Genomic DNA, 57,146 nt, shown 5'->3' with positions numbered 1-57,146 from the left:
CCGGTGTGGCGTCTGGAAACGTGACAGTTTGGCCAGGCTTTTCGGCAGATAACCGGCTCGTGCCAGGGCAAAGAACTGCCGCGAGTAGCCGAGGATGATCCCGTGGAAACTCGCCACCAGCCCGAACAGGCCGATCCACACCAGCATGTGCATCCACGTCGAATTGTTGCCCACCACCGCTTTCATCGCCTGGGGCAGCGGGTCGTTGATGTTCGCCAGTTGTCGCCAGTCACCGACGCCGCCGGCCATCACCATCACGCCGATGGCCAGGAACACCAGGGTCAGGATGCCGCTGACATAAGCCTTGGGAATCGTGCGTTTCGGGTCCTTGGCTTCCTCGGCCGCCATGGCCGCGCCCTCGATGGCGAGGAAAAACCAGATCGCGAAAGGAATGGCGGCGAATATTCCGGGAATCGAGCCGAGGCTGAACTCACTGGAGCCCGACCAGCCATTGAGCACGAAGTTGCTGAAGCTGAAGCCCGGTGCAACCACGCCCATGAACACCAACAGTTCGGCAACCGCCAGCACGGTGACCACCAGTTCGAAGGTCGCAGCGATGCTGACGCCGAGGATGTTCAGGGTCATGAACACGAAATACGCGCCGACCGCCGCGACTTTCGGATCAAGCTCCGGATATTGCACGTTGAGATAAGCGCCGATGGCCATGGCGATGGCCGGCGGGGCGAAGACGAATTCGATCAGCGTGGCGATCCCGGCGATCAATCCACCTTTCTCGCCGAATGCCCGACGGCTGTAGGCAAACGGCCCGCCCGCATGGGGAATCGCGGTGGTCAGTTCGGTGAAACTGAAGATGAAGCAGGTGTACATGGTCGCGACCATCAGGGCCGTGACCAGAAAACCCAAGGTGCCTGCGGTGCCCCAGCCGTAACTCCAGCCGAAGTATTCGCCGGAAATCACCAGGCCGACGGCAATGCCCCACAGATGCAGGGTGCCGAGTGTGGGTTTGAGCTGTGTGGTGGAAGTCATAAGTCCTCTCTGTCTTTTTTATTGTTCGATCTGTTGGACTTTCGGGTGCAGCGGTTGAGTGAATGGATGCTGTTCACGCAGCGGCGGTGTTCAGACAAATCCTGAATGACGGGTACGCAAGGCCCGTGCCAGAGCGGCCAGGCTTTGTGTTGTGTCATCGAGGACGCCATCGCTGGCAAGCCAGCTCCCACAGTTTTCTGTGGTGTTCGGACTTGCGCAGATCCCTGTGGGAGCTGGCTTGCCAGCGATAGCAATTTGGAGGGCGACACCGATATTTCGGCGCCGCCCGGTTTTTTAGAAGAAGCCCAGCGGGTTGATGTCGTAGCTCACCAGCAGGTTTTTGGTCTGCTGGTAGTGGTCGAGCATCATCTTGTGGGTTTCACGGCCGACGCCGGACTTCTTGTACCCGCCGAACGCGGCGTGCGCCGGGTACAGGTGGTAGCAGTTGGTCCACACACGACCGGCCTTGATGGCGCGGCCCATGCGATAGGCGCGGTTGATGTCGCGGGTCCAGAGGCCGGCGCCGAGACCGAACTCGGTGTCGTTGGCAATCGCCAGGGCTTCGGCTTCGTCCTTGAAGGTGGTGATGCTCACCACCGGGCCGAAGATTTCTTCCTGGAACACGCGCATCTTGTTGGTGCCCTTGAGCAGGGTTGGCTGGATGTAATAACCGGAGGCCAGGTTGCCTTCGAGTTTTTCCACCTTGCCGCCGGTCAGCAGTTCGGCACCTTCGCCCTTGGCGATTTCCAAGTACGACAGGATCTTGTCGAATTGCTGCTCGGACGCCTGGGCGCCGACCATGGTGTCGGTGTCGAGTGGATCGCCACGTTTGATCTGGCTGACTTTCTTCATCACTGCCTGCATGAATTCGTCGTAGATCGACTCCTGAACCAGTGCGCGGGACGGGCAGGTGCAAACTTCGCCCTGGTTGAAGAACGCCAGCACCAGGCCTTCAGCGGCTTTCTCGATGAAGCTTGGCTCGGCCTGCATGATGTCTTCGAAGAAGATGTTCGGCGACTTGCCGCCCAGCTCAACGGTGGACGGGATGATGTTCTCGGCGGCGCATTTCATGATGTGCGAGCCGACCGGGGTCGAGCCGGTGAACGCGATCTTGGCGATGCGCTTGCTGGTGGCCAGGGCTTCGCCGGCTTCTTTGCCGAACCCTTGCACCACGTTGAGTACGCCTGGCGGCAGCAGGTCGCCGATCAGCTCCAGCAGTACGCTGATGCCCAGCGGGGTTTGCTCGGCAGGTTTGAGCACCACGCAGTTGCCGGCGGCCAGGGCCGGGGCGAGTTTCCACGCGGCCATCAGGATCGGGAAGTTCCACGGGATGATCTGACCGACCACGCCCAGCGGTTCATGGATGTGATAGGCCACGGTGTTGCCGTCGATCTCGGCGGCGCTGCCTTCCTGGGCGCGCAGGCACCCGGCGAAATAGCGGAAGTGGTCGGCGGCCAGCGGGATGTCGGCGTTGAGGGTTTCGCGGATGGCTTTGCCGTTGTCCCAGGTTTCGGTGATCGCCAGGGTTTCGAGGTTCTGTTCGATGCGGTCGGCGATTTTCAGCAGGATCAGCGAGCGGGCCTGGGCGGAGGTCGAGCCCCAGGCGTCGGCGGCGGCGTGGGCGGCGTCCAGCGCCTTTTCGATGTCTTCGGCAGTGGAACGCGGGAATTCGGCAATCGGCTGGCCATTCACTGGCGAGGTGTTGGTGAAGTACTGACCTTTGACAGGCGCGACGAACTCGCCGCCGATGTAGTTACCGTACTTGCTCTTGAACGAGACTTTGGCGCCTTCAGTACCGGGGTGAGCGTAACGCATGATGATGTTCTCCTTGGCTTTGTACTTATTAGAGAAACGCGCATGTGCGCTTGCTATAAGCGTAGAGCAAAGGTCGGGCCACTGCCGTGCAGGTCAGGCAAATCAAGGCCTTGCGTGTTTTTTTGTCGGACAAGTGGCAAGCGTCTGTGACGGTATCGGTACAGCTCGGGTGACAGTTTGTACCGCTTCTGGCACAACCCGTGACCAGGCGGTCTTGCCAGCATTGCAAAGACCGGTTGGCTGGAGGATGCTGGGCACCACTTCACGCATGGGCCGATGAGCCTCGGGGAGAATAATAAGAAATGCACGACAACCATTTGAGTCGCCATGCCCGACAGGTTCTCACCGTCACCCAGGGCAAGCCGCATCTGCACGGCCCCGGTGCAGACCCGTCGATCGCCCGCTCGTGGCTGCGTTGTCTTGAGGACTATCACCTCGACCCGGCCCTGACCATGGCGCCGACCGTGCTCGAACACGGTCGTGTCCTCGAAAGCCGCGAACGCCTGCAGCAGGTGTTGCAGATCGCCGGCAATGAAATGAGCAGCCTGCACCAACAACTTTCCGGCGCCGGCCACGCGGTGCTGCTGACCGACGCCCGCGGGGTGATCCTCAATTGCGTCACGGCTCCTTCCGAACGCAAGATTTTCGAACGCGCCGGCCTGTGGCTGGGCTCCGACTGGAGCGAAGCCTGCGAAGGCACCAACGGCATCGGCACCTGCCTGGTGGAGCGCCAGGCCCTGACCATCCATCAGGACGAACACTTTCGTGGTCGCCACACCGGCCTGACCTGCTCGGCGAGCCCGGTGTTCGACCCCCACGGCGAGCTTCTGGCTGTACTCGACGTCTCTTCGGCGCGGCCGGACGTTTCGCGGCAGAGTCAGTTCCACACCATGGCGCTGGTCAATCTGTCGGCGAAGATGATCGAGAGCTGCTATTTCCTGCGCTGTTTCGATAATCAATGGCTGCTGCGTTTCCATCTCCAGGCCGAATCCGTCGGGCTGTTCAGCGAAGGGCTGCTGGCGTTTGACGGGGAAGGGCGGATCAGTGCGGTCAATCAGAGCGCATTGAACCTGCTGGGGCACATTCGTGGCGGCCTGCTCGGCAAACCGGTGGAGGCATTTTTCGATTGTTCGCTTGATGAGTTGCTCGGGCGCGCCAGTGCCCATGCCAGCGCGAGCTGGCCGCTTCGCACCCGTGACGGGCGGCATCTGTTTGCGGTGTTGCGCGGAGAGGCACGCAAGCCGTCTCCCGTCTTGCCCAAACCGCCGGTTTCCGAGGCACCGCGTCTTGCCGGCATTTGTCTGGGCGATGCCGGGCTGCAAGCGGATTTCCGCAAGGCCTTGCGGGTGTTCGAGCGCGACGTGCCGCTGCTGATCAACGGCGAAACCGGCTCCGGCAAGGAAGCGTTCGCCAAGGCTGTGCACAACGCCAGTCAGCGCGCGAGCAAGGCTTTCGTCGCCCTCAACTGCGCGGCGATCCCCGAAAGCCTGATCGAGAGCGAACTGTTCGGCTATCGCGGCGGCAGCTTCACCGGTGCGCGCAAGGACGGCATGCGCGGCAAGTTGCAGCAGGCCGACGGCGGCACGTTGTTCCTCGATGAAATCGGCGACATGCCACTGGCCTTGCAGACCCGGTTGCTGCGAGTACTGGAAGACCGGCAAGTGGTACCGATCGGTGGCGAGCCGGAAGCGGTCAATGTGCGGATCATCAGTGCCACGCACCGCAATCTGCTGGAGCGAGTGGCGGACGGCAGTTTCCGTGAGGATCTGTACTACCGGCTCAACGGGCTGGAAGTGGCGTTGCCGCCGTTGCGCGAGCGCGGTGACAAATCCCAATTGCTGGATTTCCTGCTGGCCGAAGAGGCGGGTGGAGAAACGATCCTGATCGAAGAGCCGGCGCGCCGGGCGTTGCTCGGGTTCAACTGGCCGGGCAATGTGCGGCAGATGCGCAATGTGCTGCGCACGCTGGCGGCGTTGTGCGATGAAGGGCGGATCGGGCTGGATGACTTGCCGGCGATGTTCCGGCAGGTGCAGCCGCTGTTGGTCAAAGCCGATGAAGCGTCGTCCGGGCAGCCGCTGGAGGATGCCGAGCGGCTGACATTGCTCAATGCGCTGGAACATACGCGCTGGCAGATGACCCACACGGCGCAGCAGTTGGGCGTCAGCCGAAATACGCTCTATAGAAAATTGCGCAAGCACGGGATCGAGCGGCGTATCAGTTAAAAGCCCCTCACCCTAACCCTCTCCCTTGGGAGAGGGCTAGGGTGAGGGGCGCGATCTCAAGTCGGACACACATTCATACCTCCACCCCTCAATCAGCTAAAGAGTGCGATTTCCCCCTCCCTGCGCTAACCTGCGGCCATGTTTTACGAGGTCGACTATGCACATTCATATTCTGGGTATCTGCGGGACTTTCATGGGCTCGATGGCGGTTCTGGCCAAAGAGCTGGGCCATCACGTGACCGGCTCCGATGCCAACGTCTATCCGCCGATGAGCACCCAGCTCGAAGCCCAGGGCATTCAACTGACCCAGGGTTACGACCCGGCGCAGCTTGATCCGGCACCGGATCTGGTGGTGATCGGCAATGCCATGTCCCGTGGCAATCCGGCAGTCGAGTATGTGCTGAACAAAGGCCTGCCGTATGTCTCCGGCCCGCAGTGGCTGGCGGATCACGTGCTGCAAGGTCGCTGGGTGCTGGCGGTTGCCGGTACGCACGGCAAGACCACCACCAGCAGCATGCTCGCCTGGGTGCTGGAACATGCCGGCATGAGCCCGGGCTTCCTGATCGGTGGCGTACCGCAGAACTTCTCGGTGTCGGCGCGTCTGGGCGGCACGCCGTTCTTCGTGATCGAGGCCGACGAGTACGACAGCGCGTTCTTCGATAAACGTTCGAAGTTCGTCCACTACCGTCCGCGCACCGCGATCCTCAACAACCTTGAGTTCGATCATGCGGATATCTTCCCTGATCTGCCGGCCATCGAACGCCAGTTCCACCACCTGGTGCGGACCATTCCGAGCGAAGGTCTGGTGATCCACCCAACCACCGAACCGGCCTTGCAGCGCGTGATCGAAATGGGCTGCTGGACCCCGGTGCAAACCACGGGTGCCGGCGGTCAGTGGCAGGTCAAGCTGTTGAAGGATGACGGCTCGGCGTTCGAAGTGATGTTCGAAGGCGTCTCCCAGGGCGTAGTCGAGTGGGAATTGACCGGCCAGCACAACGTCGCCAACGCCTTGGCCACTCTGGCCGCAGCACGTCACGTCGGTGTCGTGCCGTCCATGGGCATTGCCGGGCTGAGCGCGTTCAAGAGCGTCAAACGCCGGATGGAAAAAGTCGCGGAAGTACGCGGCATCACCATCTATGACGACTTCGCCCACCACCCGACCGCGATTGCCACCACCCTCGAAGGCCTGCGTAAACGCATCGGCGATGCGCCGCTGATCGCGATCATCGAGCCGCGCTCCAACTCGATGAGGCTCGGTGCTCACCGTGACGGCCTGCCGGACAGCGTGGTCGATGCCGATCAGGTGATCTGGTACGCCCCGGCCAACCTCGGTTGGGACCTGGCGGGCACTGCCGCGCTGTGCACCGTGCCGTCGATCGTCAGTGATTCGCTGGAAGGTATCATCGAACGCGTGAAAAGCCAGGCCCGGCCCGGCACCCACGTGGTGATCATGAGCAATGGCGGCTTCGGCGGCCTGCACGGCAAACTCGCCGAGGCGCTGAAATGAACACTCGCTTTCAGGACGGCGGCCCGGAACGCATCACACTGGCGATGACCGGCGCGTCCGGCGCCCAGTACGGCTTGCGCCTGCTGGATTGCCTGGTGCGCGAGGATCGCGAGGTGCATTTCCTGATCTCCAAGGCCGCGCAACTGGTGATGGCCACCGAGACGGACGTGTCGCTGCCGGCCAAGCCACAGTTGATGCAGGCGTTCCTCACCGAATACACCGGTGCGGCGGCCGGGCAGATCCGCGTGTATGGCAAGGAAGACTGGATGTCGCCGGTGGCCTCGGGCTCCGGCGCTCCGGCGGCGATGGTGGTGGTGCCGTGTTCGACCGGCACCTTGTCGGCCATCGCCACTGGCGCCTGCAACAACCTGATCGAACGGGCGGCGGACGTGACGTTGAAGGAGCGTCGCCAGTTGATTCTGGTGCCGCGCGAAGCGCCGTATTCGAGCATTCACCTGGAGCACATGCTCAAGTTGTCGAACATGGGCGTAACCATCCTGCCTGCTTCGCCGGGCTTCTATCACCAGCCGCAGACCATCGATGACCTGATCGATTTCGTGGTTGCGCGGATTCTCAATCTGCTGGGCATTCCCCAGGACATGCTGCCGCGCTGGGGCGAGCACCATCTGAGCAGCGATGAATAAGCTGCTGGCGATCCTGCTGATAGTGCAACTGACCGGCTGCGCAACCGCGCGCACGCTGGATGCCGCCAAACCCGGCGCACCGGTGGTTTATTCCGGCACGCGACTGGATTTGTACGCCATGAACGGTGGCTGTTGTGCGATGGATCGGTTTGGCGCCGAAGCGCCGAGCTATCCCGGCGTGGATCTGCCGGCCAGCGCATTGCTCGATACCCTGCTGTTGCCGTTGTCGTTGCTGACGGTGATTGGTGTGGGGTTCCAGGCGACGGGGGGATTGTGACAACGCCCGGCTCCGCCAGACAGGGGGAGCCAGGGCCGTCATTTACAGAGTGATGGTTTACGCAGGGAAAACGATGTCGTTGGAAAAAATGTCTTTTCCCGCCGGCAACGCGATAACGCGTTTGCCGGCCTTCGCTACTTCATCGATCAATGCGTCATATTCGTGCCGGTTCAATTCCCCTGCACGCGTGCGTGCTTCGATGGCGGTCACAGGATCCTGACTCGAGCCGGCCGCCTGTTCACCAGCCTGCAAATGGACATCGTCCACCAGGGCCGCACGCGTCATGGCTGAGTTGACCATCCAGACCCTCCTTGACGTGAAACCGTTGCGGGACATCGAAACATGGCCCTCCATTTTCATGCTCGGGAACATTGTTTTGTTGTCCGAGGGGCTTCTGTTGAGCGGTGCCGAGTTGTAGGCGCGATTATCCTGTCCTGAAACCACCTCGTGATCACGTGTATCGAGCAGGTAGCAAAACCTGATGCGTTGAGACGGTGGCGTCGAGGGGCGGCTATCTTTCTGGTGCGGTTCGTTCCCTGTCTGCGGGGCTGTTGGGCGGGGGGCGACAACTTTGATGGTTTCATTGGCAAAATCCATGGCGGTCCTGAGTCTGAACATCGCGCTGAAGGGCACTTCACTCGTCGTGCCTGCAACCGAGAATGTCTGCGGAAGCAGGGCGCCCGGTCGGGCTATTTCGAAGGGTGTTCGGTTACTCATTGCGAACATGGCGGGAATGTCGGTTCTGTAGAGATAATCCTGTCGATTACGTTTAAAACCACCGCGCAGCAGCAACTCCTGGAAGAAGGGTCGTGTCAGGCTGGCCTTCATCAGACTGTTGCCTTCCCCCATGTTCCTCAGCCTGATGATTTCGTCATGCAACTCCGGCAGGAACGGATCGAAAAGTTTCTTGTCGGTCGCCACCAGCGTACGAGCCTGTTGGTTCTCGACCCATTTGGGGACTTCATCATTTATCCGTTTGTTGAACTGCCCTGTCGGCGATAACTCCGTACCAAGTCGCACGAGCTGCCGGATGGACAGATTGTAGGGGCGGAATCGATCAATGATCTGCTCTCGGGATTTGAGCGGAGAGTCAGGGTTGGTCCAAAGCCGCAGGTATTCGAGCATCTCTTCACGTCGGGAAGGAAGTTCGCGTTGTTTCACCCATTCAGGCTGTTTCAAGTGCAGCGCGACGTCCTGACGAAAGCGCAGGATATCTTCCCCTTCGATCCGGTACAGATTCCAGATATCGATGTCTCGCCAGTAAGGTCGAAATGCCCGCTGGCTGACCGAGTACTTTATCGGCCTGACGATGGTCAGGTCTGAACCATCGGGGAACGCCATCTGGGTAAGCGGGCCGTAGCTGTCGTCCAGCTCGGGCTTGCGCTTCATCTCGACGTAACCGTGATTGTTCGGTTTGTCGAGATCCCAGGTGTAGTAACGCTGATCGCCGTACGCTGGCGTGCTATCCGTTGTTTCGGGCGAATCGGGTGTCAGGTGGCGTGACGGTGGAGTGTCGGGCGCAGGCAGGCGCGACAACGGGGGCTGCGGAGCTGGAGCGTTGCGGTGCAAAGTAACCGACTCAAGATTTTTCACCCACTCGGCGGGTGTGCGTTTCTGATGCGCCAAGAGGCTTATGAACATGTCGCGATCCATATCCTGACCTGACCAGCGGTACAGCTCCTCAAACAGGTAGGCGTTTTCCATCCTTTGTGTCCGGACTGTGGCCCACTGGGGTTTCTTGTGGGTGCGCTCGGCTTCGGTGCGGAAGCGCGCGATGTCTTCGCCCTGAAGGCCGTAGAGATCCCAGATGTCGCGGTCTGTCCAGGCAGGTAGCAGTTCGGCGGGTTGATTGATGGGGTACGAGGGTGGATCAACACGGACAAACGCTCCGCTATCGTCCCTGAAGGCATGGTGTGACGGAGGCCCGACCGAGTCGTCCTTCCGCATTTTTCGGTGCATGACCACATAGCCATGGTGATGAGTGGTGCTGCTGTCCCAAACGTAATTCCGGATGTCGATGTAAACCAGTGCTGTGTTCGATGATGCCTGGGGAGCGGGTCCCTGCGCAGGGATGTCTTGCGAATTGTCGGCCTGCCGATGTATCACTGACTCGATCAGAGGTCTGGTGTCTGGCGGGTCGCCGACTCGCCAGGTATTGCTTTGAGTGTCGAAGTGCAGTGGCGGGCCAGAGGGGCGCGACTCCTGTTGACGCTTGGCCCGGTAGGTTCCAGCGCCCTCGTCCCATTCCACCATGACAGTCATGGTCGTGGTGAATTGCACCTCGGCATAAATGCGCCCCCTGTGGACACGTAGTCCTTCGGCATTGGCGCCAGGCAGTTGCGCCAGCACCTGTGGCGCAAGCCCGTAGTGACGGATTGATTCGGTCGGGTGCGGTTCTCTTGTTGAGAGGCTCTCACTTTCCCTGATTGTGGGGAGCCGGTCCTGAATCTGTATTGTGGACAGCGTGTTGCTTGAACCCGGTAGCGTCACCAGCGGTTGGTCGGGCGCTCGGGTCTCCGGACCGGCGGGTCGAATCGCCCCGGGAAACTCAAGACGCGGAATTGCCGGGGGAGCCGATATATCGATCGGGTGACGGGGGGCGCCAGGGTTTTTCGGGATGGGGTTTTTGGGTGCCATCAAGGAATCCTTTCATTGATTGTCTGAGGTTTGAGGCAATGTCATCCCATATGCGAGACGACAACAGACGCAGGTGCAGGCAGGCACCCTATCGATGGAAGGGAAGAGAGGTGTGGTAAATAAGTAGAGCGAGGGTACCGAGTTGATTCAGCTTGTTTCGTCTGCGGGCCGTTCGGCACGAGTCTTCCGACCGTTACTCCAGCAGCCCGGAAAGCCCGTGTCGAACCGCATGGCAGGCGTGATTACTTGCCGAGCTTTCTCAATTCATCCGACTCGACGATCCGCACCCCGTCCTGTTCCTCCAGTGCCAGGCGCCACATGGCCCGGGCCAGTTGGCAGGCTTCGATGCCACGGTACTTGCCGGGAATCAGTTTAGAGAAGGGCGCGGCAAGCTGTTCGCCCAGACGTGGTTCGCTGCGGTCACCCAACAGCAGCGAAGGCCGGCAAATGGTGAGCTGCGGCCAGTCCTGCGCGCGCAATGCGTGTTCCATCTCGCCTTTGACCCGGTTGTAGAAAATCGAGGAGCGGCGGTCGGCCCCCAGGGCACTGATCACGATCAGGTGCCGTGCACCCATTTCCCGGGCGCGCTTGGCGAACGCCACCACCATGTCCAGATCCACGGCGCGAAACGCCTCTTCGGAGCCGGCCTGTTTGATGGTGGTGCCGAGGCAGCAGTAGGCGATATCGACACGACCGGCCAGTTGCGGCAAGAAGGTCTGTGGGTCGCCGACCGGGTTTTCCAGGTGTGGATGTTCGGCCAGTGGCCGGCGTGAAGGGGCCAGGACACGGGTGATCGTCGGCTCGTTGAGCAAACGGTCGAGCAGGTGCTCACCCGTCAGCCCGGTGGCTCCGGCAAGCAATACATGCTGAGGCGTCAAGTACATAGTGTCTCTCCCTTGATACTGTTCAGCTTAGTTGCTGTTTGTCGCTCCGTCGTTCAACGCAGCACTTTGCAACGCTTTTCTCGCTTGTTGTTTGCGCAGCAGTTGCCAATGTGCGAGCACGGTTTTCGGTGCCCAGATCTGCGGTTCCGAGGCTTCGAAGTTGTCCGCCAGCTCACGTTCTGCAACGGTGGCTTTGGCCAGTTTGAAGGCTTGCTCCAGATCGTCGGTCTGGTTCAGCGCCTGGGCAAACAGGGCATCGCCGAAATAGGTGAAGTTGGCCTCTTCGGAGCAGCCGAACGATACGCGGTCGGCGCGCGAGGCGGTCATGATCAGCGTGCGTTCGTCTTTAAGTGCCGGAATGAAACCACCGGAATAGCACGAGGAGATGACAATGATCTTGTCGCGGTTCTTCAGCGGTGCGAGCACGGCGGCGAGTTCGTCGGCGGGCAGGTCGGCCAGTTCCATGCGCGGCTGGTCGAGCACCAGTTCGTGTTCGGCGGTGCCGTGGCTGGTCAGATAGATGAACACCAGGTCTTCCGGGCCAGTGCGTTCGGCCAGGGTCAGTGCTGCGCGACGCAGGTTTTCGCGGGTAGCCATCGGCCGGTCGCCGAGGTGGTCACGATGATTGACCAGACGAATCTGGCCAAAGGCACCGAAACGGCTGGCGAGCATGTTGGCCACGTAGTCGGATTCGCGCAGGAATACGCTTTGCTTGCCGTCGCCGCCGAGGGTCAGGGTGTATAACTCTACCGCCGGAGTCGAGGCTGGCACATTGGCCAGCGCTTCGTCGAGCAGGCGGCCCTGAGCCAGCAGGCCGAGTTCGAGTGTGTCCGGCAGCAATTTTCCGTCGGCATCACGCACGCGCTGGCCATTGATCCAGGTGCCGCTGAGCACGGTGCCGTCGGTCAGCACCAGGGTGCCGCGTCCCGCGTAGCTGTCGCTGTCGAATCCGCCGATATAGAAACTGCCATCGGACAGATTCAGACGGCCCTGGCCACTGAAACGCCAGTCGTTGAAATAGCCGATGTAATGGCTGCCGTCGGCGCCGATCAGTTCGCCCTTGCCGGTCAGTGCGCCTTCCTTGAACTGGCCGAGCCAGACGTCGCCGTCGGCATTTTCGTAGCGGCCCTTGCCGTGCAGTTGATTGTTCTTGAAGCCGCCGACATAGATGTCACCGTCGGCGCTGTTGAAGGTGCCGTTGCCTTCGAGCTGGCCATTGATGAAATGGCCGCTGAACTGATTGCCGCTGGCGTCGCCGCGCTGGCCTTCACCGTTGGGTTTGCCGTGGGCGAACTGGCCCTGATAGGAACTGCCGTCGTCCAGTTCCAGACGACCGAGCCCGGAATACTGGTCGTCCTTGAATTCGCCGCGATAGGTCATCGCGTTTTCCTTGAGGGTGCCTTCGCCTTCGCGCCGGCCAAGCTTGAAACCGCCGGTGTAGCTGCCGCCGTGAGTGGTCAGCGTGCCCTGGCCATCGAACAGGCCTTGCTGGAAATTGCCGCGATAGACCTCGCCGTTGCTGCCGTGCCATTCGCCCTGGCCATGCCACTGGCCTTTGTCGAACGTGCCCGCGTACCAGCTGCCGTTGGGGTAGTCGACCCGGCCCTGGCCTTGCAGCAGGCCGTTGACCAGTTCGCCGCGATAGCGTCCGCCGTCGGGCAGGCGTGCGTCCGGGGGCAGCAGCGATTCGCCGTCGCCGCAAGCGGTGAGCATCAGGGTCAGGGCAAACGGTGCAAGAGCAGCAAGTTGGCGCATAGCGGGATCCGGGCAATTAGGCGACCGAGTATGCCGTAGCTATGTGACCTTATACAGCCGGCAGAGAGGAGTGGATGCGAAACCGCGTGAGCCGTTTCGCATCCCGGCACTCAGACGAAGCAGAGTGACAGCGGTTCGGCGATGTAGGCCGGTTTGTCCGAGCCTTCGATCTCCAGGGTGGCGGTGGCCTTGAGCAGCCACTGGCCGGGTTTTTTCTCGGTCACTTCACCGAGGTCGACCTTGAGCCGGACCCTGGAGTTGACCTTGACCGGCTGGATGAAACGCACGCTGTCCAGGCCGTAGTTGACCACCATCTTCACGCCTTGCGGCAGGATCAGGATGTCTTCCATCAGTTTGGGGATCAGCGACAACGACAGGAAACCGTGTGCAATGGTGCTGCCAAATGGCGTTTGCGCGGCTTTGACCGGGTCGACATGGATGAACTGATAATCCCCGGTGGCTTCGGCGAACAGGTTGATGCGCTCCTGATCGATGGTGAGCCATTCGGAACGTCCGAGTTCCTTGCCGACATAATCTTTGAGCTCTGCAACTGGAACATAGGGCATTGAGACTCTCCTTGGGTTCATCGGTTTTATAGTTTTTCAGGTGGGGGATTTGACCGCCCTGCGAACCACTGTAGATCATCATGGCGATTTGCTCAGGTCAACCGACCATGCTTTTGGCGAATGCCGATCCATAGCGCAGGCGTGCTTATAATGCCGACGACTTGCGGGTTGGAAAGTAAGACGGAGATGACGGATGTTGCTACGCGGCCTGACGTGGCTGGTGCTGTTTCAATTGCTCGGCACGGCCCTCAATCATTTGCTGTTGCCGGTGCTGCCGGGGCCGATCATCGGCCTATTGCTGTTGCTGGTGTTCCTGATCGTGCGCGGTGAAGTCAGCGAGCCGCTGAACCTGGCTGCCGGCAGTCTGTTGCGTTATCTGCCGTTGCTGCTGGTGCCGCCGGCGGTGGGCGTGATGGTCTATGCCACGGCGATTGCCGCGGATTTCTGGGCCATCGTCGGGGCGCTGGTGTTGTCGCTGATTCTGTCCATGGCCTTTGCCGGGGTGCTGATGCAACGACTGGTAAAACGCCATGCGCCGCATTCGGAGGAATCCTGATGCTGTTCGATTGGCAAGGTGCCTGGGCGTCGGTGATTCATCATCCATTGTTCGGCATCGGTATCACCCTGGGTGCCTATCAACTGGTACTGGCGGCGTTCGAGAAAACCCGCTGGATTTTCCTGCAACCGGTGCTGGTTTCCATGCTGCTGGTGATCGGCGTGCTGGTCGGTTGCGGCCTGACTTACGTCGAGTACCGCAAGAGCACCGAGATCCTCAGCATTCTGCTGGGCCCGGCGACCGTCGCGCTGGCGGTGCCGCTGTATCTGAACCTGCGGCGCATCCGCCAATTGTTCTGGCCGATTTTTACTACGCTGGTGATAGGCGGGGTGGTCGCCACGGGCATGGGCGTGGCGCTGGGCTGGTGGTTCGGTGCCGATCACATGATCCTGATGACCATGGCACCGAAGTCGGTGACCTCACCGATCGCCATGCTGGTGGCCGAGCAGATCGGTGGCGTCGCGGCGCTGGCGGCCGTGTTCGTGCTGATCACCGGGGTGATCGGCGCGATCTTCGGCCCCGCGTTGTTGACCCGCCTCGGTGTGCACAGTCCCGAGGCTCGCGGCATGGCGCTGGGCATGACGGCGCATGCGGTCGGTACGTCGGTGGCGTTGCAGGAAAGTGACGAGTGCGGCGCCTTCGCGGCACTGGCGATGAGTCTGATGGGCGTGGCCACGGCGGTGTTCCTGCCGTTGGCGGTGTCGATGGTGGTGTAAGGAAATGTCTATGAGTCTGCCGCTTTTTCCGCTGAACACGGTGCTGTTTCCCGGCTGCAATCTGGATTTGCAGATCTTCGAGGCACGCTACCTGGACATGATCGGTCGCTGCATGAAACAGGGCGGCGGCTTTGGCGTGGTGTGCATTCTCGACGGCCATGAAGTCGGCGCCGCCCCCGAAGGTTTCGCCATGGTCGGATGCGAAGCGCGGATCACTGATTTCCAGCAGCAGGACAACGGGCTGCTGGGCATTCGGGTGCAGGGCGGGCGCCGCTTTCTGGTGCAGCGCACCGAAGTGCAGCGTGATCAACTGATCGTCGCCGAGGTCGAGTGGCTGGACGAAGAACCCGAGCAACCCTTGCAGGATGAAGATGCCGATCTGGTGGCCTTGCTCAAGGCCCTCGCCGAGCACCCGATGGTCGAGGCGCTGAACATGGGCATCGAGGCGGCAGGGCAGCAGTCGCTGGCCAATCAGTTGGCCTACCTGTTGCCGTTCGCCGAAGAGGACAAGATCGACCTGCTGCAACTCGACGACCCGCAGCAGCGACTGGATGCGATCCAGGCGCTGCTCGATGAGTTGCAGGGCGAGTTGTTCGCCTAGAGCGACTTACTCGGGCCAGACGATATCGTTGGCGAACCACTCTTTGCCCTTGTCCAGTGTCAGGATCGGCTTGCCTGCCAACGCAACCTTGTCGATCAGGGCGTCATACTCATGCCGGTTGAATGCACCACTGTGGGTGCGCTCTTCAATGGAATCGCCGTATTGTGCCTGCTCGCCAATGTCATCGACCTTCGCTGCGCGAGTGAACGTTGAGTCGAGCAGCCACAGGCGCTGCGACTCGATGCCCCGCTTCGAGGTCGATATCAGTGCCTCGAGTTCATCGTCGGGAAACCACGCACCCTTGCGGGTGGCTGCGTCATTGAGGAAGTGGTTCTCCTCCCTGAGGACCACTTCCAGCTTTCGCGTGTCGATGACGTAGGCGAATATGAACTGCTGATTGTGACGGATCGTTTCATAGTTGCGCTCGGAGTCCAGTTCCACGTCGGATACATCAGACCAGTCGTTGTCCGATTCGCCCGACTCGACATCCGGCTCGCCGGGCTTTCTGCCGGGGAATTTGTTTTTCTGGTTGTTGTAGCGCAGGTATTCCGGATCGGGGGACTCGGTGCCGCGGCCGGCGTATCCCCTGACCAGCTCAAGGCTGACCGTGGCGCTGATCGGTTTCTCCGTTGTCGCGCCACGGGGATGCTTCAGGCGCGGCAGCATCCGGCTGTCGTTATAGAGCTCGAAAGGCGTGCGCTCATCGCCCCTGAACAGAGCGGGAATGTCGGTGCGGTACAGACAGTCGCTGCTGTTGCGCAAATAACCCAGCTTCGCAAGAAAGGCCTCGAGAAACTCTCTGCTGACACTTTCATCGAAGTCGCCCAGACCGTGGCGCAGCAGCTTGCCGTTGCGCAATGGCAGGAGCAGCGGTTCGATTTCCTGGTGGAGCGCATCGAAGCGGGTCGGATCGTTTACGTCCATTGAGCGAAGCTTGTGGCTGTCCGCCCAGCGGGGAAGCATCGACGGATTGGTGATCAAGTCGTCGCGCAATCGCACGTGCTGGCGAGGGGAAAGATTGTAGGAACGCAACAGTACGACGCGTTCACCGTGGGTCAATTGTGGATACAGCCGCTTGAAGTGTTCGTTCAACAACTCGGTAGTGGCGGCCTTCAACTGCACCGTCAACGGTTCGGGCGAAGGTTGCTTGCTTGATACAACCGCTGCGCTGTCCGTGTCCGTCGGGTGCGGTCGTTTCAGCGGCCTGGACAGGCTCCAGGTTGTCTCACCGGTATTTCGGTAGAGGGCCGGGCCGGGCGCGAGTTTCTTGTAGAGATCCATTGCCCGGAAAGTGTCCAGGTTGGTATCGAACTCCACGTATACCGTGCCGACCCCTTTTACATCGACGAACTGGCGCCCGACGATGTAACGCAGGCCTTCTTCGTTGGCCGGTTGCATGTTGCGCAACAGTCCGGGGGGCAGCAGGTAGCCGTTCAAGACCGTGGCTGTTTGCCGGGAGCCTGCTGGCAGGTCCGATATCTGTACTCGTGGCGGTTCGGATGTGCCGACTGCGGGGGGTGTATACCCCGGGTTTTGACCGCGTGGCGTGAATGGGTCGGGCGATGGAAAGTGCGGCGACTGTGGAAGCAGTGGTCGTAACCGGGGTGGTTGAACGGGCGGCTCGACAGGCGTGTTTATCCTGTGAGGGCTGGGCGGCGCGGGAGGTTTGGGTCGCATGGTGTCATTCCTTGACGATGAACAGGTGTTCGATTGGTATCGAGCGGGACGGAGCGCTTTCCGAACTCCAGATACGGGTATCGGTGTTGTAGAAGATTCTGCCGGGAGCCCCGTCGCGCAGACGAATATTGCGTACCTGCACATGGTAGGTCTCGAGTTCGTCGCGTTGCTGGTGGTCTTCTATGTCCTGGATGATTGCCTCAACTGAAGAATAGGCGCGGGCGTCCACGACGTAGAGACCGATCACCTCGAACAAGGCGTTGATCCGGTAACGGTTTCCCGATGAGACCACGACTTCGACGGTTTCCAGTGGCAGCGCAGGGTCGTTGCTGTCCGGCAGGTGAATCAGGATGCTGCCGATCCTCAGCAGGTTGTCCTTGATGACAAGGTTGCGCGAAGTGATCTGTTCCTGCAGATGCTGTGTGTGGAGGTGCCAGCTGGATGACCCCGAAATGCCGGCGTCGGCTTCGGCGGTGGACAGCCGAATGGAAGCATGGGGGGCGGGAAACAGTTCGTAAGTCGAGGATCGTCCTTCCAGCCAGTAGGTCGCCTGATGTTCGGTGTCCTGAAAGTCGACTCGTTGCGGCGTTGTCTTCAAGGTGTGCTTTTGGACCGAAGGCCGGACGAAAATGTATTTGCCTGCCCGTTCACGCAATGAAGCGTGGCTCTGGATATAGGTGTAGCCATCGAGTTTCGCATCCTCGCGATACGAGTTGCGAGGGACGTCGAGGTGATAGGAAATACCGTCACGCATGATCAGCGTCACGGGGTGAATCATTTGCCAGCCGGAGGCCATGATCCCGGCGCCTGCATCGCTTTTCCTGCCTGGATGCTCTCTCACTGCACCGAGAAGTGTAAGCATGCCGCCTCCGTGCCTGAATGTGATGGTGAACTGAACATTCGAGTAGTGGAGGAACGTGAACGCACCGGGTTCCGATTTTGTAACGGTGTATATGGCCCGGACTTCATCGATTTCCGTGCTGTCATGATCGACATAAAGGGTGCTGCGGGTGGGTTTGTCGTTCTGTCTGGCCACCAGGGTCGTGTGATAAAGATGCCTGGAAACGAAATAGTACGAGTGCGTGATGCCCGACAGTTTGTAACGGCGATTATCAAGCGGTAACGGCGAGGTTTTCGCGATGCCGGCAGTCAGAATGCTGACATTTATCGACAGGTCGTTCAGATCCATGATTTCGGCAGGCCATTGCGGTAGCAGGTGGTAACCGTCCTGGGTGATGAACGTCCATTTATCATTGCGCAACGAGCGCTTGCCATTGACAGTCCGGTACACCGCTTCGAGAACGAGTTCCTGTCTTGGCGAGCGCACGTCGTCGTCGCGCAGTGATTCGATGACCACAGCGTCATTGCGGACGTACCAGCGCTGGATGGCTTCGAGCGGTACACCCAAATAGACCTTGCTGGGCTCCTGGTCATCTTCGGTGACGGAAACCTGAATACTCATCGAGTCGATCTGATAGGTATCGTTTCCAGGGCCACCATCGACCGTGACATGCAGGCCGCGCACGGCAATCTGGTCGTCTCCGCCGCCGGCATCGACGTGGTCGTTGCCATTGGCGGCGATGATGTCAGCCTGATCGGAGCCGGTCACACGATTGACCGCGCCGGCGAGCGTCTCGACCTTTTCGATGGACCTGAGCGTGGAGTGCAGCACTGGCTCGAGTTTCGGGTCCACAGGTCGCAACGACAGCGTGCCGTTTTTCAAATCGATGTCATAGCCGAGATGACGCGGCGGGTCGGGGATATGATCCAGATGACTGTGCGTGCCTTGCAGCCACAACAGATCGATACCGTCCCCTCCCGACAGCTCGCTTGCCCTGATCGGATCGTATGAAAGTGCTTCGGAAGCCGACTGAAAGATAAAGGAGTCACTTTTTTCGCCGCCATGCAGCACTTTTCTGCCGGTGCCATAGCTGAAGAAGTTGGCTTTATCCCGCACGCCTTGTACGGCGTCATGGCCGCCGCCGAGACTCCAGAACACGCCCTTGGTCGAATCGGCCCGGGCTTTGGAAACAATGGAGTCCGATGTCGGCAGGCCATCCCTCGCGTCGTAGACGTCATCGGTGTCAACGATGACCGGCAGGTTTTCGGTCTTGTATGGCGACTCGCCCTTTTTCCAGTCGTAGTTATAGATGCGAGTGGGCTGCAGCTTGACCTCGAACCGGCCATTGACGATCACGTCGACACTTTCCTTGAACTCATTGTCGAGCCAGGCGAGGCTGCGGGTCTTCAGGGCTTTGGCATAGTCGGCGGTGGTCTTGGCAATCAGGTAGCGATCCATCAGCGCCTTGTCCTGATTCTGACCGGTGAATGCGAACCAGCCAGCGCGCCAGCGTTCGTTCACGGTCAGTTCGATGTAGTCGTCAATGTCGTCGACCGCCCGGACGGCGCCATAGATTTTCGCTCCGACAATCATGATTGCGGCAGCGGCGATACCCACCGGGCCTGCTGCCTTGAATCCCGCCAGTGCTGCGCAGCCAAGGGCCAGGGACAGTACGCCACTGAATACACTCAGTCCGCCGGTGACGTACAGATCCTGAGCTTCCTTGCCCTGAGCCTTGGCCGCATCGTTGAAGGATTTGATGGCGGTATAGATATCAAAGGGCAGCGTCAGAGCACTGGCGATCAATCCGGCTCCGCGACACAACCATTTGCCCATGGTGGTCTTGCCGAATTGTTCGAAGGCCATGGATCCCTGGCGGATCATGTGCTCTCCGGTCTTGACTAATGCGTACTCCAAACCCAATGAGACGATTTCCGCGAGCCCTCCGCCTACGTTGATCATCGCTTCTCCCAAATCGCCTTTTTTCAGGGCGTCGATGGCGCCGACGTAAGCGCAGTAGAGCCCGTATGCCTGCAACCCGACGCCCATGGTGGTCATTGAGCTGCTTTTGGCCTTGTCGACCCAGCCCGGTAAATGCTCGGGCATCGGATTTCGACGAATGTCCAGGCGTTGGGTGGCGTTCAGCAGGTGGTTGATCTTGTTCATGGCGTCAGCGAATTCACCGGTGGGCATCTCACGCATGAGTGGTGGGGCTTCGGGGGAGCGCTGAGTGACGATTTCGTACAGCAGGGGCGGGATTTGAGCGTTTTCCGGTGAAGGAACGGATCTCATGCGCTGTTCGATCTGAGCCGTATCGAATTCCAGTGCATCGATGAATGTTTGGTCAGGTTCGGAAAAGTAGGTGTTGGTCGCCGAGAGGGTTTCCCCATCGATTCGGCCGCCCAGGGCCTGGAGCGTCTGGCGGCTGACACTGAATTCTCCGATGCGCAGAGGGCCAAAAAGGGCGTCGAGATCCGCAAGCCCGGGTTTTTTACCCGAGGGTTTGAGCGGCGGCTCCGGGTGGATGTTCAGGTCGGATATTTTGATCGGAGCTGACGATCGGTCAGTCCGTGAAGCAGGGTTCAATTGATTGGTCAAAGTCATGGTTCTTTTCACAAGTCCGTTTGTGGTGCTGCCGGAATGTGGCATGGGGCACGGACTTGTTCATGAGCATTTGCTTTGCCAAATGTTTGATGACGCTCATCGGCGCCGGGTGCGCCGATGAGCGTTGAGCGTGGGCTCAGTAGGCATATCGCAACAAGGTATGTGGCAGATGCCGCAGTACAAAGAAACCGAACAGGGCGACCAGTGCCGGCAGCACCAGCCACCAGACTTTCTGCGGCATCGCTTCAAGGGGGGATTGGCGCTGAGTCAGCCACAGGCTCGCTGCGCAGACACAGGCGGCGAGCATCGCACCGGCCAACACATCGGTTGGCCAGTGTGCCCCCAGATAGACCCGCGACAGCGCAATCGCCAGCGCCGGAATGCAGCCGATCAGCAGCCACGTCAGGCGCAGTCTTGGCGGTTGCCCGCGTCCGGCCAGCACGGCGAGGGTCAGGAACAGCGCGAACGATCCGGACGCATGACCGCTGGGCATGCTGTAACTGGTGATCGGATCGGTCAGCACCTCCGGGCGCACCCGGGCGAAAAACAGTTTGGTCCCGGTGTTGGCCAGCGCAGTGACGAGCAGGGTACTGCCGGCGAAGATCGCCTGACGCCACTGGCGGCACAGCAGCAACAGGCCTGTCAGCAAAATGCTGAACAGCAGCATGTTGCGGAATTCACCGATCAGGGTGAAGACCACCGCAACCTCGTCGAGCACCGCGCTGCGGTGTTCCTGCACGAGGGTCATGACGCCCTGATCGAGCGCGGTCAGGTAGGGGTAACCGATGAACAGCGCGATCAGGATCAACAGGCTCATGCTGCTGATCCAGATTGTCGCCCGGCGGTGACGGCGCAGACTGCTGTTGGCACTCAGGCCGACCATCACCGCAATGCTGGCGGCGACAATCCCGGCCTGCAGCCAGAAGCCTTCCGGCAATGGCAGACGAATCGCCGCCCCGGTGGCCCAGCCGGGCAGCAGGTAGGCGATGCTCCAGCCCGCCGCCGCCAGCAGGCTGACGGCAACGAAGCGCGGGAAGGGCATGTCGCACATCCCGGCGACCATCGGCAGCATCGGCCTCAGCGGACCGATGAAACGTCCGACCAGCAGACTGGCGATGCCGTAGCGCTGGAAGTAGGTTTCCGCGCCGGCCATCCACTCCGGGTGATGACGCAGGCCCGGCAGGCGCCGGATGTTCTGATGGAAGTGGCGGCCGAGGAAATACGAAACCAGGTCGCCGAGAATCCCGCCGAGAAAGCCCAGCAACAGGGTCTCGCTCAGTGACAGCGCACCGCTGCCGGCAAGTGCCGCCACGGCGAACAGCAACACCGTGCCGGGAACGATGATCCCGGCAATCGCCAGGCATTCGACAAAGGCCACGACGAACACCGCAGCAGCCAGCCACTGCGGATTGGCGGCCAGCCATCCGGTCACGCTATCGAGCCATGGGCCCATACAACACACTCCATTTCATTGATGTCCCTGGTCGGCGTAGTGCAGAGGGGGAAGTTCACAGCAGAAAGTAATCGCGTCCTTCGACCTGGCCCCGGCGCAGCGGGTTCCGGGTGCACCACTGGGCATAGGCCGCATCGACGAAGCGGTACATCAAATGCTCGTCGCGCCCATGGGGGATACCCAGGCGGGTGGTCTGGATGATGTGGCCTGGCGCGGGGCCGGTGTCTTCCACCAGCAGGGTTTCGTGGTCGAAACGCTTGGCATCCCACACTGGCACTTTCAGTCCCAGGGCCTTGCACAGCAGGGTTTGCCCGGCGCAAAGCTTTTGCGACGGCCGCGGTCGGCCCTGAGCATCGGGATTGTTCAGCAGCATCTGCGCCAGACTGGCCGGGCCGCTGATCTCGTCGACCCACGGATAGGCCGATTTGATCAGCACCGCATTGCCAGGACCCTGCGCGCTGAAGTTCAGCGAATCGCCGCCACGGGCGTAGTACATATAGATGTGGCCGCCATCCAGAAACAAAGCCTTACGCTTTTCCGTGTAGCCGAGGGAGGCGTGACTGCCTTTTTCTTCGCAGTAATAGGCTTCGGTTTCGATGATCCGGGCGCTCAGCCACAGGTCGCCGACCCGGTGACGGATGACTTTGCCCAGCAGATCGCGGGCAAGCGTCTGAGCGTCACGGTCGAAAAAAACGTCCGGAAGGCCCAGCGGCAGGCGCTCGGCACGGGCGCGAACGGTCAGGTTGGACATGGCAAACGGTGTTTATCCAGGCGAAAGAGGTCGTGATGATAACAATCCGAGCCTTAATTACGGCTGAACATCGGCAAATCGCCGTCCATTTCGACCATCCGCCCGTCACCGCTGTTAGTCCCGGGACGCGACAGCTATAATCTGCCGCTTTCCTCTTTGCCAAGACCCCAGCAGACCATGACTGAGTCCGTTCTTGACTACATGACCCGATTGGGTCGCGCCGCCCGCGAAGCTTCCCGGGTCATCGGCCGTGCCAGCACCGCGCAGAAAAACCGCGCCCTGCTGGCTGCCGCCAATGCGCTGGACGCCGCCCGCGCCGAGCTTGCGGCAGCCAATGAACAGGATCTGGCCGCAGGCCGCGCCAATGGTCTGGAGCCTGCACTGCTGGAGCGCCTGGAACTGACCCCGGCCCGCATCGACGGGATGATCGTCGGTCTGCGTCAGGTCGCTGCCTTACCGGATCCGGTCGGCGCGATCCGCGATATGAGCTTCCGTCCGTCGGGCATTCAGGTCGGCAAGATGCGCGTGCCGCTGGGCGTGATCGGGATCATCTACGAATCCCGTCCGAACGTGACCATCGATGCCGCGAGCCTGTGCCTGAAGTCCGGCAATGCGACCATCCTGCGGGGCGGTTCCGAGGCGATTCATTCCAACCGCGCGATTGCCGCCTGCATCCAGCGTGGCCTGGCCGAAGCCGAATTGCCGGCCGCCGTGGTGCAAGTGGTGGAAACCACCGACCGCGCCGCCGTTGGCGCCCTGATCACCATGCCCGAGTACGTCGATGTGATCGTACCGCGCGGTGGCCGTGGCCTGATCGAGCGCATCAGCCGCGACGCCCGGGTGCCGGTGATCAAGCATCTGGACGGCATCTGCCACGTCTATGTCAGCGAACACGCCGACCTGCCGAAAGCCCAGCGCATCGCCTTCAATGCCAAGACCTATCGTTATGGCATCTGCGGCGCGATGGAGACGCTGCTGGTCGATCAAAGTGTTGCGAAGGATTTCCTGCCGTCGATGGCCAGACAGTTCCGCGAAAAAGGCGTCGAGCTGCGTGGTTGCGAGCGCACCCGGGCGATCATCGAGGCGGTCGCGGCGACTGAAGAAGACTGGAGCACCGAGTATCTGGCGCCGATTCTGTCGATCCGCGTGGTCGACGGCCTGGACCAGGCCATCGAGCACATCAACCATTTCGGCTCTCACCACACCGATTCGATCGTCAGCGAAAACCTCGCCGACACCCGGCAGTTCGTGGCCGAAGTCGACTCGGCATCGGTGATGATCAACACCCCGACCTGCTTCGCCGATGGATTCGAATACGGATTGGGTGCCGAGATCGGCATTTCTACTGATAAGCTGCACGCCCGTGGCCCGGTGGGCCTCGAAGGACTGACCTGCGAGAAATACGTCGTGGTCGGTGATGGCCAGTTACGCGGCCAGGCGACGGTCTGACTTGTCCGACCTCGAGCCGAAAGCGCCGAAATCCGGCAGGAAGTCTCGCCCCAGACGCATTGGCGTCCTGGGCGGAACCTTCGATCCGGTGCATGTCGGCCATTTGCGCGGCGCGCTGGAAGTCGCCGATGCGCTGGCGCTCGATGAGCTGCGCATGATGCCCAGCGCCCGGCCGCCCCATCGCGATACCCCGCAGGTGTCGGCGCAGGATCGGCTGGCAATGGTCGAGTGTGCGGTGGCCGGAGTGCCGCCGCTGGTGGTGGACGCCCGCGAGTTGCAGCGGGACAAACCGTCCTGGACCATCGATACCCTGGAGTCGCTGCGCGCTGAACTGGCCGCCGAGACCCAGGTTTTTCTGCTTTTGGGCTGGGACGCATTTTGCGGCCTGCCCACTTGGCACCGCTGGGAAGAGTTGCTCCAGCATTGCCACATCCTGGTGCTACAGCGCCCGGACGCCGACAGCGAACCGCCGGATGCCTTGCGCAACCTGCTGGCAGCGCGTTCGGTGAGCGACCCGCTGGCCCTGAAAGGGCCGAGCGGACAGATTGCATTCGTCTGGCAGACACCGCTCGCGGTCTCCGCCACCCAGATCCGTCAACTGCTGGCCAGCGGTAAGTCGGTACGTTTCCTGGTGCCCGACGCGGTCCTGGCCTACATCGATGCGCACGGTCTGTACCGTGCGTCGAACTGAACAAGGCGTGCTCGAGTAACACGATCATCGTGGAACGAGCCGCCGAATACATGAGCAAAACGAGTTTTATATGACTGACAAAGACCAAACCAAAGTAAAGCGCAAAGGCACGTTCAAGAGCGCTCCGCTGCCGGAAGTCGCCAACACCAACGAACCGCTGAAAGGCGACGAGCTGGTCAAGGTGGCCGTGGCCGCCCTGGAAGACGTCAAGGCCCAGGACATCCAGATCATCGATGTGCGCGACAAGCAGAGCATCACTGACTACATGATCATCGCCACCGGTACGTCCAACCGTCAGATCAACGCGATGCTGGACAAGGTTCGCGAAGAAGTGAAAAAACAGGGCGCCAAGCCGCTGGGCGAAGAAGGCAAGGGCGACAGCGACTGGGTGCTGCTGGACCTGGACCTGGTGATCGTGCACATGATGACCGCCTCGGCCCGTCAGTTCTACGACCTGGAGCGCCTGTGGGCCGGTGCCGAGCAAAGCCGTGCGGCAGATGCCAAGCACCACAGCCCGGAAAACACCCACGAGCACTTCACCAAGCTCAACAAAGACCAGCTGTAAGGGACGCGCTGTGCGACTGCGACTGATCGCCGTCGGTTCACGCATGCCCAAGTGGGTGGAAGAAGGCTGGCATGAATATGCCAAGCGTCTTCCGTCCGAGCTGGCGCTGGAACTGGTGGAAATTCCGCTCAACACCCGTGGCAAGAATGCCGACGTAGCCTGCTTCATCCGTCAGGAAGGCGAAGCCATGCTGGCCAAGGTCGGGCACAACGAGCGGATCGTCACCCTCGAAGTGCACGGCAAGCCCTGGAGCACCGAGCAGCTGGCGGTCGAACTCGACCGCTGGCGGCTGGACTCGCGCACGGTCAATTTCATGGTCGGCGGCCCGGAAGGGCTGGCGCCGGAAGTCTGTGCCCGCGCCGACCAGCGCTGGTCGTTGTCGCCGTTGACGCTGCCGCACCCGTTGGTGCGCATCCTCATCGGCGAGCAGTTGTATCGTGCCTGGACCGTGTTGTCCGGCCACCCTTACCACAAGTAATCCTGCCCTCATGTCCCAGCCGATCCGCATCAAGGACCACGAAAAAGACGCCCGCCTGGTGCGTAGCCGCGTCGTGTTCGGGGCCATTGCGGTGGTGCTGCTGATCTGTGTGCTGATTGCCCGGCTGTATTTCCTGCAGGTGATCCAGTACGAGTACCACTCGACCCTCTCGGAAAACAACCGCGTCCATGTCCAGCCGATTCCGCCGACCCGTGGCCTGATTTACGACCGCAACGGCGTGGTGGTGGCGGACAACCGTCCGAGCTTCAGCCTGAGCATGACCCGCGAGCGCTCCGGCGACTGGCAGCAGGTGCTCGACGTGATCGTCGAAGTTCTGGAGCTGACGCCGGAAGACCGGGTGATCTTCGAAAAGCGCATGCGACAGGGGCGCCGGCCGTTCGAGCCGGTGCCGATCCTGTTCGAGCTGACCGAAGAGCAGATCGCCCGGATCGCGGTGAACCAGTTCCGCCTGCCGGGCGTGGAAGTGGTCGCGCAGCTGGTACGTCACTACCCGCAGGGCGCGCATTTTGCGCACTCGGTGGGGTACATGGGGCGGATCAACGAGAAAGAGCTGAAGACCCTCGATCCGGTCAATTACAGCGGCACCCACCACATCGGCAAGACCGGCATCGAGCGCTTCTATGAAGCCGAGCTGCACGGGCAGGTAGGTTACGAAGAGGTCGAGACCAACGCCCGGGGCCGTGTGCTGCGGGTGCTCAAACGTACCGATCCGGTGCCGGGCAAGGACATCGTCCTGAGCCTCGACATCAAATTGCAGGAAGCCGCCGAAGCCGCACTGGGCGGACGACGCGGTGCAGTAGTGGCGCTGGACCCGAACACCGGTGAAGTGCTGGCAATGGTCAGCCAGCCTAGCTTCGACCCGAACCTGTTCGTCACCGGCATCAGCTTCAAGGCTTACGCCGAGCTGCGCGATTCCATCGACCGGCCGCTGTTCAACCGCGTGTTGCGCGGCCTGTACCCGCCGGGTTCGACGATCAAACCGGCGGTGGCGATTGCCGGTCTCGATGCGGGCGTGGTGACAGCGTCGAGCCGGGTGTTCGACCCCGGTTATTACATGCTGCCCAACTACGATCACAAGTACCGCAACTGGAACCGCACCGGGGACGGCTTCGTCGACCTCGACACGGCGATCATGCGGTCCAACGACACCTACTTCTATGACCTGGCGCACAAGCTCGGAATCGACCGGTTGTCGGCCTACATGAACAAGTTCGGCATCGGCCAGAAGGTCTCGCTGGACATGTTCGAAGAATCCCCGGGCCTGATGCCGTCCCGCGAATGGAAACGTGCGACCCGCAAGCAGGCCTGGTTCCCGGGCGAGACCCTGATTCTCGGGATCGGCCAGGGCTATATGCAATCGACCCCGCTGCAACTGGCCCAGGCCACCGCGCTGGTGGCCAACAAGGGCGTGTGGAACCGTCCGCACCTGGCCAAGACCATCGAGGGCGAGAAGCCCAAGGATGAGAACCCGATGCCGGACATCGTCCTGCGCGATCCGTCGGACTGGACCAAGGTCAACCACGGCATGCAGCAGGTGATGCACGGTGCCCGGGGTACGGCGCGCAAGGCGTCGATCGGCGCGCAATACCGGATCGCCGGCAAGTCGGGTACGGCCCAGGTGGTCGCGATCAAGCAAGGCGAGAAGTACGACCGCTCCAAGGTGCAGGAACGCCACCGCGACCACGCTCTGTTCGTCGGTTTTGCACCGGCCGACAACCCGAAAATCGTGGTGTCGGTGATGGTCGAGAACGGTGAGTCCGGTTCCGGTGTCGCTGCGCCCGTGGTGCGTCAGGTGATGGACGCCTGGCTGCTGGATCAGGACGGACGCTTGAAGGCCGAATACGCCAGCCCAATCAGTGCGGAGGCTACGGCCCGTGAAGAATAATTTCGATCGCATGCTCTCCAGCGAGGATGTGATGCGTCGCCGCGCGACGCTGCTGCAACGCCTGCATATCGACGGACCTTTGCTGGTCCTGCTGCTGATCCTCGCCGCCGGCAGCCTGTTCGTGCTGTATTCGGCCAGCGGCAAGAGCTGGGACCTGCTGGCCAAACAGGCCACGTCGTTCGGCATCGGCCTGGTGTCGATGATCGTCATCGCCCAGTTCGAGCCGAGGTTCATGGCCCGTTGGGTGCCGCTCGGTTATGTGGTCGGGGTGGTGTTGCTGATGGTGGTGGACATCATGGGCCACAACGCCATGGGCGCGACCCGCTGGATCAACATTCCCGGGGTGATCCGCTTCCAGCCGTCGGAATTCATGAAGATCCTGATGCCGGCGACCATTGCCTGGTATCTGTCCAAGCGAACGTTGCCGCCGCAGCTCAAGCATGTCGGGATCAGCCTGATGTTGATCGGTGTGCCGTTCATTCTGATCGTGCGTCAGCCGGATCTGGGCACGTCGCTGCTGATTCTGGCCGGCGGTGCGTTCGTGCTGTTCATGGGCGGATTGCGCTGGCGCTGGATCCTCAGCGTGCTGGCCGCCGCCGTGCCCGTGGCGATCGCCATGTGGTTCTTCATCATGCACGACTACCAGAAGCAACGGATCCTGACCTTCCTCGACCCGGAAAGCGATCCGCTGGGCACCGGCTGGAACATCATTCAGTCGAAGGCCGCCATTGGTTCCGGCGGCGTGTTCGGCAAGGGCTGGCTGCTGGGCACCCAGTCGCACCTGGACTTCCTGCCGGAAAGCCACACCGACTTCATTATTGCGGTGCTGGGCGAAGAGTTCGGGCTAGTGGGCATTTGCGCGCTGTTGCTGATCTATCTGCTGCTGATCGGTCGTGGCCTGGTGATTACCGCCCAGGCGCAGACGCTGTTCGGCAAATTGCTCGCCGGCGCCTTGACCATGACGTTTTTTGTTTATGTTTTCGTCAACATCGGTATGGTCAGTGGCCTGTTGCCGGTGGTGGGAGTGCCGTTGCCGTTCATTAGCTACGGCGGAACTTCGCTGGTGACGCTGCTGTCAGCGTTTGGGGTTTTGATGTCGATCCATACACATCGCAAGTGGATCGCACAGGTTTGAATAAGGTGAAGAGTTCAATGCAAGTAATGCGTGACTGGGCGACACGATACGCACCGTGGCTCGGCCTGGTAGGCATCCTTGGCAGCGCGCAGGAAGCGCTGGCCGGCGATTACGAAGGCTCGCCCCAGGTGGCCGAATTCGTCGGTGAAATGACCCGCGACTACGGTTTCGCCGGCGAGCAACTGATGGCGGTGTTCCGCGAGGCCCAGCGCAAGCAGGCGATTCTCGACGCGATTTCCAAACCCGCCGAACGGGTCAAGCAGTGGAAAGAATACCGGCCGATGTTCATCACCGACGCGCGCATCGCCCGGGGTGTGGACTTCTGGCGCCAGCACGAGGCGGTACTGGCCCGCGCCGAGCAGGAATACGGCGTTCCGGCCCAGGTGATCGTGTCGATCATCGGCGTCGAGACCTTTTTCGGACGTAATACCGGCAATTACCGGGTGATCGATGCCTTGTCCACGCTGGGTTTCGACTATCCTCCCCGTGCCGAATTTTTCCGCAAGGAACTGCGTGAGTTCCTGCTGCTGGCGCGCGAAGAACAGGTCGACCCGCTGACCCTCAAGGGCTCCTACGCCGGGGCGATGGGCCTGCCGCAGTTCATGCCGAGCAGCTTTCGCGCCTATGCGGTGGATTTCGACGGCGATGGCCACATCAATATCTGGAACAACCCGGATGATGCGATCGGCAGTGTCGCCAGCTACTTCAAGCGTCACGGCTGGGTGGCCGGCGAGCCGGTGGTCAGTCGTGCCGATGTGCGCGGCGAGCAGGTGGATGAAGGCCTGACCACCGGCATCGAACCGACGAAAACCGTCGGGGAGTTGCGAGCGCTGGGCTGGTCAAGTCATGATGCGCTGCGCGATGATATGCCGGTTACTGCATTTCGCCTGGAAGGCGACAATGGCCCGGAATACTGGATGGGCCTGAAGAATTTCTACGCGATCACGCGTTATAACCGCAGCGTGATGTACGCCATGGCCGTACATCAACTGTCTGAAGAGCTGGTAAAAGCACGGGGCGTCAAGTAATGCAGGCATTGCCTATCAACAAACCCCTGAAGCTGGTGGCATTCGCCGCGTTGGCGGTGCTGGTCGCCAGTTGCTCGACCAGCCGGGCGCCGACCCAGAAATACGCCTCGAACACCGTTCGTGCCCAACCGGGTCTGGACATCAACCGGGCCCACAAGGACGGTGCGCCATGGTGGGACGTCGATGTATCGCGTATTCCGGATGCCACGCCGACCCTGCACACCGGCCCGTACAAGGCCAACCCTTACACCGTGCTGGGCAAGACCTACTTCCCGTTGCAGGAGTCCAAGACCTACGTGGCCTCGGGCACCGCATCCTGGTACGGCACCAAGTTCCATGGTCAGAACACCGCCAATGGCGAGGTCTATGACCTGTACGGCATGAGTGCCGCCCACAAGACCTTACCGCTGCCAAGTTACGTTCGGGTGACCAACCTGGACAACAACAAGAGCGTGATTCTGCGGGTCAACGACCGTGGGCCGTTCTATTCGGACCGGATCATCGACCTGTCCTACGCGGCGGCCAAAAAGCTCGGCTATGCCGAAATCGGCACCGCGCGAGTCAAGGTCGAGGGTATCGACCCGCAACAGTGGTGGGCTGCGAAGGGCCGTCCGGCGCCTTTGATGCTTAACGAGCCGCAAGTCGCGCAGAATACTGCGCCGGTGATCACGGCTTCGGCCGGTACGATCGAGCAGTGGACTCCACCGCCGCAACAACACGCCTCCGACACTGCACCTGTACAGATCGGCGCAAAAAAAAACGCTTCTGCACCAGCGTCTGGCCAGTATCTGCAGGTGGGCGCGTTCGCCAACCCGGACGCTGCAGAACTCCTGAGGTCGAAGCTCAGCGGGATGGTGAGCGCTCCGGTGTTCATCAGCTCGATCGTGCGCAATCAGCAGACCCTGCACCGGGTACGCCTGGGACCGATCGGTTCGCCGGGTGAAATTGCCCAGGTGCAGAACAGTGTGCGCCTGGCCAACCTTGGTTCGCCAAGTGTGGTCACCGAGTAAGTAATACGTAGCACTTGATTGACGGTTCGCCAGCGATTGGGGGGTGAATCAGGTTGTTGGCTCGTCGAAGAACAAAAGCCCGGCAAAGGGTGACTGGAGTGAGCAACTGAACACGCGATGACTCGTTAGAAAGTCATCTGATTAATTTTGCCCGCAAGGGCAGTTTCCATTAGCGATTTCGAGAGACGGATGAACATCACCACCTTTGCCAAACGCCTGTGTCTGCTAGTCCCGCTGCTCCTCTCGCCAGCCGCCTTCGCGGCCGAGATGATGCCGTCGCCACCTCAACTGGCCGCAAAAGCCTACGTGCTCATGGATGCCAGCAGCGGCAACGTGCTGGTGGAGAACAACGGTGACCAGCGTCTGCCACCGGCCAGCCTGACCAAACTGATGACCGCGTACATCGCTACGCTGGAAATCCGTCGTGGCCAGATCGGTGAAAACGATCCGGTGACCGTCAGCGAAAACGCCTGGCGCACCGGCGGTTCGCGGATGTTCATCAAGGTTGGCTCGCAGGTGACTGTCAGCGACCTGCTGCACGGCATCATCATTCAGTCCGGCAACGACGCCAGCGTCGCGGTGGCCGAGCACATCGCCGGCAGCGAAGACGCCTTCGCCGACCTGATGAACAAGACTGTCGCCGATCTGGGCATGACCAATACCCACTTCATGAACCCGACCGGTCTGCCGAACCCTGAGCACTACTCGTCGGCTCACGATATGGCGATCCTGGCGCGCGCGATCATCCACGAAGACCCGGCTCACTACGCGATCTACTCGCAGAAAGAGTTCTTCTGGAACGGCATCAAGCAGCCTAACCGCAACCTGCTGCTGTGGCGCGACAAGACCGTCGACGGTCTGAAAACCGGTCACACCGACGAAGCCGGCTACTGCATGGTGTCCTCGGCCGTACGTGACGGCATGCGCCTGATCGCCGTGGTGTTCGGCACCAACAGCGAAGTGGCTCGCGCCGCCGAGACCCAGAAACTGCTGACCTACGGTTTCCGTTTCTTCGAAACCCAGACCTTCTACCAGAAGGGCACCGAACTGGCTCAGGCCCCGGTGTGGAAAGGCACCACCAGTCAAGTCAAGGCCGGCCTGGCTGAAGACCTGACCATGACCCTGCCGAAAGGCCAGCTGAAGAAGCTCGCTGCCAGCATGACCATGAACCCGCAACTGACCGCGCCAATCGCCAAGGGCGACGTGATCGGTAAAGTCGAAGTGAAACTGGACGACAAGGTGGTGCACAGCGCCGACCTGATCGCCCTGGACGCTGTCGAGGAGGGTGGTATCTTCCGCCGCATGTGGGATAGCATCCGTCTATTCTTCTACGGCTTGTTCAACTGATTCGAGTTGACCTGCATGGCCCCGTTCCCTTCCGGAGCGGGGCCTTGTTCGTTACCGGGCTTACGCTTACGAGGCCGTTACGCCATGACCGATACCGAAGTAAAGGCGCCAAAGATCGAATTTCCGCAGGTTGATTATCCGGTTAAGGTGATCAGCGATACGGGCGTCGGCAACAAAGACAAGATCATCGACATCGTCAAGAAACACGCAAAGATCAACGATGAGCGTGTCGACGAGCGTCAAAGCAGCAACGGCAAGTACACCACCATCCAGTTGCACATCGTCGCGACCGACCAGGATCAGCTGTACAACATCAACAGCGAACTGCGGGCGACCGGCTTCGTACACATGGTGTTGTGATGCCGGGCACGCTGGGCTTTCGCGAACTTGGCCAGATGGCTTACGAGCCGGTCTGGCATGCCATGCAACGCTTTACCAACGAACGCGGCAGTGATGCCGCCGACGAAATCTGGCTCGTCGAACACCCGCCGGTGTTCACTCAGGGGCAGGCCGGCAAGGCCGAACACCTGTTGCTGCCGGGAGACATTCCGGTGGTTCAGGTCGACCGCGGCGGGCAGGTGACTTACCATGGCCCCGGCCAACTGGTGGCGTACCTGTTGCTGGATGTACGCAAACTGGGTTTTGGCGTACGCGACCTGGTCACGCGCATGGAGCGCTGCCTGATCGAACTGCTGGCCAGCTATGGTGTGACCGCCGTGGCCAAGCCAGATGCTCCCGGCGTCTATGTCGACGGAGCGAAAATCGCTTCTCTGGGTTTGCGGATTCGCCACGGTTGTTCCTTTCATGGCCTGGCCCTGAACGTGGATATGAACCTGGAGCCGTTTCGACGGATTAATCCCTGCGGCTATGCCGGGCTGGCGATGACCCAGCTGAGCGATCACGCAGGATCGATTGAATTTGCCGAGGTAAGTGCCCGGCTGCGCGCGCAGCTCGTCAAACACCTCGACTATGCTGAGCAGACGACCCTGACGGGCGGAATCGACTGATATGACTACTGATGCAGTGCAAACCATGATCCCGACGCTCGACGTGACCGAGCGCCCGGCCCCGCGTCCCAAGGTTGAAGCCGGCGTCAAGCTGCGCGGCGCCGAGAAGGTTGCACGCATCCCGGTAAAGATCATTCCGACCACCGAACTGCCGAAGAAACCCGACTGGATCCGCGTGCGCATCCCGGTTTCGCCGGAAGTCGAGCGCATCAAGAGCCTGCTGCGCAAGCACAAGCTGCACAGCGTCTGTGAAGAGGCGTCCTGCCCTAACCTGGGCGAGTGCTTCTCCGGCGGCACCGCGACTTTCATGATCATGGGCGACATCTGCACCCGTCGCTGCCCGTTCTGCGACGTGGGTCACGGTCGTCCGAAACCACTGGACGTCAACGAGCCGGAAAGCCTGGCCATCGCCATCGCCGACCTGAAACTCAAGTATGTGGTGATCACTTCGGTTGACCGCGACGACCTGCGTGACGGCGGTGCCCAGCACTTTGCCGACTGCATCCGCGAAATCCGCAAACTGTCGCCGAACGTACAGCTCGAGACCCTGGTCCCGGACTACCGTGGCCGAATGGACATCGCCCTGGAAATCACCGCGGCCGAGCCGCCGGATGTGTTCAACCACAACCTGGAAACCGTGCCGCGCCTGTACAAGGCTGCGCGTCCGGGTTCGGATTACCAGTGGTCGCTGACCCTGCTGCAACGCTTCAAGCAGATGATGCCGCACATTCCGACCAAATCCGGCCTGATGCTGGGTCTGGGCGAGACCGACGACGAAGTTATCGAGGTCATGAAGCGCATGCGCGAACACGACATCGATATGCTGACCCTGGGCCAGTACCTGCAACCGTCCCGCAGCCACTTGCCGGTGCAGCGTTTCGTGCACCCGGACACCTTCGCCTGGTTCGCCGAGGAAGGCTACAAGATGGGCTTCAAGAACGTCGCGTCCGGCCCGTTGGTGCGTTCGTCGTACCACGCCGACGAGCAGGCGAAACTGGTCAAGGCCGAGCTGCTCGGTTCCTGATTCAGCGCTGAATGAGAAAATGCCCGCCGGGGTTTACCGCCCGGCGGGCATTTTTTTGCCCGGACTACACTCGTTGTTCATTTTTCCTGCAATCTGCGGCGCGACCGGGCCTCTTCTGTTTGTCGCCGTTCCTGACTACTGTGTGTGCATGACTTCACACAGGGAGATCCATGGATGACCGTTCGACCGACTCACACCCTTTTCCCGCACAAACCTGTGCCGGCGCTGCCGTCGGAAGGGTTGATAGGCGTCATTGCGCCAGCCGGCCCCGGCACGCTGGATACTGAAAAGGCTGTTCAATGGATGCGCGCCCGGGGTTACGGTTTGCGGGTGTTTCCTGGTGTCTACGAGAAGGATGGCTATCTGGCCGGCAGCGACGAGGTGCGGCTCAACGATCTGCACGCGGCGTTCGCTGACGAGGAGGTGGATGCAATCATTTGTCTGCGCGGTGGTTACGGCACGCCAAGGTTGCTGGATCGGATCGACTACGATCTGCTGAGCCGCCATGCCAAGCCGTTCGTCGGCTACAGCGACATCACCGCGCTGCACCTGGCCATCAGTCGCTACGCCGGGTTCGTGACCTTTCACGGGCCACTGTTGAACGCCGACCTGCTGGGGGACAAGGAGCCGCTGACGGTGACGTCGTTCTTCTCCATGCTGCGCGGTCAATTGAAGGCCGGCAGTGTGCTGAGTCATCCAGTGGCTTATCCACTGACCACGGTTGAGCCCGGCATCGCTCACGGGCGCTTGCTGGGCGGCAATCTGGCGATGATCGCCTCGACCCTGGGCACGCCTTACGAAATCGATGTCGAAGGGGTGATCCTGCTCATCGAGGACATCAATGAGCCGCTGTATCGGATCGACCGCTTGCTGACCCAGATGCGTCTGGCCGGCAAGCTGGCCCGATTGCGTGGCGTGTTGGTCGGGGATATTGCGGGGGTGGATGTCGATGCGCTGAATCGCCTGCTCAAGCAGACCTTCGAGCCGCTGCGGATTCCGGTGTTGTCAGGATGGCGCAGCGGGCACTGTGATCCGAACCTGACGCTGCCGTTGGGCGCGCTGGTTCGACTGGATGCGGGGAAGAAGGAATTGATGCTGGAGCAGGATGTGGTGATTCGTTAAACGAGCCACAAAAAAACCGCCGCCTGAAGAGGCGGCGGTTTTGTTTTTACTGGCTACGCAAGCTTTCCAGCAGCTTGTGTGTCGGGTAGCCGTCTGCGGGCCAGCCAAAGGACTGCTGCGCACTGCGGATCGCCTTGCGCGTATTGGCGCCGATGATGCCGTCAGCGGTGCCCGCGTCGTAGTTGCGCGCGGTCAGCAGGTTTTGCAGCTCGATGCGCTCGGTGCGGCTCAATGGCAGGTCATCCTTTGGCCAGGTTCCGTTGATCAGGCCTGCGCCGTTGAAGCGCTCGGACAACAGGCTGACGGCCAGGGCATAGGACGATGAGTTGTTGTACTTGAGGATCGCCCGGAAGTTGTCGAGGATCAGGAACGCCGGGCCACGATAGCCGGCCGGCAACAGCAGGGCAGCCGACAATTGTTCGGAGCCGGCAGGAGCCTGGCCGCCGTTGGGCAGGATCACACCGAGTTGCCGCCATTCGGCGACACTCTTGCGAATCGCGCCATCGGCCAGGGTGTAATTGAAACCGCTCGGCAGCTGCACTTCGAAGCCCCATGGCTGGCCACGCTGCCAGCCGGAGCTTTGCAGGTAGTGAGCGGTGGAGGCCAGAGCGTCGGCGGGGCTGCCCCAGATGTCGCGGCGGCCGTCACCGTCGAAATCCACCGCATGGGTGTTGTAGGTCGTCGGGATGAACTGGGTCTGGCCCATGGCGCCGGCCCAGGAACCGAGCATTTTCTCTGGCGTGATATCGCCCTGTTGCAGGATCTGCAGCGCCGCGATCAGTTGCGCGTGAGCAAAGGCCGGGCGGCGACCTTCATAGGCTAGCGTTGCCAGAGAGTTGATCACCGATTTGGTGCCCTGGAACTGGCCGAAGTTGCTTTCCATCCCCCACACCGATACCAGCGCCTGGCGATCGACGCCATAACGTTGCTCGATGCGTTGCAGGATATCGGCGTACTGGTTGATCAGCGCCTGGCCTTTACGTACCCGCAGCGGCGACAGGGCGCCGTCCAGGTATTCCCACACCGGCCGGGCGAACTCCGGCTGGCTGCGGTCGGCGCGGATCACGCTGGCATCGAAGCTCACGTTGGCAAAGGCGCGATCAAACACATCGGGGCGGATACCGGCGGCCAGGGCGTCCTTGCGGAAACCTGCCTGCCACTCGGCGAAAGTCTGGGTCGGTTGCAGATCGAGGTCGTCACCGGACGGCACTACCGGCGGGATGACCGCAGGGGCCGTGGTAACGGGAGCAGTCTGAAGCGGTTGCGCGTCGGCGGCGGTGGGTTTCTCCGCGCAGGCGACAAGCAGTATGAAACTTGTGGCAGCGATCAGTTGGCGAACGGGCCAACGACGGGAAAGACTGAGGGGCATGCACAGGTCCAGGGGATACGAATCAGGTGCAGACCTTAACATGAGGAAGGGGTGCTGCGCTTCAAGCGGCCAGAAAGTAAGAAGCCTCCCAGCTGTCAGACTGGAAGGCTTCGCGGCGGTAGCTGCCTTTACCCTTGGATGGTCGTTCCTGGCGGCTGCGGAACAGGGGTTGGGCGACGATGGATTTGGCCTTGTTGTGGCCATGTTTCGATGGCTTTTTGCTCATGAGGGTTCTCGCAAGTGAGTAGGTTTTGCGCGGCAAATGATCTGCCGATGTCGGGCGTCTGTCTATAGGACTGAAGGCGGGATGTTCTGTAGGAAATGGTCTGTGCAAAAAAAGGGATCGCAGTATGCGATCCCGGGTTTCACTCGGCAGGAAGCGTCAGACGCTGACCGGCCATCAACAGCGCCAGACGGCTGAGGCTCATCCACGGCGAGCCGGCCGCCTGGCCCTTGATCTGCGCATCGATGCGCTGGGCTTCGAGCAACAACTGCGCCCAGCGTTGCGCCGAGTAGCGTTGCAGCGCTTTGCTCATCAGCGGTTTGCGCTTGTCCCAGACCGGCGGTTTCGCCTGACTGAAGCACTTGTCCAGCGGCGTCCCCTGGCTGTACTGCAGGGAGATGTTGGCCAGCAGACGCAGCTCCCGAGCCAGGGCCCAGAGGATCACTGGCGGTTCGACGCCTTCACCGCGCAGGCCTTCGAGCATGCGCAGTGCGTGAGCCGGTTCGCCGTTGAGCACCGCGTCGGTCAGGCCGAACACGTCAAAACGCGCACTGTCGGCCACGGCCGCCTGTACGGTTTCGACAGTGATCTGTCCGCCTTCGGCCATCAGCTTGAGCTTTTCGATCTCCTGCGCGGCTGCCAGCAGGTTGCCTTCGACCCGAGCGGCGATCAGTTCGACCGCGTCCTGGCTGGCCGACAATCCGGCTTGAGACAGTCGCTGACGAATCCAGCTGGGCAACTGGTTGGCATCCACCGGCCAGATCTGGATGAACTGGGTCTGCGGACCTTCGACCAGCGCCTTGCCCCACTTGGTTTTCTGCGCGCTACCGTCCAGCTTGGGCAAGCTGATCAACAGCACCGTATCTTCAGCGGGGCGCGAGCAGTATTCGATCAGCGCGGCGGCACCCTTGTCACCGGGCTTGCCGGACGGCAGGCGCAGTTCCAGAAGGCGCTTTTCAGCGAACAGCGACATGCTGGCCCCGGCCAGCAGCAGCGTACCCCAATCGAAATTGGCGTCGGCAGCGAACACCTGGCGTTCGTCGAAACCTTGCTGGCGGGCAGCGGAACGAATGGCGTCGGCAGCTTCCTGGCACAGCAGCGGGTCATCGCCGCTGATGATGTAGACCGGCGCAAGGGCGCCTTGCAGGTGTTTGCCGAGTTGGGCGGGAGCGAGCTTCATAAGAGAAGGCGAACGGGGCGCCTGAGCGCCCCGGACGTCTTACTGCTGCGGCAGTTCGAGCGGCGACTGACGCGGGGTTTCCGCTTCAGCCTTCTGCGCCGCTTCCAGTGCGTCGGCTTCTGCCTTGGCCCGGGCGTTGGCGGTCTGCTGCAGGGCATCCAGCTGGGCCGGCGTCAGTTGCTGCAGGCGCAGCATCATGCGCTGTACCAGTTCACGGCGTGTTTCGGTACGGGCATCGTTGGCTTCCTGGTCGGAACCCACCAGGTTGTTGCCGTCGTGGATGAACACTTTCTGCACTTCAAGCTTGTCGCTTTTGAGCAGCAGGTCTTTTTCGCCACGGATGTCGTAGTTGAGCACGGTGGTCACCTGGTACTCGCCAGTACGGCCGGCACCGGCGTAGCTGAGGATGCGCTGGCTTTCCTGCTCATCGGCCAGGTACAGCTTGTACGGTGCGCCGGAGACGATCTTGACGCCGCTGGCCTCCAGCACCTGACGCAGTTGCGTCACGGTTTCGCCGTAGGCGTTGCGGGCGCTCAGATCGAGCTCCTTGATCGTCAGTTCGGTGGTGCCGGTGCCGCGCAGCTGGAAACCGCAGGCGCTCAACAGGACAGCGAGGCCCATCACCAGCAGATTGCGTTTGATCATTGTGTTGCTCCCCTTGAAACCATGTGGGCCGACCCTGCGGCCCGAAAGGTTTTACTGGACGCCAGGCAGACCCGGCGTCCGATCCAATTAGCTGGCGACGATATTGACCAGTTTCCCGGGCACTACGATCACTTTGCGAATAGTCAGGCCGTCGACGAAGCGCAGCACGTTTTCGTTGGCACGGGCGGCGGCTTCGACTTCTTCGCGGGTGGCGGCGGCCGGCATTTCGATCTGGCCGCGCAGTTTGCCGTTGACCTGGATGACCAGGGTCAGGCTGTCCTGCACCAGCGCGCTTTCGTCCAGCACTGGCCAGCCGGCGTCGATCACCGGGTCGGCGTGGCCCAGGCGGTTCCACAGTTCATGGCTGATGTGCGGTGTGATCGGTGCCAGCAGCAGGGTCACGGCTTCCAGGCCTTCGTGGATCAGTGCGCGATCCTGTTCGGTGGCTTGGGCGGCTTTCTCCAGCACGTTCATCAGCGTCATCACCTGGGCGATGGCGGTGTTGAATTTGTGGTTCTGGCCGACGTCGTGGCTGGCCTGCTTGATCGCCTGGTGGATCGCACGGCGAATGACTTTCTGCTCGTCATTCAGGCCGGCGATGTCCAGTTTGCCCGGCAGGCCCTGGGTGACGTGGGCCTGAGCCAGACGCCAGACGCGCTTGAGGAAGCGGTGCGAGCCTTCCACGCCGGAGTCGGACCACTCCGCGCTCATGTCAGGCGGCGAAGCGAACATCATGAACAGGCGGCAGGTGTCGGCGCCGAACTGATCGATCATCGACTGTGGGTCGACGCCGTTGTTCTTCGACTTGGCCATCTTCTCGGTGCCGCCGATTTCCACCGGCAGGCCGTCGGATTTCAGTTTGGCACTGATGACCTTGGCCTTGCTGTCGCGCTCCAGTTCCACGTCCGCCGGGTTGAACCAGGTGTAGGCACCGTTGGCTTCACGACGATAGTAGGTCTCGGCGACCACCATGCCCTGGGTCAGCAGGTTCTTGAACGGCTCATTGGAGCTCACCAGACCTTCGTCGCGCATCAGCTTGTGGAAGAAGCGTGCGTAGAGCAGGTGAAGAATGGCGTGTTCGATACCGCCGATGTACTGATCCACCGGCAGCCAGTGGTCGGCTGCGGATTTTTCCACCAGACCGCCTTCGAAGTGTGGCGAGGCGTAACGGGCGTAGTACCAGGACGACTCGACGAAGGTGTCCATGGTGTCGGTTTCACGCTTGGCAGGCTGGCCGCATTTCGGGCAGGTGCACTCGTAGAACTCGGGCATGCGCGCCAGCGGCGAACCGGCGCCGTCCGGCACCACGTCTTCCGGCAGTACGACAGGCAACTGGTCTTCCGGCACCGGCACGTCACCGCAGGTATCGCAGTGGATGATCGGGATCGGGCAGCCCCAGTAGCGCTGACGACTGATGCCCCAGTCGCGCAGGCGGAACTGGGTGCGCGAGGCGCCGAGGTTTTTCTTGATCAGGGCGACTTCCATGGCGTCGAACGCGCCGGCGAAGTCCAGGCCGTCGAACTCGCCGGAATTGATCAGCGTGCCGTGCTCGCCGTAGGCGTCCTGCCACGGAGCCGGGTTGGTTTCACCGGAACTGGTGCGAACCACGGATTTGACCGGCAGGTTGTACTTGTGGGCGAATTCGAAATCGCGCTCGTCGTGCGCCGGCACAGCCATCACTGCGCCGTCGCCGTAGTGCATCAACACGTAGTTGGCGACCCACACCGGCAGTTTTTCACCGGTCAGCGGGTGCTCGACGAACAGGCCGGTCGGCAGGCCTTTCTTCTCTTGAGTAGCGACGTCGGCTTCGGCAACGCTGCCACCCTTGCATTCGGCGATGAACGCTTGCAGCTCAGGGTTGTTCTTCGCGGCGAGAGCGGCCAGGTGGTGCTCGGCAGCCACGGCAACATAGGTTGCGCCCATCAGGGTGTCCGGACGGGTGGTGAAGACTTTCAGGGTGCCGCTTTCGCCGATCGAATCGACGTTGTACGGGAACTGCACTTCCATCCCGCGCGACTTGCCGATCCAGTTGCGCTGCATGGTCTTGACTTGCTCAGGCCAGCCGGTCAGCTCGTCGAGGCTCTCCAGCAGCTCATCCGCGTAGGCGGTGATCTTGAAGTAGTACATCGGGATTTCGCGCTTCTCGATCAGCGCGCCGGAGCGCCAGCCGCGACCGTCGATCACCTGTTCGTTGGCCAGAACGGTCTGGTCGATCGGGTCCCAGTTCACGGTACCGTTCTTGCGATAGATCACGCCTTTTTCGAACAGACGGGTGAACAGCCACTGTTCCCAGCGGTAGTAATCCGGCTTGCAGGTGGTGACTTCGCGGGACCAGTCCACCGCGAGGCCCAGGCTGCGCAGCTGGGATTTCATGTAGGCGATGTTTTCGTAGGTCCACTTGGCCGGGGCCACGTTGTTCTTCATCGCGGCGTTTTCCGCCGGCATGCCGAAGGCGTCCCAACCCATCGGTTGCAGGACGTTTTTGCCGAGCATGCGCTGGTAGCGGGAGATCACGTCGCCGATGGTGTAGTTGCGCACGTGCCCCATGTGTAGCTTGCCGCTGGGGTAAGGGAACATCGACAGGCAGTAGTAAGTCTCCTTGCCTGGCTGTTCACTGACTTCAAAGGACTTTTGCTCGTCCCAGAACGACTGGGCGGCGGCTTCGATTTCACGGGGCTGATATTGTTCGTGCATGGCTACTTTTGTACTGGATAGGGGTGGCCTAATCCTCTTCAATGCGACATCCGGAGCGGGCCGGACGGGCTGGAAGTGGAGTTACAGGAAGCGCCGTAGCATACATGACCGCGCTTGGCCTAGGGAAACCCTGATTGCAGCCGTTTGACCCGTTGAAATCGCGGCGAGGGCCGTTGGTCGCGGCGTGCAGCCGGTTTGTGCAGCGAAGCTAAGCTCTAACTGGGGAGTGAGTCTTATCTTCAATGAGGTGAGGGATGGTGGAGTCACAGCAAAGAAACATAACCAAACCCGAGTTGTACGAGCGGTTGATCGATCGTCTGGGAATGGCCCTGGACGCGGCAAAAACCGCTGGACGGCTGCGCGACGAGCGCCCCCTGGAGCTGGAATTGCGTGGCTTGAGCCCCGCCGAGTTCAATCTGGTCAAGGCTTACCTGGATCGCAGTGAGCGTGAAACCCACGGATACCTGTCACAGGCAGTGAAGCAACTCGATGCAGCCCATTCGGCCAAGGTCATCTGGCTCAAGGACAAGGCACCGGGCAGAGAGACCGTAAAAGTGCGAACCCTGCAGGCCAAGTAAGCGCATGGCAGGTCAAAAAGCGGATCTTTTTCAACGGGATCCGACCCTACTGGTTGTCGCGTTGTATCTACCCACTTAGGCTTCGGGCATCTCTGGAGATGCTCGATGCCTTTTCGTTATTTCATTAAACAACTTCTGTTGCCGCCCGGCCTTCTTTTGCTGCTGTTGCTCGTCGCATGGTGGTTGCGACGTTCGCGGCCGCGACTGGCCGGGCTGTGCTTCGTTCTGGGTTTTGGCGGCTTTCTGCTGATGAGCCTGCCGGTGGTCGTGCAATGGGGCGCCAAGGCCCTGGAACGCGAGCCGCCGCTGGCCCGGGATTCATGGACAAGCCTTGCGCAACGCGCTGATGCGATTGTGGTGCTGGGCTCCGGGCGCGAGCGTGGCGATCTGGCCTGGGGCGACGATCAGCCAACCGGTGTCGGACTTGAGCGACAGCGTTACGCGGCGCGTCTGGCCAAGGCCTCAGGGTTGCCGATTCTGACCAGCGGTGGCCTGCATTACGGTACGCCGCCGACTGAAGCCAAGTTGATGGCCGATTCGTTGCGCGATGATTTCGGTGTGACGGTGCGCTGGCAGGAAGGGGAGAGCCGCACCACTTGGGAAAACGCTGCCTTCAGCGCCAAAATGCTGCTGCCGGAAGGCATCAAACGTATCGTGCTGGTGACCCAGGCCTGGCACATGCCGAGGGCGGTGTGGAGTTATCAACAGGCCGGATTCGAAGTGGTGCCGGCGCCGGTCGGTTTCCTTGGCACCGACAATGCCCGGCCGTTCGGCGGCTGGCTGCCGGAGTTCAAGTCGATCTGGCAGAGCGGGCAATTGATGAACGAGGCGGTGGGACAGATCGGCTATTCGTTGTTCTACCGGGCAGGCGACAGCGGAGACTGAGGGCTTTCGCAAGGCGCGGAAGCCCTTCAGTTGTCAGAGGGTCTTGGACATCCGGTTGGTCATCAGCGCCCAGCCAAACAGCACCACGCACAGGATGATCAGCGGCCACGAGCGCCACTGCAGATACGGCGTCAGGTTGTGCATCGGCACCACTTCGCCGTACAGCACGCCTTGTTCGAACTGTGGAATGCGTTCAGTGATCTGCCCGAACGGGTTGATCAGGCCGGTCACGCCGTTATTGGTCGCACGAATCATCCAGCGCCCGGCTTCAAGAGCGCGCATCTGCGCCATCTGCAGGTGTTGCAGCGGGCCGATGGAGGTGCCGAACCAGGTGTCGTTGCTGATGGTCAGCAGCAGATCGCTGTGTGCGGCCAGACTTGCAGCGAACTCCGGGTACACCACTTCGTAGCAGATGAACGGCGCAATCTGATAACCCTTGGCCTGCAACAGCGGCTGATCGGCAGGACCACGGGCGAAGTCGGACATCGGCAGATCGAAGAACGCGATCAGCCCGCGCAGCACGTCCTGCAACGGCACGTACTCGCCGAACGGCACCAGCTTCTGCTTCAGATACGTGCCGTCGCCTTCGCCGACCACGGTAATGCCGTTGAAGAAGCGTTTTTCGTGACGCACCGTCTGGCGGATCGGCACACCCGTGATCAGCGCCGATTTACGCTCGGCGGCAAAGGTGCCCATCATGTTCAGGTAGCCCTCGGCGGACTCCTTGAGCACCGGGACGGCGGTTTCCGGCCAGATCAGCAGATCCACCGGTTTCGAACGGAAACTCAGGTCACGGTACAGCGCCAGTTGCGCGTTGAGCTGCGCCGGGTCCCATTTCATGCTTTGCGCGACGTTGCCTTGAATGGCGGCAACGGTCAGCGGTGCGCCGGACGGACTGGTCCAGGCATGTCCCTTCAAGGCAATGCCTGCCGCCCATGGGCCGACCAGCAACACCAGCCCGGCGGCGATAAAGCCTTTGCGACCGCTCTGCAGCAGGCGTGGTGCGTTGTAGATCAGCGCGGCGGTCAGCGCCAGGACGAACGACACCAGCCACATGCCGCCCACCGGCGCGAGCCCGGCCAGCGGGCCATCGAGCTGGCTGTAACCGGAATACAGCCACGGGAAACCGGTGAGGAACCAGCCACGGAACGCTTCCTGTCCAACCCACAACGCCGCAAAGGCCAGGGCATCGGCCAGTGGCGCTTCGTTGCGGCGCAGCCAGCGCGCCCACAGCCAGGCGGGGAGGGCGAAGAACCAGGCAATGGCCGCCGTGAAAATCAGCATCAGGAACCCGGCCAGCAGCACCGAAGCGCCGCCGAAGTGGTGGATGCTGTAGTAGATCCAGCTGGTGCCGGCGCCGAACAGGCCGAAACCGAAGCACCAGCCACGACCCAGCGCCTGGCGCGGGCTCAGCTCGCGAAGGCCCGCGTAGAACAGGCCGACCGCCAGCAGAGCCAGCGGCCAGAGATCGAACGGCGCGAGAGCGAAGGTGGTGATTGCACCGGCCGCCACGGCCAGCAGGTTACCGGGCCAGCCGGGGCGGGTTGTCCAGCGCATTTCAGTCCTTAAATTTACCGGGCGATTGGCGTGAGTCGCAGCAGATGAATCCGACGGCTGTCGGCGTTCAGGATGCGGAAACGATAGGCGCCGATTTCAGTGATTTCGTTGCGTTTTGGCAAGTGCCCGAACGCGCTCATCACCAGCCCGCCGACGGTGTCGAACTCGTCGTCTGAGAATTCGCTGTCGAAGAACTCGTTGAAGTTCTCGATCGGCGTCAGGGCCTTGATCAGGAAATCACCGCTGGGCAGCGGCTTGATGTAGCTGTCTTCTTCGACGTCGTGCTCGTCTTCGATGTCGCCGACGATTTGCTCAAGCACGTCTTCGATGGTCACCAGACCGGCCACGCCGCCGTATTCGTCGATGACGATGGCCATGTGGTTGTGGTTGGCGCGGAATTCACGCAGCAACACGTTCAGACGCTTGGACTCCGGCACGAAGGTGGCCGGGCGCAGCAGGTCCTTGATGTTGAAGCTGTCGCCGTTCTCCTTGAGGATCAGCGGCAGCAGATCCTTGGCCAGCAGCACGCCCATCACGTCGTCATGGCTTTCGCCGATGACCGGGTAGCGCGAGTGGGCCGAGTCGACCACGGCAGGGAGGAATTCGCGGGGTGTCTGGGTCGCCTTGATGCTGATCATCTGCGAGCGCGGCACCATGATGTCGCGTACTTGCAGGTCAGCCACCTGGATGGCGCCTTCGACGATGGCCAGCGCTTCGCTGTCCAGCAGTTTGTTCTGATGTGCATCGCGCAGCAGCTCCAGCAGCTCCTGGCGGTTCTTCGGCTCGTGGGCAAAAGCCTGGGTCAGTTTACCCAGCCAGGACTTCTGCCCGTTGCTCGATCGATCTTCGCTCATAGCGATTACTCTGAATCCTTTGTTGTAACGATAGGGGATGTTTCGGTTTCGTCGTCCGCGTACGGATCGGGATAACCCAATTCGGCAAGCAACTCGCGTTCCAGTGCTTCCATTTCCTCGGCTTCCTCGTCATCTATATGGTCGTAACCAAGCAGATGCAAGCAGCCGTGAATGACCAGATGTGCCCAGTGGGCGTTAAGTTCCTTGCCCTGTTCGGCGGCTTCGCGCTCGACCACTGCCACGCAGATCACCAGATCGCCCAGCAGCGGGATGTCGAGAAACTCGTCGGGCACTTCGGCGGGAAAGGACAGGACGTTGGTCGCGTAATCCTTGTGGCGCCAGGTGTGATTCAGTTCGCGGCCTTCTTCTTCGTCGACCAGACGAATGGTCATTTCCGAGTCGGCGGTGCGCTGGCGCAGGGCCAGTTCGCACCACTGGCGGAATTCGACTTCGGTCGGCGCAGACGCTTCGGTCGCGATTTGCAGGTCAAGCTCAAGCATCGTGGCGAGTGTCCTTTGGCGCTTCATCGGCCAGGCGCGTTTCGAAGCGCTCGTAGGCTTCGACGATGCGTTGCACCAGCGGGTGGCGCACCACGTCTTTGGGCTGGAAGTGGGTAAAGCTGATACCCGGCACATCCTTCAGGACTTCGATGACATGATGAAGTCCGGACTTGGTGCCACGCGGCAGGTCGACCTGAGTGATGTCGCCGGTGATTACGGCCGTGGAGCCGAAACCGATCCGGGTCAGGAACATCTTCATCTGCTCGACGGTGGTGTTCTGGCTTTCGTCGAGAATGATGAAGCTGTTGTTCAGCGTACGACCGCGCATATAGGCCAGCGGTGCGACTTCGATCACCTGACGTTCGATCAGCTTGGCCACGTATTCGAAGCCGAGCATTTCATAGAGGGCGTCGTAGAGCGGGCGCAGGTACGGGTCGATCTTCTGCGACAGGTCGCCGGGCAGGAAGCCGAGTTTCTCGCCCGCTTCGACCGCCGGACGCACCAGCAGGATGCGGCGGATCTGCTCGCGTTCCAGGGCATCCACGGCGCAGGCCACGGCCAGATAGGTCTTGCCGGTACCGGCCGGGCCGATGCCGAAGTTGATGTCGTTGCCGAGGATTTCTTTCACATAGCGCAACTGATTCAAGCCGCGTGGGCGAATCATGCCTTTCTTGGTGCGCAGGGCGACGGAGGCTTCGGCGGGGGCGTGGTTGTCCAGTTGCTCGACGGCCGATTCCTGGAGGAACAGGTGAACCGTATCCGGCGACAGCTCTGAACCCTTGGTTTCCCGGTACAGGCGGCGAATCAGGTTTTCCGCGGAAGTGGTGTGCTTGGGTTCGCCGATCAGCTCGAACTGATTGCCGCGGTTGCGGATCTCGATGGCCAGGCGCTGTTCGATCAGGCGCAGGTGTTCGTCGAACTGCCCGCACAGATTGGCGAAGCGGCGAGCCTCAAAAGGCTCGAGGATGAAACGATGAGGTTCTATGGGTGCGTTCAAGGTCGTATTTAGCCGCCCTGGGGCAATTGGGATGAAATCAAGGATAACGCCAGTGGCGTGGGTGCGAAAGCTCTTAAAAAGCCTGGCACCGATTCAGCCCTCTGGCGCGGTCTCCTTGCGGTGTTACTGGATCAGCGAGCCGCGCAGCGAGTGCGGTTGTGCCGCGTCGATGTGCACGTCGGCGAACTGGCCGATCAGGGTTGGATTGTCGCAGCGGAAGTTGACGATACGATTATTCTCGGTGCGCCCCTGCAGCTCGCCCGGGTCTTTCTTCGAATAATCGGTCACCAGAATCCGCTGGACCGAACCAACCATTTGTCGGCTGATCTCGAAGCCTTGCTGATTCAAACGGTGCTGCAGGGCGTTCAGGCGTTCCTTCTTCAGTTCTTCCGGGGTGTCGTCAGCCAGATCGGCCGCCGGGGTGCCCGGGCGCTGGCTGTAGACGAACGAGTAGGAAAAGTCGAAACCGACGTCGGCAATCAGCTTCATGGTCTGTTCGAAGTCTTTCTCGGTTTCGCCCGGGAAGCCGACGATGAAGTCCGAACTGATGCAGATACCCGGCACGGCCGCGCGCAGTTTGCGCAGCTTGGATTTGTACTCCAGCGCCGTGTGGTTGCGTTTCATGGCGGCCAGGATCCGGTCCGAACCGGACTGCACCGGCAAGTGCAGGTGCTTCACCAGTTCCGGCACTTCGGCGTGGGCCTGGATCAGGCTGTCGGAGAATTCCAGCGGATGCGACGTGGTGTAGCGGATGCGGTCGATGCCATCGACGGCCGCGACGACGCGGATCAGTTCCGCCAGGTCCGCCAGCCGACCGTCATGGGTCAGGCCGCGATAGCCGTTGACGTTCTGCCCCAGCAGGGTCACTTCACGCACGCCGTTTTCGGCCAGGTGAATGATCTCGGCGATCACGTCGTCGAACGGTCGGCTGACCTCTTCGCCACGGGTATAAGGCACCACGCAGAACGTGCAGTACTTGCTGCAGCCTTCCATCACCGACACGTAGGCGCTAGGGCCGTCGATACGCGGCTCGGGCAGGTGGTCGAACTTTTCGATTTCCGGGAACGAGACGTCCACTTGCGGAAGCTTGCTGATGCGCGCGGCGTCGATCATTTCCGGCAGGCGGTGCAGGGTCTGCGGACCGAACACCACGTCAACGTACGGGGCGCGATCACGGATCGCCGCGCCTTCCTGGCTGGCCACGCAACCGCCGACGGCAATAACCATCTCCGGGTTGGCCAGTTTCAGTTCGCGCCAGCGGCCGAGCTGGGAATACACCCGGTCCTGGGCGCGTTCGCGGATCGAACAGGTGTTGAGCAGAATCACGTCGGCGTCTTCTGCCCGCGCCGTGACTTCCAGGGCCTGGTGTTCGCCCAGCAGATCGACCATGCGCGAGCTGTCGTACTCGTTCATCTGGCAACCGTGGGTTTCGATGTAAAGCTTCTTGGCCATGGAATAGGGTCGTCACGTGGTTCAAAGAACCGCGCATTATAGGGAACATGTCCCCAGGTTCCTACCGTTGCGCGTCCAGTGGCTATGCTATAGTTCGCGCCCTCATTTTTACCCCGATGTGTTGTCCGCCCGCCATGACCAAACGCGAAGCTCCAATCTACAAGGTGATTTTCCTCAACCAGGGCCAGGTGTTCGAAATGTACGCCAAGCAGATCTATCAAAGTGATCTGTGGGGCTTCCTGGAAGTGGAAGAGTTCGTCTTTGGCGAGCGCACTCAGGTGGTCGTCGACCCGAGCGAAGAGAAGCTCAAGGCACAGTTCGAAGGTGTGGTGCGCAGCTTTGTGCCGATGCATTCGATCGTGCGCATCGACGAAGTGGAACGCCTTGGCACGCCGAAAATCAGCGAAGCCCGTGGCGGTGTTGGCAATGTGATGCCGTTCCCGGTACCGATGCCCGAGAAGTAAGCGGGGCGGGAAAAGGAGCTACGACAGGCGCTACGGCAGGGGCGAGAACGGCGTACGCCCGTCGGCGCTCTGCAGTTCCATCAGGTATTTACGGAAAATTTGCCCGAGCACCTGGGTTGCGGTTTCCAGGTCTTCGCGGGACATCTTTTCGGAGACTTCGTCGGCGGTGTCGAGCGCGTCTTCGGCGCCGTTGACCGCGGCCATCTTCAGCACGATGTAGGCCTGAATGTTGTTGGCCTGCACGCCTTCGCCGTGGAAGAACATGGTGCCGAGCTTGAATTGCGCCTGGGCGTGGCCTTGCAGCGAGGCCTTTTCGAAATAGCTCAGGGCTTGATTGAGGTCGCGCGGCGCATTCTTGCCGTCGTAGTAGAACTCACCCAACTCGTATTGCGCTTGCGCATCCCCTTCATCCGCTGCCTTTTGGCAGGCGGCGAGGGCCTGCGTGACATCTTGCGGCTGAGTATTGAGGGTGCAGCGACCCATCGCCGGGATCAACAACGAGTTGCCGCCTGCTTGTGCATGTGCGAGCAGCGGCTGAAGGAGCAACAGGCAGCCCAAGGCAAGGGTGCGGCCGGTGCGGTTCATGGGAATCGACTTACCTCTGAAGGGCGCGCGGACCCGTCGAGGGATCCAATAAGCGCGCATTATGAAATAAGCAGGGGCCACCTTACAAAGTCTTTACTCGATTTTCTGCTGTGTGGGGAATATATCACCCGGTTTGCGGGAGATTTTTGGCAGAAGCGTCGGAGAAAACGCTGGAATGTAGGTGAAAGCTGACGCTGGCAATGGCCAACGTCAGCGATCAAGCCATTACTTCAGTTTGGCGAACGCGCGCTCGGCGGCGTCGAGGGTCAGTTTCAGTTCCGCTTCGCCGTGGGCGATCGAGGTGAAACCGGCTTCGAATGCGCTCGGTGCCAGGTACACGCCACCTTCGAGCATCAGGTGGAAGAAGCGACCGAACAGCGCTGCATCGCTGGCCATCACGTCTTCAAAGGTAACGATGTCGTCAGCGCCGCTGAAGTACAGACCGAACATGCCGCCAGCCTGGGTGGTCACGAACGGAATGCCCGCCGCGTCAGCACGCTGTTGCAAGCCGTCGAGCAAGCGAGTGGTGTAGTCGGTCAGCTCGGCGTGGAAGCCCGGACGGCTGATCAGGCGCAGGGTGGTCAGGCCGGCGGCCATCGCCAGCGGGTTGCCCGACAGGGTGCCCGCCTGATAGACCGGGCCCAGCGGTGCGATGCGCTCCATGATCGAACGCTTGCCGCCGAAGCAGCCGACCGGCATGCCGCCGCCGATGATCTTGCCGAAAGTAGTCAGATCCGGGGTCACGCCGTAGTAAGCCTGGGCGCCGCCGAGGGCCACGCGGAAACCGGTCATCACTTCGTCGAAAATCAGCACCACGCCGTGCTTGTCGCACAGGCTGCGCAGGCCTTCGAGGAAACCCGGCGCCGGCGGCACGCAGTTCATGTTGCCGGCAACCGGCTCGACGATGATGCACGCGACGTCCTGGCCGACTTCGGCGAGCATTTTTTCAACGGCGTCGATGTCGTTGAACGGCAGGGTCAGAGTGTGTTTGGCGAACGCGGCCGGTACGCCGGCCGAACTTGGCACGCCCTGGGTCAGTGCGCCGGAGCCGGCCTTGACCAGCAGGCTGTCGGAGTGACCGTGGTAGCAGCCTTCGAACTTGATGATGCTGTCACGACCGGTGAAACCACGGGCCAGGCGGATTGCGCTCATGGTCGCTTCGGTGCCGGAGCTGACCATGCGCACCATTTCCATCGACGGCACCAGCGAGCAGACCAAGTCGGCCATCTCGGTTTCCATCGCGGTCGGCGCGCCGTAGGACAGGCCGTGTTGCAACTGGTTACGCACAGCGTCGAGTACGTCCGGGTGGCTGTGGCCGAGGATCATCGGGCCCCAGGAACCGACGTAATCCACATAACGCTTGTTGTCTTCGTCGGTGACGTAGGCGCCTTCGGCGTGCTTGAAGAACAGCGGCGTGCCGCCGACGCTCTTGAACGCGCGAACCGGCGAGTTCACGCCACCGGGAATGTGTTTCTGGGCGTTGGCAAACAGGGTTTCGGAACGAGACATGATCGGGCTCTCAGACTTTTAGTAATTCGTTGAATGCGCGGGCGCGGCGGGTCACTTCGGCGGTGCTGTCGGCACCGAACAGGCCATGGACCACGGCCAGCAGATCGACACCGTGGGCCACCAGCGGCGCGGCGTTGTCGAGGGTGATGCCGCCGATCGCGCAGATCGGCAGGTGCAAAGTGCGCTTGGCCTCGTCGAGCAGGTCGAGGCTGCAGGTCGGCGCGCCGGGTTTGGTGTTGGAATTGAAGAAGCGACCGAAGGCGACATAGCTCGCGCCTTCTTTGGCGGCCTGTTCGGCCAGTTCAAGCTGCGCGTGGCAGGTCGAACCGATGATCGCTTTCGAGCCGAGCAGGGCGCGGGTCGGCGACAGCGGGCCGTCGGTCTGGCCCAGGTGCACGCCGACGTTCAGGCGTGCGGCCAGTTCGGCGTCATCGTTGATGATCAACTGGGTCTTGTAGCGTTCGCACAGATCACGCAAGGCCTCGGCCTCACGCAGGCGCCGGGCTTCGTCGCTGCTCTTGTCGCGGTATTGCAGGAGGGTGACGCCGCCTTCGAGCGCCGCCTCCACGTACGGCAGAAACTTGCCGGCCAGCAACGGACCGTCGGTAATGGCGTACAGGCCACGTAGTTTCATCAGGCAGACCTCACGACGTTACGAGCAGAAATCCAGCGGCAGGCGACGCGGCACGAACTGGCCTTTGCCCAGTTGTTCGGCATCGCGCAGGGTGCGCCAGGTGTAATCCAGCGCGGTACGCACGGCGCTGGCCAGGTTTTCGCCCTGTGCCAGTCGACCGGCAAGGGTGCTGGCCAGGGTGCAGCCGGAGCCGTGATAGCTGCCTGGCAGGCGCTGGCACTTGAAGGTTTCGCGCAGGCCGTCACGGCTGTACAGGCGATTGTGGATTTCGGTTTCGTCGCCGTGACCGCCGGTGATCAGCAGGTTCTTGATGAACGGCAACAGTTTTTCAGCACACTCGTCCGCGGTGCCTTCTGGCAGTTCGGCGAGGATCCGGGCTTCGGGAAGGTTGGGGGTGGCGATGATCGACAGCGGCAGCAGACGTTCGCGCATGGCGTATCCGACCTCGTCCTTGCCCAGGCGTCCGCCGCCGCCGGCGCGCAGCACCGGGTCGCAGACCACTGGCAAGTGCGGGTGCGCCTGGAGCAGTTCGACAACGGTGTCGACCATTTCCAGGGAACCGAGCATGCCCAGTTTCACTGCCGCGACTTCGGAATCGTTGAGCACGGCATTGGCCTGGGCCAGTACCCACTCACGGTCGAGGACGCGAAAGTCAGTGACGTTGACGGTGTCTTGCACGGTCAGGGCGGTGACGGCCGGAGCCGCATGGCAACCCTGAGCGAGCAGGGCTTCGATATCTGCCTGCAAGCCGGCGCCACCACTGGGGTCGTGGCCGGAGAGACAGAGGACAACGGGGCGTGAGCTGTAGATATTCATGGTGCGCGAGCTTACCACCAAACCTGTTTTTCGGGTGTTGTGGCGCAGCGCTTGGCCGATAACCTCGATAACCGGAACCACACGGGTTCTCGCAATCTGACCGACTCAACAGCTCTAGCTCGGCGTTTTGCTCTGAAACGCCCGTTCTAGAGCCTTTGTCGGAAAAATTTCCATGGTGCTCAATGGCCATCAACGGCTATGCTAGAGTGGATCCAAACCAATAACAGGTAATACCGGTTTTACGTCATCTCAAAGGGAATGGGGGGCTTCCTGACACAACCGGACAAGCCACGCTGGGGCTTCAATGCGCTATTTGTTGATGTTGCTGTTCTGTTTGCCCCTCCTGGCAAACGCCGTCGAGTTCGACGAGTTCACCCAGAGCCTCCCCCTGGGTCGATCCCTGCAAGTGTTCGAAGACCCGAGCGGTCAGGCGAGCATTGCCGACGTCCGCGCGCAGGCTGCTGCCGGACAATTCAAAAAACACGATAAAGCCACGCTCAATGCCGGTTACTCGCGCTCGGCGTTCTGGCTGAAGATCGACCTGCATTACCGTCCGAGCAATCCGGTGGCGCAGCGTACCTGGCTGCTGGAGCTGGCCTATCCGCCGCTCGATCACCTCGACCTGTATCTGCCCGATGCCGCCGGCGACTATCGCCTGGTGCGCCAGACCGGAGACGCGTTGCCGTTCGCCAGTCGCGAGATCCGGCAGAACAACTACCTGTTCAACCTCACGTTCAAGCCTGACCAGCAGCAGACCGTCTATTTGCGACTGTCCAGTGAAGGCTCGATCCAGGCGCCGGTGACGTTGTGGTCGAGCACCGCGTACCTCGAAGACCAACCGGTGCGCCTGTACGTGTTGGGCCTGATTTATGGCGTGCTGTTGGGGATGCTGGTCTACAACCTGTTCATCTACCTCAGCGTGCGCGACACCAGTTATCTCTATTACATCTTCTATATCGCGTCGTTCGGCCTGTACCAGCTGTCAGTGAATGGCGCGGCGGTCGAATATTTCTGGCCGGACAACCCGTGGTGGGCCAACGCCGCCACGCCATTCTTCATTGGTTGCGCAGGTCTGTTCGGCAGCCAGTTCGCCCGCAGTTTCCTGCAGACCAAGAACCACAGCCGCTGGCTCGACCGGCTTTTGATCGCCCTGATCGTGTTCGGTGCGCTGGTGATCGGCCTGTCGCTGATGACCAGTTACGCCCTGGCCTTGCGCCTGGCGACGACACTGGCACTGACCTTTACCGTGGTGATTTTCGCCGCGGGGATCCTCGCCTGGTGGCGGGGTCTGCGCGTGGCGCGCTACTTCATCATTGCCTGGTCGGCATTTCTGCTCGGCGGGATCGTCAACACGATGATGGTTCTGGGCTTGCTGCCGAACGTGTTCCTGACCATGTACGCCAGCCAGATCGGCTCGGCCATCGAGGTGGCGCTGCTGTCGCTGGCACTGGCCGACCGCATTAATGCTATGCGCGAACAACAGGCGCAGACCCTGTTCGACGCCGGCCAGAAACTCGAAGTGCTCAACCAGCAACTGGCCCACAGCAACAAGCTCAAGGACGAATTCCTCGCGACCCTGACCCACGAACTGCGCACGCCGATGAACGGGGTGATCGGCTCGCTGGAACTGATGCAGACCGTCGAACTGGACCCGGAACTGGAGCAATACCAGCAGACCGCCGCCGGTTCGGCCCGGGACATGATGCGCATGGTCAACGGCATCCTGACCCTGACCGAGTTGCAGGCCGGCAAGCTCAAGGCCACGCCGGGCAGTTTCAGCCTGCGCGCTGTGGTTGAGGCGCTGCGCGTGCAGTTCGATGGCAACGCCTCGAGCAAGTCGCTGGACTTCAAGGTCGACGTACTGCCGACCCTGCCGGACCGCCTGCATGGCGACAGCGCCAAACTCGCGCAATGCCTGGAATGCCTGCTGGACAACGCGATCAAGTTCACCCGCGTCGGCGGCCTCGCCCTGCGGGTTACCGGTAAACCGTCGACGGACAATCGTCTGGCGCTGTCCTTTGCGGTCATCGACACCGGCATCGGTTTTACCGATCTGGGCGAAGCCACGCTGTATCAGCGTTTCTTCCAGCTCGACGGTTCGATGACTCGCGAGTACGGCGGCCTGGGCGTCGGTCTGGCGATCTGCCGACAACTGGTGGAACTGCTCGGCGGCAAACTCACGCACCGTTCCGAGCCGGGACGCGGCAGTCGTTTTCAACTGGATGTCGAGTTTGAATTGCCGGCCGTCGAAGCCGCGCCGACGCCTGTTCGCGATGCCATACGCGCACCGCAGGACTGCACCGTGTTGCTGGTGGACGACAACAGCGTCAATCAACTGGTGATGCGCGGGATGTTGCTCAAGCTCGGTTTCCGCGTGCGCACCGCTGACCACGGTGCCGCAGCCATCGAATGCCTGCAGCGCGAGCCGTTCGATGCGGTGCTGATCGATTGCCAGTTGCCGCCGCTCGATGGTGCGTCGCTGTGTTGCCAGATCCACGACCTGCCGGGCTGTGCCAACCTGCCGGTGTTCGTGATCGCGTTGGGGGCGGATCGAGAGCATTGCGCCTCAGCCGGCTCGATCGATTACCTGAGCAAACCGGTGAAATTCGAAGACTTGCAGGTCGCGATGCAGCGGCGGGTATTGAGTTGCTGACAGGGTGAAAGCGCCGGCATTTAGGCCGATATGACACTTTGATCGGTCCGGGGGCGGTGCTTAACTGAAGCTCTGGCCGATCAAGGAGCCCCGTCATGAACCTGCATCAGTTCGCCGAAACCCACGAAGTGACCAACCAGCCACCGTCGCTGGACGGCACCAACCTGTACCGCATCGACCTGCCGCTGCAGGAGTGGTCGCGGCGGTTCGGCGCCGGCTGGGCCGAGTCGCGGATCGATGCCTACGGCGCTTTGGCCGGCGGGCCGCTGATGGAGGCCGGGTTCCTCGCCAACCAGAACAAGCCGGTGTTCGCCAGCCATGACCGCTACGGTCATCGCATCGATCTGGTGGAGTTCCATCCCGCGTATCACGAGCTGATGCGCACGGCCATCGAACATGGCCTGACGTCGTTGCCCTGGGCCCATCCACAGGATGGCGCCCATGTGGCCCGCGCGTCCATGAGCTATCTGCACAGTCAGGCCGAGGCCGGCAGCGGTTGCCCGCTGACCATGACCTTTGCCAGTGTCCCTGCGATGCGTTTGCAACCTGATCTCGCCGAACAGTGGCTGCCGAAAATCCTCGCCACCGAATACGATCCGCGCAATGTCGGCATGGCCCACAAGGCTGGCGTCACCATCGGCATGGCGATGACCGAGAAACAGGGCGGCACCGACGTGCGCGCCAACACCACCAAGGCTTATCCGGTCGGCGCCAGCGGCCCGGGTCAGGCTTATGAGCTGGTGGGCCACAAGTGGTTCTGCTCGGCGCCGATGTGCGATGCGTTCCTCACGCTGGCGCAGACCGACAAGGGCCTGACCTGTTTCCTGCTGCCGCGCCATCGTCCGGACGACACGCGCAATCAGTTCTACATCCAGCGTCTGAAAAACAAACTCGGCAACCAGTCCAACGCTTCCAGCGAGGTGGAGTTCCGTGGCGCGCTGGCGTGGATGGTCGGTGAAGAAGGGCGCGGCGTGCCGACCATCATCGAGATGGTGGCCATGACCCGCTTCGATTGCATGGTCGGTTCCAGCTCGCTGATGCGTCAGGCGCTGACCCAGGCCAGCCATCACTGCGCCCACCGCAAGGTCGGCGGCAAACTGCTCAGCGAACAACCGCTGATGCAGAACGTGCTGGCCGATCTGGCGCTGGAAAGCGAAGCCGCGCTGGCGTTGAGCCTGCGCATGGGCAAGGCGCTGGATCATCTGAATGATCGCCACGAAGCACAGTTCGCCCGGCTGGTGACGGCGGTGGGCAAGTACTGGATCTGCAAACGTGCGCCGGGGATGATCAACGAAGCCGCCGAATGCATGGGTGGCGCGGGGTATGTCGAAGACAGCATCCTGCCGCGGCTGTACCGCGAAGCACCGGTGAACTCGACGTGGGAAGGCTCCGGCAACGTGCAATGTCTGGATGTATTGCGCGCGCTGTCGAAGGAACCGGGCGTGCTCGATGTGCTGTTCAACGAACTGGGCGACGGCCATGGCGACAGACGTCTGGCCGCGCATATCCAGCAGTTGCAGGCGTCATTCAAGGACACCAGCGACATTCAATATCGGGCGCGGCAACTGACCGAAGACATCGCTCTGGGGCTGCAAGCGAAGCTGTTGCTGGAGGCCGGGAATTCGGCGGTCAGCGATGCCTTTATCGCCAGTCGTCTGAGCGGGGGCGGCCGGGTCTACGGCGCGTTGCCGCGCGGGCTGGATGTCGAAGTCATCGTTGCCCGCTCGACGCCGCAAGGTTTCTGACTTCATGCGAATCGACTGTGGGAGCAGCCAGCCAGGCTCCCGCCGCTGACGGATTGCTGAACAGCCAACATGCCACTGTTTCCGTGAAGCCACGATGCAGGCAAGATGAAGCTCTGCAAGTCAGAACACAGGAAGCTGATCGTGACCGAAGCGTTTATTGTCGTTCAAACCGCCGAACAGGCCGTGGATCGTCTGGCCGAGCTGCATGAGCGGGCCACCACGGCGCTGAACTCGGCGCTCAAGCGTTATCTCAAGGATCGCGTCGAGCCCGACGCCGAGCAACGTGCCCTGTTCCGTTATCCCGAACTGCGTCTGACCTACCACTGCCAGGGCGAAGTCCCGCAAACCACCCGCGCCTACGCCAAGGTGCAGTTGCCGGGCACCTACAGCGTGACCGTCACCCACCCGGCGGCGTTTCGCAAATACCTGCTGGAGCAGCTCACGCCGCTGATGCACGACTTCACCGTGACCGTGGAAGTCGGGGTCAGCGAGCAGAACATTCCGTACCCGTACGTGGTCGAGCAGGGCGATGAACTGGCCGGCTCCGGCGT

At 61.4% G+C, this 57,146-nt stretch carries 50 protein-coding genes (2 of these 50 cut by a window edge); 26 read left to right on the top strand and 24 right to left on the bottom strand.

Translation table 11 applies throughout. The features are described 5' to 3' along the window. Together eat and ACKLNA_RS24545 are read right to left on the bottom strand one after the other, a co-directional pair. Nucleotides 1–987, bottom strand: the 5' portion of a protein-coding gene (eat, locus tag ACKLNA_RS24550; protein WP_119428909.1) for an ethanolamine permease. 384 nt of this gene lie to the left of the window's left edge; 987 of the gene's 1,371 nt are visible here — the first part of the coding sequence; the start codon lies at nt 985–987; the stop codon falls past the left edge of the window. A gap of 294 nt (nt 988–1,281) precedes the next feature. Beyond that, entirely contained in the window at nt 1,282–2,802 is a 1,521-nt protein-coding gene (locus ACKLNA_RS24545; protein WP_085712299.1) for an aldehyde dehydrogenase family protein, read from the bottom strand. Nucleotides 2,803–3,104: 302 nt separating this feature from the next. Here ACKLNA_RS24545 and ACKLNA_RS24540 point away from each other — a divergent pair, with 302 nt between their 5' ends. From ACKLNA_RS24540 to ACKLNA_RS24525, 4 genes are all read left to right on the top strand, one after another. Then, the gene (locus ACKLNA_RS24540; RefSeq protein WP_408987357.1) at nt 3,105–5,024 is read left to right on the top strand and encodes a sigma-54-dependent Fis family transcriptional regulator; all 1,920 of its coding nucleotides are present in this window, start codon (nt 3,105–3,107) and stop codon (nt 5,022–5,024) included. Between the two features lie 157 nt (nt 5,025–5,181). Next, on the top strand, nt 5,182–6,531 hold the full coding sequence (gene mpl / locus ACKLNA_RS24535) for a UDP-N-acetylmuramate:L-alanyl-gamma-D-glutamyl-meso-diaminopimelate ligase (protein WP_408987356.1): 1,350 nt from the start codon (nt 5,182–5,184) through the stop codon (nt 6,529–6,531). Next, entirely contained in the window at nt 6,528–7,175 is a 648-nt protein-coding gene (gene ubiX / locus ACKLNA_RS24530) for a flavin prenyltransferase UbiX (protein WP_085712297.1), read from the top strand. Before mpl ends, ubiX begins: the two co-directional genes overlap by 4 nt. Then, entirely contained in the window at nt 7,168–7,452 is a 285-nt protein-coding gene (locus tag ACKLNA_RS24525) for a YceK/YidQ family lipoprotein (RefSeq protein ID WP_408987355.1), read from the top strand. The genes ubiX and ACKLNA_RS24525 overlap by 8 nt, the downstream gene beginning before the upstream one ends. 57 nt (nt 7,453–7,509) lie before the next feature. Here ACKLNA_RS24525 and ACKLNA_RS24520 read toward each other — a convergent pair whose 3' ends face one another. The 4 genes from ACKLNA_RS24520 to ACKLNA_RS24505 form a co-directional block, all read right to left on the bottom strand. Beyond that, on the bottom strand, nt 7,510–10,089 hold the full coding sequence (locus ACKLNA_RS24520) for a hypothetical protein (RefSeq protein ID WP_408987354.1): 2,580 nt from the start codon (nt 10,087–10,089) through the stop codon (nt 7,510–7,512). A gap of 242 nt (nt 10,090–10,331) precedes the next feature. Further along, a complete protein-coding gene (locus tag ACKLNA_RS24515; protein ID WP_085712294.1) occupies nt 10,332–10,973 on the bottom strand; it encodes an oxidoreductase in 642 nt (213 codons plus the stop codon). Between the two features lie 27 nt (nt 10,974–11,000). Next, on the bottom strand, nt 11,001–12,728 hold the full coding sequence (locus ACKLNA_RS24510; protein WP_408987353.1) for a C13 family peptidase: 1,728 nt from the start codon (nt 12,726–12,728) through the stop codon (nt 11,001–11,003). Between the two features lie 110 nt (nt 12,729–12,838). Next, on the bottom strand, nt 12,839–13,294 hold the full coding sequence (locus ACKLNA_RS24505; protein ID WP_134828222.1) for a MaoC family dehydratase: 456 nt from the start codon (nt 13,292–13,294) through the stop codon (nt 12,839–12,841). Nucleotides 13,295–13,487: 193 nt separating this feature from the next. Here ACKLNA_RS24505 and ACKLNA_RS24500 point away from each other — a divergent pair, with 193 nt between their 5' ends. The 3 genes from ACKLNA_RS24500 to ACKLNA_RS24490 are packed head-to-tail and all read left to right on the top strand — an operon-like array spanning nt 13,488 to nt 15,167. Further along, a complete protein-coding gene (locus ACKLNA_RS24500; protein WP_408987352.1) occupies nt 13,488–13,850 on the top strand; it encodes a CidA/LrgA family protein in 363 nt (120 codons plus the stop codon). After that, nucleotides 13,850–14,566, top strand: coding sequence for an LrgB family protein (locus ACKLNA_RS24495; RefSeq protein WP_096820777.1), 717 nt, complete (start codon nt 13,850–13,852; stop codon nt 14,564–14,566). Before ACKLNA_RS24500 ends, ACKLNA_RS24495 begins: the two co-directional genes overlap by 1 nt. A gap of 10 nt (nt 14,567–14,576) precedes the next feature. Continuing rightward, nucleotides 14,577–15,167, top strand: coding sequence for an LON peptidase substrate-binding domain-containing protein (locus ACKLNA_RS24490; protein ID WP_408987351.1), 591 nt, complete (start codon nt 14,577–14,579; stop codon nt 15,165–15,167). Nucleotides 15,168–15,173: 6 nt separating this feature from the next. On the opposite strand, the gene ACKLNA_RS24485 is transcribed toward ACKLNA_RS24490, so the two are convergent. The 4 genes from ACKLNA_RS24485 to ACKLNA_RS24470 all read right to left on the bottom strand — a co-directional run bounded on the left by ACKLNA_RS24485 (nt 15,174) and on the right by ACKLNA_RS24470 (nt 22,493). After that, nucleotides 15,174–16,604, bottom strand: coding sequence for a hypothetical protein (locus ACKLNA_RS24485; RefSeq protein WP_408987350.1), 1,431 nt, complete (start codon nt 16,602–16,604; stop codon nt 15,174–15,176). Nucleotides 16,605–16,848: 244 nt separating this feature from the next. Continuing rightward, nucleotides 16,849–20,289 carry a calcium-binding protein gene (locus ACKLNA_RS24480; RefSeq protein ID WP_408987349.1) on the bottom strand — a complete coding sequence of 1,147 codons (3,441 nt, stop codon included), beginning with the start codon at nt 20,287–20,289 and terminating at the stop codon, nt 16,849–16,851. A gap of 136 nt (nt 20,290–20,425) precedes the next feature. Beyond that, complete coding sequence (locus ACKLNA_RS24475) at nt 20,426–21,742, bottom strand: bifunctional DedA family/phosphatase PAP2 family protein (protein WP_408987348.1); 1,317 nt, start codon at nt 21,740–21,742, stop codon at nt 20,426–20,428. 55 nt (nt 21,743–21,797) lie between these two features. Further along, nucleotides 21,798–22,493, bottom strand: a complete 696-nt coding sequence (locus tag ACKLNA_RS24470; protein WP_408987347.1) for a DNA-3-methyladenine glycosylase — start codon at nt 22,491–22,493, stop codon at nt 21,798–21,800. 177 nt (nt 22,494–22,670) lie between these two features. Between ACKLNA_RS24470 and ACKLNA_RS24465 the strand changes: the two genes are divergently transcribed. The 13 genes from ACKLNA_RS24465 to ACKLNA_RS24405 all read left to right on the top strand — a co-directional run bounded on the left by ACKLNA_RS24465 (nt 22,671) and on the right by ACKLNA_RS24405 (nt 35,255). Next, the gene (locus ACKLNA_RS24465; RefSeq protein ID WP_114885742.1) at nt 22,671–23,942 is read left to right on the top strand and encodes a glutamate-5-semialdehyde dehydrogenase; all 1,272 of its coding nucleotides are present in this window, start codon (nt 22,671–22,673) and stop codon (nt 23,940–23,942) included. Next, the gene (gene nadD, locus ACKLNA_RS24460; protein ID WP_408987346.1) at nt 23,911–24,633 is read left to right on the top strand and encodes a nicotinate-nucleotide adenylyltransferase; all 723 of its coding nucleotides are present in this window, start codon (nt 23,911–23,913) and stop codon (nt 24,631–24,633) included. Before ACKLNA_RS24465 ends, nadD begins: the two co-directional genes overlap by 32 nt. 70 nt (nt 24,634–24,703) lie before the next feature. Then, entirely contained in the window at nt 24,704–25,198 is a 495-nt protein-coding gene (gene rsfS / locus ACKLNA_RS24455; RefSeq protein WP_085712284.1) for a ribosome silencing factor, read from the top strand. A gap of 10 nt (nt 25,199–25,208) precedes the next feature. Then, on the top strand, nt 25,209–25,676 hold the full coding sequence (gene rlmH / locus ACKLNA_RS24450; RefSeq protein WP_408987345.1) for a 23S rRNA (pseudouridine(1915)-N(3))-methyltransferase RlmH: 468 nt from the start codon (nt 25,209–25,211) through the stop codon (nt 25,674–25,676). A 10-nt stretch (nt 25,677–25,686) separates the two neighbouring features. Further along, nucleotides 25,687–27,582 (top strand): penicillin-binding protein 2, encoded by a 1,896-nt coding sequence (mrdA, locus tag ACKLNA_RS24445; RefSeq protein ID WP_085712283.1) that lies wholly within the window; start codon nt 25,687–25,689, stop codon nt 27,580–27,582. A gap of 31 nt (nt 27,583–27,613) precedes the next feature. Then, nucleotides 27,614–28,717, top strand: a complete 1,104-nt coding sequence (rodA, locus tag ACKLNA_RS24440; protein WP_085712360.1) for a rod shape-determining protein RodA — start codon at nt 27,614–27,616, stop codon at nt 28,715–28,717. A 17-nt stretch (nt 28,718–28,734) separates the two neighbouring features. After that, entirely contained in the window at nt 28,735–29,745 is a 1,011-nt protein-coding gene (gene mltB / locus ACKLNA_RS24435; RefSeq protein WP_085712282.1) for a lytic murein transglycosylase B, read from the top strand. Then, a complete protein-coding gene (locus ACKLNA_RS24430) occupies nt 29,745–30,755 on the top strand; it encodes a septal ring lytic transglycosylase RlpA family protein (protein ID WP_408987344.1) in 1,011 nt (336 codons plus the stop codon). Before mltB ends, ACKLNA_RS24430 begins: the two co-directional genes overlap by 1 nt. A 189-nt stretch (nt 30,756–30,944) precedes the next feature. After that, a complete protein-coding gene (locus tag ACKLNA_RS24425) occupies nt 30,945–32,102 on the top strand; it encodes a D-alanyl-D-alanine carboxypeptidase family protein (RefSeq protein WP_065259591.1) in 1,158 nt (385 codons plus the stop codon). Nucleotides 32,103–32,186: 84 nt separating this feature from the next. Further along, nucleotides 32,187–32,462 carry a DUF493 domain-containing protein gene (locus ACKLNA_RS24420; RefSeq protein ID WP_007958664.1) on the top strand — a complete coding sequence of 92 codons (276 nt, stop codon included), beginning with the start codon at nt 32,187–32,189 and terminating at the stop codon, nt 32,460–32,462. After that, nucleotides 32,462–33,109: a lipoyl(octanoyl) transferase LipB gene (lipB, locus tag ACKLNA_RS24415; protein ID WP_085712280.1), complete on the top strand. Its 648-nt coding sequence runs from the start codon at nt 32,462–32,464 to the stop codon at nt 33,107–33,109. The genes ACKLNA_RS24420 and lipB overlap by 1 nt, the downstream gene beginning before the upstream one ends. A 25-nt stretch (nt 33,110–33,134) precedes the next feature. Next, on the top strand, nt 33,135–34,133 hold the full coding sequence (gene lipA / locus ACKLNA_RS24410) for a lipoyl synthase (RefSeq protein WP_162803535.1): 999 nt from the start codon (nt 33,135–33,137) through the stop codon (nt 34,131–34,133). A 174-nt stretch (nt 34,134–34,307) separates the two neighbouring features. Further along, nucleotides 34,308–35,255, top strand: coding sequence for an LD-carboxypeptidase (locus ACKLNA_RS24405; RefSeq protein WP_408987343.1), 948 nt, complete (start codon nt 34,308–34,310; stop codon nt 35,253–35,255). A gap of 46 nt (nt 35,256–35,301) precedes the next feature. On the opposite strand, the gene ACKLNA_RS24400 is transcribed toward ACKLNA_RS24405, so the two are convergent. The 5 genes from ACKLNA_RS24400 to leuS all read right to left on the bottom strand — a co-directional run bounded on the left by ACKLNA_RS24400 (nt 35,302) and on the right by leuS (nt 41,366). Next, the gene (locus ACKLNA_RS24400) at nt 35,302–36,624 is read right to left on the bottom strand and encodes a lytic murein transglycosylase (protein ID WP_408987342.1); all 1,323 of its coding nucleotides are present in this window, start codon (nt 36,622–36,624) and stop codon (nt 35,302–35,304) included. A gap of 61 nt (nt 36,625–36,685) precedes the next feature. Then, the gene (arfA, locus tag ACKLNA_RS24395; RefSeq protein WP_408987341.1) at nt 36,686–36,850 is read right to left on the bottom strand and encodes an alternative ribosome rescue factor ArfA; all 165 of its coding nucleotides are present in this window, start codon (nt 36,848–36,850) and stop codon (nt 36,686–36,688) included. Between the two features lie 139 nt (nt 36,851–36,989). Beyond that, on the bottom strand, nt 36,990–38,027 hold the full coding sequence (gene holA, locus ACKLNA_RS24390; RefSeq protein WP_408987340.1) for a DNA polymerase III subunit delta: 1,038 nt from the start codon (nt 38,025–38,027) through the stop codon (nt 36,990–36,992). A gap of 39 nt (nt 38,028–38,066) precedes the next feature. Next, nucleotides 38,067–38,672, bottom strand: coding sequence for an LPS assembly lipoprotein LptE (gene lptE / locus ACKLNA_RS24385; RefSeq protein WP_408987339.1), 606 nt, complete (start codon nt 38,670–38,672; stop codon nt 38,067–38,069). An 87-nt stretch (nt 38,673–38,759) separates the two neighbouring features. Further along, nucleotides 38,760–41,366 (bottom strand): leucine--tRNA ligase, encoded by a 2,607-nt coding sequence (leuS, locus tag ACKLNA_RS24380; protein WP_408987338.1) that lies wholly within the window; start codon nt 41,364–41,366, stop codon nt 38,760–38,762. A 254-nt stretch (nt 41,367–41,620) separates the two neighbouring features. Between leuS and ACKLNA_RS24375 the strand changes: the two genes are divergently transcribed. Both ACKLNA_RS24375 and ACKLNA_RS24370 read left to right on the top strand, forming a co-directional pair. After that, nucleotides 41,621–41,944 carry a hypothetical protein gene (locus ACKLNA_RS24375; RefSeq protein WP_085712273.1) on the top strand — a complete coding sequence of 108 codons (324 nt, stop codon included), beginning with the start codon at nt 41,621–41,623 and terminating at the stop codon, nt 41,942–41,944. A 105-nt stretch (nt 41,945–42,049) separates the two neighbouring features. Then, on the top strand, nt 42,050–42,829 hold the full coding sequence (locus ACKLNA_RS24370) for a YdcF family protein (RefSeq protein WP_408987337.1): 780 nt from the start codon (nt 42,050–42,052) through the stop codon (nt 42,827–42,829). A gap of 33 nt (nt 42,830–42,862) precedes the next feature. On the opposite strand, the gene lnt is transcribed toward ACKLNA_RS24370, so the two are convergent. The 5 genes from lnt to miaB form a co-directional block, all read right to left on the bottom strand. Further along, on the bottom strand, nt 42,863–44,386 hold the full coding sequence (gene lnt, locus ACKLNA_RS24365) for an apolipoprotein N-acyltransferase (RefSeq protein ID WP_408987336.1): 1,524 nt from the start codon (nt 44,384–44,386) through the stop codon (nt 42,863–42,865). A gap of 14 nt (nt 44,387–44,400) precedes the next feature. Continuing rightward, complete coding sequence (locus tag ACKLNA_RS24360; RefSeq protein ID WP_007909641.1) at nt 44,401–45,240, bottom strand: HlyC/CorC family transporter; 840 nt, start codon at nt 45,238–45,240, stop codon at nt 44,401–44,403. A gap of 5 nt (nt 45,241–45,245) precedes the next feature. Then, entirely contained in the window at nt 45,246–45,740 is a 495-nt protein-coding gene (gene ybeY, locus ACKLNA_RS24355; RefSeq protein ID WP_408987335.1) for an rRNA maturation RNase YbeY, read from the bottom strand. Beyond that, complete coding sequence (locus tag ACKLNA_RS24350; RefSeq protein WP_011336084.1) at nt 45,733–46,737, bottom strand: PhoH family protein; 1,005 nt, start codon at nt 46,735–46,737, stop codon at nt 45,733–45,735. Before ACKLNA_RS24350 ends, ybeY begins: the two co-directional genes overlap by 8 nt. A gap of 123 nt (nt 46,738–46,860) precedes the next feature. Then, entirely contained in the window at nt 46,861–48,189 is a 1,329-nt protein-coding gene (gene miaB / locus ACKLNA_RS24345) for a tRNA (N6-isopentenyl adenosine(37)-C2)-methylthiotransferase MiaB (protein ID WP_248743669.1), read from the bottom strand. 134 nt (nt 48,190–48,323) lie between these two features. On the opposite strand from miaB, the gene ACKLNA_RS24340 reads away from it, so the two are divergent. Further along, the gene (locus ACKLNA_RS24340; protein ID WP_007958692.1) at nt 48,324–48,653 is read left to right on the top strand and encodes a DUF1820 family protein; all 330 of its coding nucleotides are present in this window, start codon (nt 48,324–48,326) and stop codon (nt 48,651–48,653) included. Nucleotides 48,654–48,683: 30 nt separating this feature from the next. On the opposite strand, the gene ACKLNA_RS24335 is transcribed toward ACKLNA_RS24340, so the two are convergent. From ACKLNA_RS24335 to ACKLNA_RS24320, 4 genes are all read right to left on the bottom strand, one after another. After that, nucleotides 48,684–49,238: a tetratricopeptide repeat protein gene (locus ACKLNA_RS24335; RefSeq protein WP_003228518.1), complete on the bottom strand. Its 555-nt coding sequence runs from the start codon at nt 49,236–49,238 to the stop codon at nt 48,684–48,686. Nucleotides 49,239–49,463: 225 nt separating this feature from the next. Further along, complete coding sequence (hemL, locus tag ACKLNA_RS24330) at nt 49,464–50,747, bottom strand: glutamate-1-semialdehyde 2,1-aminomutase (RefSeq protein ID WP_085712269.1); 1,284 nt, start codon at nt 50,745–50,747, stop codon at nt 49,464–49,466. A gap of 10 nt (nt 50,748–50,757) precedes the next feature. Continuing rightward, nucleotides 50,758–51,381 (bottom strand): thiamine phosphate synthase, encoded by a 624-nt coding sequence (gene thiE / locus ACKLNA_RS24325; protein ID WP_114885725.1) that lies wholly within the window; start codon nt 51,379–51,381, stop codon nt 50,758–50,760. A gap of 18 nt (nt 51,382–51,399) precedes the next feature. Continuing rightward, nucleotides 51,400–52,197, bottom strand: coding sequence for a hydroxymethylpyrimidine/phosphomethylpyrimidine kinase (locus ACKLNA_RS24320; protein WP_085712267.1), 798 nt, complete (start codon nt 52,195–52,197; stop codon nt 51,400–51,402). 304 nt (nt 52,198–52,501) lie between these two features. Here ACKLNA_RS24320 and ACKLNA_RS24315 point away from each other — a divergent pair, with 304 nt between their 5' ends. The 3 genes from ACKLNA_RS24315 to amn all read left to right on the top strand — a co-directional run. Then, nucleotides 52,502–54,850 (top strand): 7TM diverse intracellular signaling domain-containing protein, encoded by a 2,349-nt coding sequence (locus tag ACKLNA_RS24315; protein ID WP_408987334.1) that lies wholly within the window; start codon nt 52,502–52,504, stop codon nt 54,848–54,850. A 95-nt stretch (nt 54,851–54,945) separates the two neighbouring features. After that, on the top strand, nt 54,946–56,595 hold the full coding sequence (locus ACKLNA_RS24310; protein WP_408987333.1) for an acyl-CoA dehydrogenase family protein: 1,650 nt from the start codon (nt 54,946–54,948) through the stop codon (nt 56,593–56,595). Nucleotides 56,596–56,700: 105 nt separating this feature from the next. Next, nucleotides 56,701–57,146 carry the beginning of an AMP nucleosidase gene (gene amn / locus ACKLNA_RS24305; RefSeq protein WP_162130486.1) on the top strand. Its footprint extends 1,054 nt past the window's final position, so only the first 446 of its 1,500 coding nucleotides appear in the window; the start codon lies at nt 56,701–56,703; the stop codon falls past the right edge of the window.

The organism is Pseudomonas sp. UV AK001 (assembly GCF_046097675.1).
Taxonomy (GTDB): domain Bacteria; phylum Pseudomonadota; class Gammaproteobacteria; order Pseudomonadales; family Pseudomonadaceae; genus Aquipseudomonas; species Aquipseudomonas kribbensis.
This window is presented reverse-complemented; position numbering and strand designations above follow the sequence as displayed.

Bases quoted from the DNA above. Each gene is read 5' to 3' on its own strand.
- ACKLNA_RS24495 (WP_096820777.1), top strand. From the start codon at position 13,850: ATGCTGTTCGATTGGCAAGGTGCCTGGGCGTCGGTGATTCATCATCCA.
- rodA (WP_085712360.1), top strand. From the start codon at position 27,614: ATGCGTCGCCGCGCGACGCTGCTGCAACGCCTGCATATCGACGGACCT.
- lipB (WP_085712280.1), top strand. From the start codon at position 32,462: ATGCCGGGCACGCTGGGCTTTCGCGAACTTGGCCAGATGGCTTACGAG.
- ubiX (WP_085712297.1), top strand. From the start codon at position 6,528: ATGAACACTCGCTTTCAGGACGGCGGCCCGGAACGCATCACACTGGCG.
- ybeY (WP_408987335.1), bottom strand. From the start codon at position 45,740: ATGCTTGAGCTTGACCTGCAAATCGCGACCGAAGCGTCTGCGCCGACC.
- nadD (WP_408987346.1), top strand. From the start codon at position 23,911: ATGGCCAGTTACGCGGCCAGGCGACGGTCTGACTTGTCCGACCTCGAG.
- ACKLNA_RS24340 (WP_007958692.1), top strand. From the start codon at position 48,324: ATGACCAAACGCGAAGCTCCAATCTACAAGGTGATTTTCCTCAACCAG.
- arfA (WP_408987341.1), bottom strand. From the start codon at position 36,850: ATGAGCAAAAAGCCATCGAAACATGGCCACAACAAGGCCAAATCCATC.
- ACKLNA_RS24400 (WP_408987342.1), bottom strand. From the start codon at position 36,624: ATGCCCCTCAGTCTTTCCCGTCGTTGGCCCGTTCGCCAACTGATCGCT.
- lptE (WP_408987339.1), bottom strand. From the start codon at position 38,672: ATGATCAAACGCAATCTGCTGGTGATGGGCCTCGCTGTCCTGTTGAGC.
- miaB (WP_248743669.1), bottom strand. From the start codon at position 48,189: ATGGCCAAGAAGCTTTACATCGAAACCCACGGTTGCCAGATGAACGAG.
- lipA (WP_162803535.1), top strand. From the start codon at position 33,135: ATGATCCCGACGCTCGACGTGACCGAGCGCCCGGCCCCGCGTCCCAAG.
- hemL (WP_085712269.1), bottom strand. From the start codon at position 50,747: ATGTCTCGTTCCGAAACCCTGTTTGCCAACGCCCAGAAACACATTCCC.
- mltB (WP_085712282.1), top strand. From the start codon at position 28,735: ATGCAAGTAATGCGTGACTGGGCGACACGATACGCACCGTGGCTCGGC.
- ACKLNA_RS24500 (WP_408987352.1), top strand. From the start codon at position 13,488: ATGTTGCTACGCGGCCTGACGTGGCTGGTGCTGTTTCAATTGCTCGGC.
- ACKLNA_RS24490 (WP_408987351.1), top strand. From the start codon at position 14,577: ATGAGTCTGCCGCTTTTTCCGCTGAACACGGTGCTGTTTCCCGGCTGC.
- ACKLNA_RS24480 (WP_408987349.1), bottom strand. From the start codon at position 20,289: ATGACTTTGACCAATCAATTGAACCCTGCTTCACGGACTGACCGATCG.
- ACKLNA_RS24335 (WP_003228518.1), bottom strand. From the start codon at position 49,238: ATGAACCGCACCGGCCGCACCCTTGCCTTGGGCTGCCTGTTGCTCCTT.
- ACKLNA_RS24430 (WP_408987344.1), top strand. From the start codon at position 29,745: ATGCAGGCATTGCCTATCAACAAACCCCTGAAGCTGGTGGCATTCGCC.
- ACKLNA_RS24465 (WP_114885742.1), top strand. From the start codon at position 22,671: ATGACTGAGTCCGTTCTTGACTACATGACCCGATTGGGTCGCGCCGCC.
- ACKLNA_RS24545 (WP_085712299.1), bottom strand. From the start codon at position 2,802: ATGCGTTACGCTCACCCCGGTACTGAAGGCGCCAAAGTCTCGTTCAAG.
- ACKLNA_RS24370 (WP_408987337.1), top strand. From the start codon at position 42,050: ATGCCTTTTCGTTATTTCATTAAACAACTTCTGTTGCCGCCCGGCCTT.
- ACKLNA_RS24525 (WP_408987355.1), top strand. From the start codon at position 7,168: ATGAATAAGCTGCTGGCGATCCTGCTGATAGTGCAACTGACCGGCTGC.
- ACKLNA_RS24520 (WP_408987354.1), bottom strand. From the start codon at position 10,089: ATGGCACCCAAAAACCCCATCCCGAAAAACCCTGGCGCCCCCCGTCAC.
- holA (WP_408987340.1), bottom strand. From the start codon at position 38,027: ATGAAGCTCGCTCCCGCCCAACTCGGCAAACACCTGCAAGGCGCCCTT.
- ACKLNA_RS24470 (WP_408987347.1), bottom strand. From the start codon at position 22,493: ATGTCCAACCTGACCGTTCGCGCCCGTGCCGAGCGCCTGCCGCTGGGC.
- lnt (WP_408987336.1), bottom strand. From the start codon at position 44,386: ATGCGCTGGACAACCCGCCCCGGCTGGCCCGGTAACCTGCTGGCCGTG.
- ACKLNA_RS24540 (WP_408987357.1), top strand. From the start codon at position 3,105: ATGCACGACAACCATTTGAGTCGCCATGCCCGACAGGTTCTCACCGTC.
- ACKLNA_RS24360 (WP_007909641.1), bottom strand. From the start codon at position 45,240: ATGAGCGAAGATCGATCGAGCAACGGGCAGAAGTCCTGGCTGGGTAAA.
- ACKLNA_RS24375 (WP_085712273.1), top strand. From the start codon at position 41,621: ATGGTGGAGTCACAGCAAAGAAACATAACCAAACCCGAGTTGTACGAG.
- ACKLNA_RS24505 (WP_134828222.1), bottom strand. From the start codon at position 13,294: ATGCCCTATGTTCCAGTTGCAGAGCTCAAAGATTATGTCGGCAAGGAA.
- ACKLNA_RS24310 (WP_408987333.1), top strand. From the start codon at position 54,946: ATGAACCTGCATCAGTTCGCCGAAACCCACGAAGTGACCAACCAGCCA.
- ACKLNA_RS24475 (WP_408987348.1), bottom strand. From the start codon at position 21,742: ATGGGCCCATGGCTCGATAGCGTGACCGGATGGCTGGCCGCCAATCCG.
- thiE (WP_114885725.1), bottom strand. From the start codon at position 51,381: ATGAAACTACGTGGCCTGTACGCCATTACCGACGGTCCGTTGCTGGCC.
- rsfS (WP_085712284.1), top strand. From the start codon at position 24,704: ATGACTGACAAAGACCAAACCAAAGTAAAGCGCAAAGGCACGTTCAAG.
- ACKLNA_RS24510 (WP_408987353.1), bottom strand. From the start codon at position 12,728: ATGCGCCAACTTGCTGCTCTTGCACCGTTTGCCCTGACCCTGATGCTC.
- ACKLNA_RS24405 (WP_408987343.1), top strand. From the start codon at position 34,308: ATGACCGTTCGACCGACTCACACCCTTTTCCCGCACAAACCTGTGCCG.
- mpl (WP_408987356.1), top strand. From the start codon at position 5,182: ATGCACATTCATATTCTGGGTATCTGCGGGACTTTCATGGGCTCGATG.
- ACKLNA_RS24420 (WP_007958664.1), top strand. From the start codon at position 32,187: ATGACCGATACCGAAGTAAAGGCGCCAAAGATCGAATTTCCGCAGGTT.
- mrdA (WP_085712283.1), top strand. From the start codon at position 25,687: ATGTCCCAGCCGATCCGCATCAAGGACCACGAAAAAGACGCCCGCCTG.
- ACKLNA_RS24315 (WP_408987334.1), top strand. From the start codon at position 52,502: ATGCGCTATTTGTTGATGTTGCTGTTCTGTTTGCCCCTCCTGGCAAAC.
- ACKLNA_RS24320 (WP_085712267.1), bottom strand. From the start codon at position 52,197: ATGAATATCTACAGCTCACGCCCCGTTGTCCTCTGTCTCTCCGGCCAC.
- leuS (WP_408987338.1), bottom strand. From the start codon at position 41,366: ATGCACGAACAATATCAGCCCCGTGAAATCGAAGCCGCCGCCCAGTCG.
- ACKLNA_RS24425 (WP_065259591.1), top strand. From the start codon at position 30,945: ATGAACATCACCACCTTTGCCAAACGCCTGTGTCTGCTAGTCCCGCTG.
- ACKLNA_RS24515 (WP_085712294.1), bottom strand. From the start codon at position 10,973: ATGTACTTGACGCCTCAGCATGTATTGCTTGCCGGAGCCACCGGGCTG.